Source organism: Aestuariibaculum sp. M13, from assembly GCF_024723255.1.
GTDB lineage: Bacteria > Bacteroidota > Bacteroidia > Flavobacteriales > Flavobacteriaceae > Aestuariibaculum > Aestuariibaculum lutulentum.
In genome coordinates this window covers 427,904-485,574 of sequence record NZ_JANIAC010000001.1, presented here as the reverse complement: position 1 = coordinate 485,574, position 57,671 = coordinate 427,904, and the positions used below count along the sequence as shown (strand labels likewise).

Genomic DNA, 57,671 nt, shown 5'->3' with positions numbered 1-57,671 from the left:
AAAGAAGTACCAGCTTTAGATGATAAAACTACAGAGACTAAGAAAGATATTAAATATAATATTTTTTCATTTCCGGTAGCTTCAACATTCACACCGGCAAAGGGGAAAGCAGAAGGTATTGAAAAGGCTAAATCAATAAAATTATTTGATAATTATGCAACTTTGGGTGTAGGCTCTTATACAACACTTATTGGAGAGTTGTATGTAAACCATGCGTTGAGTAGAACTGAAACCGTAGGAGGGTATTTTAGCCATCATTCTTCTGGTGGAGGAATTGCCGATCTTGTTTTAGATGATAATTTTTCAGATTCTAAAATCAACGTGAATTATGCTTCGCGTTTACGATACATGTCCTGGAAATTGGAAGGAGGCTTTCAGCATCAAAACTATAATTGGTATGGTGTCCCGGAATCTCAGATCGATCAGGTGCAGCTTGACGGTATTCAGGTAGATCATAAATTTAATAATGCTTATGTTGGCGGAGACATCACGTTTGAAGATACCTATTTAAACTCAGGAACTGCGTTGTTCAGACATTTTGGAGATAATATGGGGTCTGGTGAAAACCGCTTTGTTTTAACTGGTAAAGCCGATATTCCTGTTAATTATGAAGAAATAGCAACCGAACTTAAAATTGATTATCTAGGGGGGCGTTTCGATAGAAGTTATAATCTGGAAGAAGAAATAAAATATAGTAATTTTCAAATAGGCTTGTCGCCAACCTATCAGTTAAAACAAGACGATTTAACTTTAGATTTGGGAGTGTCTGTTTATTTTATGAGCGATATTGAAGCCAGCGATAATAAACTGTTTATTTATCCAAATATTTCGGCAAGTTATAGATTGGTAAGTGAGGTTTTAATTGCATATGGAGGAATTCAAGGTGACTTACAACAAAATTCATATTACGATTTTGCTAAAGAAAATCCGTTTGTGTCTCCAACATTATTTGTTCAGCCTACCGATCAGTTGTATAATGCATTTGCTGGAATAAAAGGAAAAGTTACCAGTAATATGAGCTATAAGTTTGCCGGCCACTATATTTCAGATAAGAGTAAAGCCTTATTTAAAAACAATGCCATTCAAACAGAAAATCAAATGAATTATTCTTATGGAAATTCTTTTGGTGTTGTTTACGATGATATGAAATCGTTTGGTGTATCTGGAGAATTAAGTGTCGACCTAAATCGAAACTTTACGGCATCGTTAAAAGGACAGTATTTCGCATATTCGACTAATAACGAGGAGGAGGCCTGGAACTTGCCAGATTTTAAAGGTTCGTTGTTCTTAGATTACCAAATAGATGAAAAATGGTTTGCAGGAGCAAATATTTATTTTGTAGGTAAACGTAAAGATCAATATTACGTTGCCGATTCACTTGTAAATTCAACACCGATAACAGTTAGTTTAGATGGTTATTTTGATGCTAACGCTCATGCAGGTTATCATATCACAGAACAGCTTTCCATCTTTGCTAAAATGAATAATCTGGCGAGTCAAGGTTATCAACGTTGGCAAAACTTCCCGGTACAAAGTTTTCAGGCCTTGGCCGGAGCAACTTATAAATTCGATTTTTAAAATAGATTATATAATTATAAAAAGCCCTCAAGAATTTGAGGGCTTTTTTATTGTTAGTAAGTTAAATTATGTTAAAAATCGCTCACGTTATAATGGTGTTTAAGTTTTAGTGAGTATTAATTGAAAGTAGAAAACATTCTACTTAAAACTCAATTATAAATTAACAAGACAAACTAACACAATGATTAAAAAACACATTCTTTATGTAGTTGCTTGTTGCATGTTTACGATGAATATGCTTCATGCAAAATCTAAAACAAACTTAACATCCATTACCGGTCATTTAAATTTCGAGTCAAAAACAGGTAAGGTAACTTTACATCACGTAGTTGATGGGCAATTAGAGGAGCATTCTACAACATTATTAAACCAAGATGGCGATTTTGGTTTTCAGTTACCAGTGGTAAAACCTGGCTTTTATTTTGTTGATTACGGGCAATATAATAATCGTTTAAGAGGACAGGTTATTCGTTTATATATTCAACCGGGTTTAGAAGTTAAGCTAGATATTAATGAGAATAATTATCAATTAAAAGGAAAGAATAACGGTTACAATAGCTTGGTTCAAGAAGCTAACAAAATAAATAATGCTTTTAGAGAATATAATCGTTTGGGAGGAATCTTAACTTTTAAAGAGTTTTTTCCGTTTTTAGAGGGTGATGGCACTAAAATGGTTGAAGATTTTAAAAAGACAATCAAAACCAAAGATCAAGGTTTTAATGAGCTTCTAAAATTAGCAGTTCAAGCCGATTATGAAACCGAAGTATATTTCTTTTTCCGTTTGCCAAGAATCGCTCATCCAGAGAAAGATAATCGCCCACAACATTATACTAATTTATATACAGAAGGCACCAAGTTTTCAAACCCTGATATTTTAAAACTGGATAATGGATTAATGTGGATGTCGAGCTATTTCAGTTATTACAGACATCGTGATGGACAACCTTTCTCAAAGTTAGATATTATCGATAATGAAATCAACCATATTTCAGACGATAGCATAAAGGAAGTCTACATTCTTTCAATGTTACAAAGCTTGAGACTTAAAACCGAAGAGTATAAAAAGGTTATTCCTCCGTTATATCAATATCTAACCTCAGAAAAGAGTAAAGCTTATACTTTAGAATACGAAAAGCAACTTCATAAAGAATCAGGTCAGGCTGGTTTCGAGTTTACTTACGAAGATATTAATGGTAACCCGGTCTCTTTTAAAGATTTCAGAGGAAAATATGTGTACATCGATGTTTGGGCAACCTGGTGCGGACCATGTAAAAAACAAATTCCATATTTAAAAGAATTGGAACATGCTTACAAAGGGAAAGATATTGTTTTTGTCAGTATTTCCGTAGATAATATAAAAGATAAACAGAAGTGGAAAGACTTTGTAAAAAGTGAGGCTTTAGGAGGTGTACAGTTAATGGCCGATAAAGATTTTGCTTCTGGAATTACGAAGAATTATGAAATTAATGCCATTCCACGATTCTTATTATTCGATAAAGAAGGGAAGATTATTTCAACAGATGCTATGCGTCCTTCAAACCCGTTGTTAAAGGAACAGTTTGATGAATTACTGAATTCTACAAAATAACAGATAATAATGACAGATATAAAAAGCACCGTAAACACGGTGCTTTTTTGTTGTTTATAGTTCTATGATTGATTTCGACTTTTAAGGCTTCCTTAACTGTAATTCATCCATTAATCCTTAAATTTATATACAAATATCAACAGATGAAAACACATATAGTTGTAGTTGGAGGAGGTTTTGCTGGTTTAGAATTTATCAATCATTTAGGAAATAGCGATAGATACCAAATTACTCTCGTCGATATTAATAACTATAATTTCTTTCCGCCTTTAATTTATCAAGTATCAACCGGATTTATGGAGCCTTCAGCCATTAGTTATCCGTATCGAAAAATTTTACGAAAGAAGAAAAGTGTCAGGTTTCGTCTGGGGGAATTATCTCATGTAGTCCCAGAAGAAAATAAAATAGTTTTAAAAAATGGGGTGGTACATTACGATATTTTAGTTATGGCCACAGGAACTGAGAGTAATTTTTTTGGAAACAAGAATATAGAACAACATAGTCTCCCCATGAAAACGATAAGCGATGCTTTGTCGTTACGGAATACCATTTTAACACGATTAGATAGGGCGACGCGATTAACCGATAAAGAAGAGTGTAAAAAATTACTGAATTTTGTTATTGCCGGTGCAGGCCCAACTGGTGTGGAATTATCGGGTATTTTATCAGAAATGAAAGGTTCTGTCATACTTAAAGATTACCCGGAACTTCATAAAGATGAACTGGGTGATATTTATCTTATTGATGGCACAAGCGCGGTATTGAATGTGATGTCTGAGAAGTCACAGGCTTATACTCATAAAAAATTAGAGCAATTTGGGGTAAAGATTAAGCTCAATACATTCGTAAATGATTTTAAAGATGAAACAGTTTATTTGTCTGATGGTACAGAAATTCAAAGTCGCAATTTAATCTGGGCAGCAGGTGTAAAAGCCAAAACATTTGAAGGATTTGCTCCAGAAAGCTTCGGTAGAGGCGGCCGATTAAAAGCGAATAGTTTTAATCTGGTTGAAGGCTATAATAATATTTATGCTTTAGGAGATAGTGCTTTAATAACTTCAGATGAAGATTATCCAAATGGGCATCCGCAGTTAGCGCAACCGGCTTTACAGCAGGCTAGAAATCTGGCTAAAAATTTCATAAGGAATAAGAAAGATTGGAAACCGTTCACATATCATGATAAAGGATCGTTAGCCATTATAGGAAGAAATAAAGCCGTGATGGACTTCCCTAAACAGAAATCTTCTTTAAGCGGATTTTTTGCCTGGTTTATTTGGATTTTCGTTCATATTATGGGCTTGGTAAATTTTAAAAATCGCTTGCGTACATTCTTCGACTGGATTGGATATTATATTTTCAAAGACCAGTCTTTCAGAATGATTATAAAACCCACGGATAGGGCTAAGCATTAATTGAAATGAATGTTTGAAAGGTTTTAAATTATGTTTTTAATTTTTTAACAAGCCAATCATTTGGCCAATGCCAATGCCAAAGTAAGTTCTGTCTTTGTTTATTTGAATCATTGGAGAAAGAGATAAGCCATAAATTTTGGTGAAAGGAAATTCAATTTTTGGATTAATAATTAAAGATATAGTATTGTAGTCTCTGTAATTGAAAGAGTAGTTTTCACCTAGAGTATCAGTATCTAGTTTTGTCCAATTCTCTGGTTCTTTAATGATGGTATATCCAATTCCTGCTGATAAATTTAACCTAATGGTGTTTTTAGAATTTATTCTGGTAATTTTACCTAAAGTCATTAGGTAATTCTGCATTTGGTCATAAGGGTTGTTTAAACCAAGAGTTAGTGCGCCAACTAATCCTGAAGTATAATCATCTGGTTGAGAATTTGGTATTCTTATGTTTCCTGAATATCCGATTTTGAGGATATAGGCTTCCTTGTAAGCATAATTTAACCCAATGTCAATGCCGACATAGTTGCCAAGATTTATTTCTGAAGATGTGTAATACGTATGATGATTTTCGGACTGCGCACTTATACTTAAATAGTTAAAGATTATTGTAAGTACCAAAAAAGTCTTTTTCATAAATTTAGTATGATTCCAAAAAATATTTTTTATTTTAAATGTAGGAAAAATACTTTAAATTTTATTGCGCATTTAGGTTTTTTTTAGCCGCGCCAGATAATCGAAATGTTCACCTTCTAAAACGAGTTCACAGCTTAAACCGACAGATTCACAGGTCATTTTTAAATTATTAAAGTCAAGATAAAGCCATTTCATAGGGTCTTCGTCTTCACCTTTATAGCTTAAATAATAATCCAGTTCACCGTAATATTCAGCATTGGTGTCAATCCAGAATCCGCCGTCTTCTTCATCTTCATACATATATTTAATATCTGAAGAATCAATTAAAATTTGTCCGTTTGGGTTTAGTAAGCTTTTTAAGTGTTCTAAATATTTTGAAACCTGAGAAGCCTGCTGAAAAATTCCGGTACCATTCATAAGTAATAAAATGGTATCAAAAGTTTCGGTTTCATCTAAAATGTCTTTTACTTCAGCTTTTAAAACACCACGTTTTTTAACAACGGTAATTGCACCTTCTGAAATATCAATCGCTTTAACGTCTATTCCTTTTTCTTGTAAATACAAACTATGACTTCCTGCACCGCAACCCACATCTAAGGTTTTGCCTTTAGCAAGTTGTAATGCTTTTTGTTCCAGTTTAGGCATATCTTTATAGCTTCTAAACAGGTAAGGAATAGGCAATTCATCTTCATCTGAAATGCTTGTTGAGGTAATGATATCTTCAGTGTAATTTCCGTTTTGGAAGTCTAATAAAGCCTTTCCGAATAAATCCTTCATAAGTTGATGGGATATGAGATTCAACATCTCGTTCAAAGTCGTATTTTTGCACTATGCAAGACATTATTAAAAATCTTCCAAAGCTCGCCAAAGATAAGCAAAACGAGAACAAGAAATTCTTTAAGAAGCTAAAAAGTAAGCCACCAAAGGATTTAGATTATATTATGCAGGAGCTGCATGATGAGGAGTTTCAGCGTACCGACTGTTTGCAGTGTGCTAATTGTTGTAAAACAACGGGGCCTTTATTTACCGATAAAGATATTGAGCGTATTTCTAAGTTTTTTAAAATGAAACCGCAGCAGTTTATCAATCAGTATTTACGAATTGATAGTGATAACGATTATGTTTTACAAAGCGTACCTTGTACGTTTTTAGATGCTGATAATTATTGCATGATTTATGATGTGCGCCCGAAAGCCTGTCGTGAATATCCGCATACCGATAGAAAGAAGTTTCAGCAAATATCAAATTTGACTATTAAAAATGTCGCGATTTGTCCGGCAGCTTATAATATTGTAGAAGAAATGAAAAAGCGAATCAAATAATTGATTCGCTTTTTAGTTTTTAATTAATTCTCCTTACATCTTATTTTTTAGGATGAACTAATTTCATTTCTTTAATAAGTCTTTTGGCGTTGGCGTATTTATCAACTATAAATAACACGTAACGCGCATCGACCATGATGTTTCGGCAAATATCCGGGTCGTAATTCATGTCGCTCATGGTACCTTCCCAAACTCGATCAAAATTTAAACCAATTAAATTACCGTAAGCATCAAGTACAGGACTACCTGAATTTCCTCCAGTTGTATGATTTGTTCCTATAAAACATACTGGCATTTTACCGTTGTTATCGGCATATTTTCCGAAGTCTTTGTTGTTGTATAATTCAATTAGTTTTTCAGGAACATCAAACTCGTAATCGCCTGGAACGTATTTTTCCATAATACCATCTAAGTAACTAATATGGTTGTAATAAACGGCATCGCGAGGGGCATAGCCTTTAACTTTGCCATATGTTACACGAAGGGTACTGTTGGCATCAGGGAAATAACGCTCGTCTGGTAAAGCAGTCATTAAAGCCGTCATGTACTCGGTTTGTAATGCCGAAATAGCTAAGTTTTTCTCTTCAAATTCAGGGTTTATTTTAGAATAAAATTCCTGAATAATAGGCTTAGCATAGGCATAAGCAGCATCGCTATTTAGTTTTTGTAACACCTCTTCAACCGATCCATCGAATAAAGCTAAAGCCTGATCTAAATTGGTGAATGCTGTATGCTCATAAATTGAAGCATTTACATGGTCTTTTTTGTATAAAGGCATTACAACTTCGAAAATACCTTTGTCGACATTGGCATCATAGTTTTTGTGAATTTTTTTAAGTGTTCCTTCTATGGAAGCTTTGGCTTTTTCTAAAACGGAAGGGTTTCTAGCAATGGTTTGTTCGAACTGATATGATCTAAACGTCATTTGCATCAATTCGTTAGTTGTTAAAAACACTTCAATAAAATTTCGACGCATGATATTTACGTCGGCAAAGCTTTCGTATTGGCTTTCAAAGTCGGTAAGAATGTGTCCGTATTCGTCTTCCAGGTCTTTCTTTTTTAGAGCTTTTTTAAATTTTTCTTCAAAGGCTCTGCGCTTAGCAATGGCGTTCGATTTTTCGATACCTAAATTCTCACCAACCCATTTTTTCCAATAGTTAGCAATAGAAGCTTGTTTTGCAGCGTATTTAATACGAACCTCGTCGCTGGCTTTCATATTTGCATTGATAACGCCTAAAGCCGCTTCTCGAATAGCAATATTACTTGGGTTAAATTCTTGTGTGATGTGCTCGATGGCTACGGCTGGCAAATATTCTTCGGTTTTACCCGGGAAACCAAATACCATAGTAAAATCGTTTTCTTCAATACCATCTAGAGATACAGGTAAGAAATGTTTAGGCTTGTAAGGTACGTTGTCTTTACTGTATTTTGCCGGACGGTTGTTTTTATCGGCGTAAATTCTAAAAATAGAAAAGTCACCTGTATGTCTTGGGAAAACCCAGTTATCGGTGTCGCTACCAAATTTACCAATGCTCGAAGGTGGAGCACCCACTAAACGAACGTCGTCGAAGCGCTCGGTAACAAATAAAAAGTACTGGTTACCATTATAAAACGACTTAACTTTGGTGTCTTGCCAGCTTTCTTTCTCAACTTTAGTTTGTAAAGTGTTGCTGTTTTTGTCGATTAATGACTGCTTTTCTTTTTCAGTCATATTTTTAGTTACGCCTGCCAAGACCTGACTGGTCACATCTTCGATACGAACAATAAATTCAACAAATAAACCTTCATTTGGTAATTCTTCATCGTAATCCATAGCCCAGAACCCATTTTTCAGGTAATCGTTTTCTAATGAAGAATGTGATTGAATTTGACTAAAACCACAGTGGTGATTGGTTAAAATTAGTCCTTTCGGGGAAATGACCTCACTGGTACAGCCGCCATTAAAATGTGCAATGGCATCTTTAAGGCTTGATTGATTAACATCGTAAATGTCTTTAGCTGATAGTTTACCACCTAAACTTGTTATTTCTGCTTCGTTCATGCCTTCTAAAAGAGAAGGAATCCACATACCACCTTGTTGAGCGGTAGCTTGAATACAGATAAACAGGATAAATAATTTGAAATATTTCATGTGCTATTTTTAAAAAGTTTTCAAAAATACTAAGTATTGCGCGAACAAAAAGGCTAAGCAGAGATGGTTACAGTTAAAAGTTTCATAAAATAGAATAGTTTAAGGCTATAGCCTGTAGCTGTTTTCCTTTAAGGCTATAGTGTTTGTGTATTAAATGAAATTTATTTTAGTGGTTTTATTTCAGAAATACTTCTTCCAAAGCATTGCCAAATTCTACCATACTTACACCACTAAGGTTGGTTAAAACACAGATAACAATTCCTTCTTTTGGATAAATGCATAAAATACTGGAAGATCCCATGCCGCCACCTGTGTGGTAGTATTTTGGTGTATTATTAATTGATGTTCTAATGGAAAGTCCCATGCCATAACCTGTTTTATAACCATTGTCAAGGCGTTGCGAGGTAGTAAGTTTAGAGAGTGTTTTTTTTGAAATAATTTTAGGAGCGATAAATTCATTTCCGAATAAAATTATGTCTTCCGATGTTGATAGAAAACCGCCGGCACCTACCTTATATTCGTTAGAGACAGGTTTTGATTCTACAGGTTTACCTGCAATATTTAACTTATGAAAGTTAGTTAGGTTTTGAACAGGAGCATCTGAAAATTCCATGCTGGTATGATGCATCTTTAGTGGGGAAAAAACAGAATCACATACTAAATTTTTAAAAGGAATTTTAGCACCTGTTTGTATGACCTCGCTTAATAATACAAAACCTAAGCTGGAGTATCGGTATTTTGTTCCTGGTTTCCAAAGTAAGGGGTCATGTTTAAAGAGATTAAGTCCTTCGGTGATGCTCATTTTTTTATTTAAAGCATATTCTTTATTGTTTTTATAATGACGAATACCGGCGATGTTTCCAGCCAGTTGTTTCACTGTAAAATCGTATTTTTTTACTGGGTAGTCAGGCAGATAGTAGTAAACACTTTCATTTAAATCTATGATGCCATCATCAACGAGTTTGCTTAAAGTAACGGCTGTAACCGATTTTGAAATACTGGCAATTCGAAAAATGGTTTCATCTGGTTTTACAGAAGTTTTGGTTTTTAGATTAGAATAACCAAACCCTTCAGACCAAATTAATTTACCGTTGTGCGACACCGAAATCGCCATGCCTGGAATATGTTCTTTTTTCAGGAAGTCGTTGGCAATGGTCTGTGCTTTTTGAATCCTTGCTGGCTCAGTTTGGGCAACAGTTATGAAAACCGAAAAAAGGAATATAGGGGCAAACAGTAATTTCATGGTCTTTAATTATAAAGGAGATACTTTTTTCGTGTTTGTTTGAATTTAATTAAATCGTTTTGCCAAGTAGCTTCAATAGCTTCAGTAGTTAAACCGGCTTCAATTTGTTGCTGAAGTTTATCGGTTCCAGCCAATTTAATAAAGAAATTGTTGAAAAAGGCAGACTTGTCTTTTGTGTTCTGATAAGCCTTAATCAGCCATTGTAAATTTAAATGATTTAAAGGTTGAGTTTGAGTTAGATTCATGCCGTAACATAATTTGTTTTCATGCTTCGGGTATTTGGCCCCTTCGTTAGATTTTGGAGTGTAACTATATTTAAAGACTTCAGAATTTAAAAACGGACTGCCAAAAACCTGAAATTGATTATTAGTTCCGCGACCGGCATTAACGTTTGTGCCTTCAAAAAAGCAAAGACTTGGGTAGAGATTAATAGCTACCTCATTTGGTAAATTCGGACTCGGTTTAATAGGTAGGCTGTAAGGTGTTTGATGTGTATAATTCTTGACAGGAATTATATTTAATTCACATTGTATGCCATTTTCAAGCCATTGTTCCCCATTAATCATTTTTGCATATTCCCCAATGGTCATACCGTGAACAACAGGAATAGGATGCATGCCCACAAAGCTTTTGTTTTTAATGTCCAAAGTGGGCCCCTCAATATAGTGTCCGTTTGGGTTTGGTCGATCTAAAATAAGCACAGGAATATTTTGTTCGGCACAGGCTTCCATGACATAATGTAATGTAGAAATATAGGTATAAAAACGCGCACCAACATCCTGAATATCAAAAATAACAAGGTCTAAATTGTTAAGTTGTTCAGGTTTCGGTTTTTTGTTATCACCATAAAGTGAAATAATAGGAATCCCAGTTTTTTTATCGATACCGTCTTTAACGTGCTCGCCGGCATCGGCTTTGCCTCTAAATCCGTGTTCTGGAGCAAAAACGGTTTTCACATTAACTTTTAAAGCAACTAAAGAGTCAACCAGATGCGTATATGAATTATCCGTTTTAAAAATAACAGAGGTTTGGTTTGCGACAATGCCAATACGTTTCTCTTGTAGGAGTGGTAAGTAGTTTTCAGTTTGATTGGCGCCAACAATTATAGTGTTGGCATTCTGAACATGTTTCAGAATCTCCTGTTTTTCTGTTTGTTCTGAGGGCAAATGTTCGGGCTTTTTATCACCTTTTTTATTCGCACAGGAAATCATGACTAAAACAAATAATAAAACTGTATTTTTGAAAACATTAAATCGCATATATAATTTTGAATTACGAGTATTTTATAGCTAAACGCATTATTGGTAGTAAAGCGTATAAAAGTAGTGTATCGGCACCAATAATAAAAATTGGTATAGCGGCAATTACCATTGGTATTGTAGTGATGATGATCGCCATTGCAACCGGTATTGGGCTTCAGCAAAAAATACGAGATAAGGTGGTGGCGTTTAATGGGCATGTAACGATTACCAATTACGATAGCAATAATTCGCAGGAAAGCTTATATCCAATTTCTATAAATCAGGATTTTTATCCGGAGTTTACTTCGGTTGAAGGTATAAAACATGTACAGGCTGTGGCGGCGAAATTTGGGGTGATTCGAACGGAAACCGATTTTGAAGGTGCTTATCTTAAAGGCGTGGGAGCCGATTACGATTGGGAGTATTTTAAAGAGTTTTTAATTGAGGGGCAATTACCAGATTTTACAAAGAAATGGAGTGAAGAAGTTTTAATCTCTGAATATCTAGCCAATCGATTAAAGTTTAAGTTAGGCGATAAATTTCAAATGGTATTTCCAAAGGATGACCCGGAAAAGTTGCCAAATATTATAACCTTTCATATTGTAGGTATTTATAATTCCGGTTTTCAGGATTTAGATGCCCAGTATTTAATTGGGAATATTAGACACATTCAACGTATCAATAAATGGGATGAAGATCAGGTTGGTAATTTCGAAGTTTTTATTGATGATTATAATCAAATTCAAAAAAAGGGTATAGAAATTTATCAGAACACACCATCTACTTTAAATAGTCAGACGATAACCGATAAGTACGCTTCTATTTTTGAGTGGATAGGTATTTTCGATACGAATATCTATGGTATCATTGGAATCATGATTTTAGTAGCAGGCATTAATATGATTACCGCATTACTGGTTTTAATTCTGGAGCGTACACAAATGATCGGGATTTTAAAAGCCTTGGGGAGTAACAACTGGAGTATTAGAAAACTATTTTTATATAATGCCAGTTACCTCATTCTTTTGGGGCTATTCTGGGGAAATCTAATTGGTTTAACACTTCTTCTGGCTCAAAAATATTTGAAATTATTTCCGTTAGATCCAAGTGTTTATTACGTAACCGAAGCACCTGTTTATATTAATGTAGGATATATTTTAGCCTTAAACATTGGTACCCTTTTTCTGTGTTTGTTTATGTTATTGGTGCCGTCTTACATCATTACCAGAATATCTCCGGTTAAAGCTATTAGGTTTGAATAATTTGGGCGTTACCCTTCGGGTCGGGTCTTCAGCTATATCTTTTGCAAAAGCAAAAGGATGCCGCTTCAACCCCTAACGCAAACAAAAGTGAAAAAAGAGAAGTGCTACTGTACTTTACTATTCACTATTCTTTCTCAATATCACTAATATGGTGTTCTAAAGCTTTAACTGAAATTTGAATTTCCATAATCAATAAAGAAAGCGATATAATAAGAAGGATTAAAGCAATTCCGAAGACCCAAACGGCAGCCGTGTGTTGTTGTATGTAAATTAAAAACATGGTAAGCACACAAAGTAATAAGCTGCTAATGCCAAAAATTTGCATCGATCGGGTAAGGTACAATCGCGTTTTAATGTTTTTAATTTGGGCGTAGAGCACACGGTCTTTATTTTTTTGATATTTACTGTGTAAATCCCTAATGGTTGCAGCATAGGCTAAAAATCTATTGGTATAAGCCAGCATGATTAATGAAATTGCTGAAAATAAGACAGCTGGTGTAGTAAGCGTTAATTCTTCCATAGTAAATTAAATTATACTCAAATTTACCAACTTTAATTGGGATGTGTATTATAAAATTCGTCAAAAAAGTTTTACATTAGTATATGCGTGAAGACTTTCTACATTATTTATGGAAGCATAAAAAGTTTCGGTTAAGTCCGTTGAAAACAGAGCAAGGCGAAACTGTCGTTGTTTCTTCAGTTGGTCAGCATAATTTAAACTCTGGCCCAGATTTTTTTAATGCGCAGATAAAAATAGGAGAACAGCTTTGGGCAGGTAATGTGGAAATCCATGTAAAGTCCTCCGATTGGTATTTGCATAATCACGAACAAGATCCTGCTTACGATAATGTCATCCTTCATGTGGTTTGGAACCATGATACCGAGATTTTCAGAAAAGATAATTCCATTATACCAACTTTGGTTTTAAAGCATGTTGTTTCTCAGGAAACTGTTACTGGCTACAATACTCTGTTTTCGAAAGGAAATAAGTGGATTAATTGTGAGAATGATTTTGCTTCGGTTAGCGATTTTGATTTAAGTCATTGGTTAGAGCGTTTGTATTTTGAACGTTTAGAGCGCAAATCGAAAATTATTCACAAGCTTTTAGAGGAAACCAAAAACGACTGGGAAGCCGTTCTGTTTATTATGCTGGCTAAGAATTACGGACTTAAAGTGAATGGGGAAGCGTTTTTAAGTATGGCGCAGTCGGTAGAATATTCGGTTGTACGGAAATCTCAAACACATGAAATCGCTCTTGAAGCTTTATTTTTTGGTCAGGCCGGTTTATTGGAAAAGGATATTCAAAATAGTTATTATCAAAATTTAGTAAAAGAGTATCGTTTTTTAAAACAGAAATTCGGTTTAACAAATCAATCGGTATTGCCGGTACAATATTTTAGATTACGTCCGTTAAATTTTCCAACCATTCGGTTGTCGCAATTAGCTGGATTATACGTAACTCATAAAACCTTGTTTTCAAAAGTTATTGAGATTGATAATGTAGAGGAGTATTATGAATTGTTTAAGGTAGCGACTTCAGAGTTTTGGAAAACGCACTACACATTCGATAAGGAATCAAAACCTTCGGCAAAAGTTTTAACCAAATCTTTCATCGATTTATTGCTTATTAATACTGTGTTACCTTTAAAGTTTTGCTACGCAAAGGCACAAGGAAAAGAGGTTGATGAAGAAGTTTTACGAATAGCTTCAGAAATTAAATCAGAGAAGAACTCTATTGTAGAGGCGTTTAATAATTTGAAAAAATTATCCCAATCATCATTCCAGTCGCAGGCGCTCATTCAGCTTAAAACCGAATATTGCGATAAAAATAAATGTTTAACGTGTAGTATTGGCAATAAACTGATAGTAAAAAATATTGGATAGGAGTAAGGGGTATAGGTTTGTTAAGCGTAACAGGCATAGTATTGTTTATTTGTCAAACTTTATAACTAAATTGCGACAGGGATTAATAAATAGAAAAAGGAAAAAATGAATACAGTTTACAAACCATTATTGTTTTTTCAAAAGCATGGGTATTACGTTTGTCAGCGTATTGCCGATCGTTTAGGCATACGAGCTAAAGTGGTGAGAATATCGTTTATGTATCTAACTTTTGTTACTTTAGGATTTGGTTTTGCATTGTATTTGTTTTTAGCGTTTTGGATTCGTATCAAGGATTTATTGTATACCAAGCGCTCTTCAGTTTTCGATTTATAAAATTAATTTTTTAATATATTTTTGAATGAGTTACATCTGTCTTAAAACCCATAAAATCTAACAGATGAATCCACTATTAAAATTTTTTAGAACTAAAATTTACACGGCTATTTTTCTTTTAGCAGGAATGATAGTTTTAGGAGTTATTGGTTATAAAATAATTGCCGATTACTCATGGATTGACGCTGTTTACATGACGGTGATTACTATGACTACCGTAGGTTTTGGAGAAGTGGTGCCTTTAAATCAGGAATCAAAAATTTTTACGGTATTTTTAATCTTAGCCAGTGTGGTGATTATGGGTTATGCGCTTTCCGTTATAACCGAATACATTTTAAGTAAAAATAATGTTGAAGAACTAAAACAAAAAAAGATGCAGAAAAACATTGATAGCTTCAAGAATCACGTGGTGATTTGTGGTTATGGAAGAAATGGTAAACAGGCTGCAAGAAAATTGTTAGCGCATAATAAACAGTTTGTGGTTATAGAAAGAAACAAGGAACTGGAGGAGCGTTTGCAGCAGGATGAAGTACCTTATATTATAGGTAACGCTAATGACGATGCTATTTTAATTCAGGCAGGGATTGACCGTGCGTCCAGTTTTATTTCAGCATTACCTAACGATGCCGATAATTTGTTTGTTGTGCTTTCAACGCGCCAAATTAATAGTGGTATAAATATTATTAGTCGTGCATCACACGAGTCATCTTATAATAAATTGAAATTCGCCGGAGCTAATAATGTTATTCTACCAGATAAAATAGGGGGAGATCATATGGCGTCTTTGGTGGTTGTTCCTGGATTGATGGAGTTTATTGATAATCTGTCAATTGTTGGAAAATCAAATATTAATATTGAAGAGGTTGCTGTTGAGAAACTATATCGAGATGACCAATCGGTAAAAACCATTCGGGACTTAGACCTGCGTCGTAGAACAGGTTGTACCATTATTGGGTATAAAGATGAAAACGGAGAGTATGTTGTAAATCCGGAAGCAGAATTGGAATTAGCAGCAAACTCAAAAATTATTGTTTTAGGAAGGCCAGAACAAATAGAAATACTAAATAGCGTATATAATATTAGCTAGTTTAATTACTATATTACCTTAAATTACTATTTTAACAACAGATGTTTTATAAATCGATTTTTTTTTATCATCTTGCCGACTTTTAATAAGAATACTTCAAAAAACTTAATCTAAAAAATTATCTTATGAAGAGATATCTTCTTTCCCTATTAACATTAATACTTCCAATTTTATCATTTGCACAAGAGTCAACTTCAGAAAAATTCGACCGCGTTTTCAAAGAATATACCGGGTGGTTCGTTGAAGGTATTTTTTATGAAATTCCATTTTCTGACGACTACCGTATTCCTTGGGTGTTAATTGTGTTAATTGGAGGCGCTTTGTTCTTTACCTTTTATTTTAAGTTTATCAACTTTACAGGTTTTAGAACGGCTTTACTTGTTGTTAAAGGAAAGTATGAAGACATCGAGAAGCACGGAGCAGATACATTATATGGTGATATGACTCACAATGAGGAGCATAACATTATTGAAACCTTAAGAGATGACAGTGTTCATGGTGAGGTGTCACACTTCCAGGCCTTAACTGCAGCTTTATCGGCCACAGTAGGTTTAGGAAATATAGCTGGGGTAGCCGTAGCCTTATCTATTGGTGGTCCTGGTGCAACTTTCTGGATGATAGTAGCTGGTCTTTTAGGGATGGCTTCTAAATTTGCAGAGTGTACTTTAGGGGTTAAATATAGAGATGTAGGTGAAGATGGAACTGTTTACGGAGGACCAATGTATTACTTAACCAAAGGTTTTGCTGAAAAAGGTATGAAACCACTAGGAAAAGTATTAGCCGTAGTTTTCGCTATTTTTGTAGTAGGAGGTTCTTTCGGTGGAGGAAACATGTTCCAGGCCAATCAGGCTGCAGCGCAGTTTACTAAATTATTCAATTTACAAAGTGAAAATGCAGGAATGTATTTCGGCTTTATTATGGCAGCTTTGGTTGCGGTTGTAATTATAGGAGGTATTAAGCGTATTGCTTCGGTAACCGAAAAAGTAGTGCCTTTTATGGCTGGAATCTATGTGTTTGCGGCTTTAATTATTTTGGGCGCTAACTGGCATTTAATAGATGATGCTTTCATGTTAATATTTGAAGGCGCATTTTCTGGATTAGGTATTGCCGGTGGATTAGTTGGTGTTATGATTCAAGGGGTTAGAAGAGGAGCCTTTTCTAATGAAGCTGGTGTAGGTAGTGCGGCGATTGCGCACTCGGCAGTAAGAACAAAGTATCCTGCAAGTGAAGGTATTGTAGCACTTTTAGAACCGTTTGTTGATACCGTTGTTATTTGTACCATGACAGCTTTAGTTATTGTAATTACTAACTTCGATGGTGCATTCATGGAATACGGCGTGCCAATTAAGGAAGGTGTAGAGTTAACAGCAACTGCTTTCGACTCTGTTATTCCTCACTTCTCAATTATTTTAACCATTGCAGTAATCTTATTCGCTTTCTCAACAATGGTATCTTGGTCTTACTATGGTATGCAAGGTTGGGTGTTTTTATTCGGAAAGGGTAAGAAAACCGATTTAATATATAAAATATTATTCTTATTTTTCGTAATCGTAGGATCGTCTATCAGCCTTGGAGCGGTAATTGATTTCTCTGATGCAATGATTTTCGCAATGGTAGTGCCAAACATTATCGGTGTTGTTGTGCTATCGCCAATTATTAGAAAAGAATTGAGAAAATACATGAGAGCTATTACTGTAAAAGAAGACGCTCTTGAAGAGGGGGCTGAAGATCTTACCAAGCATATGTAAAACTAAAAACTAACTCAATATGAAATCCCATTTCACGTTTACTAAAAAACAGCGAAATGGGATTTTTTTATTGCTATTAATTATGGTAGTTCTTCAGGTGGGATATTTTTATGTTAACCGCCCGCCGTCTCAGGATGTTTTGGTAAATCAAGAGGCATTAGAAGCCTTTACTCAGGAACTGGATTCGCTTCGTTTGGTTCAACTTGAAGAAAGCAACCCTAAGATTTATCCGTTCAATCCTAATTACATTACCGATTATAAAGGGGCTCAGCTAGGGATGACAAACGAAGAAATCGATCGATTATTAAACCATAGGAAACAAAACAAGTGGATAAATTCCGTTGAAGATTTTCAAAAGGTCACTCAGGTATCCGATTCGCTTTTAAATGCAATGTCTCCTTATTTTAAATTCCCTGAGTGGGTAAGTAATCCAAAACCAAGTGTTGCTTCAGCATATGTCAAACGAGAGAAGACATTTGCCGAAAAGCGAGATTTAAACAAAGCAACAGCGGCGCAGTTGAAAACGGTTAATGGGGTTGGAGATGTTTTATCTGATCGCATTGTAAAATTCAGAAACAAATTCCCGGGAGGGTTTATTGCAGATATTCAGTTGGAGGATGTTTACGGTTTAACACCTGAAGTTATTCAACGTATCACTTCCGAATTTACTGTGAAAACACCACGGAACTTTGAGAAAATAAATGTAAATACCGCTACAGTGGAACAATTAGTTACCATTCAGCATATCGATTACGATTTAGCTTATCGTATTATTGAACAGCGACAGTTGCGTGAGGGCTACAAATCGATAGACGAATTAACAAAAGTTAAAGGCTTTCCTATTAATAAAATAGATATAATTAAATTATATTTGTCGCTCGATTGAAAAAAAAAGACAGATTAATGAATAGTATGTACTTCACCGAAGAACATCACCTTTTTAGAAAAAGCCTTCAAGATTTTTTACAAAAAGAAGTTGTACCTCATATAGAAAACTGGGAGAAAACCGGAACCATCGATAGATTCATTTGGAAGAAATTTGGAGATATGGGATTCTTCGGAATCAATTATCCGGAAGCTTATGGTGGTTTAAATTTAGATTTATTTTATACGGTTATTCTTTTAGAAGAACTTCAAAAAGTAAATTCTGGTGGATTTGCTGCTGCTATTTGGGCACATATGTATTTAGCCATGACACACCTAAATGCAGAGGGAGATGAGTCTATTAAAGAAAAGTATTTAGCACCTAGTATTTCTGGAGATAAAATAGGATGCCTGTGTATTACAGAGCCTTTTGGGGGAAGTGATGTGGCGGGTATGCGAACTACAGCAAATAAAGAAGGAGATCATTATATTTTAAACGGGTCAAAAACGTTTATTACCAATGGGGTGTATAGCGATTATTTAATTGTTGCTGCTAAAACCAATCCGGAGTTAGGAAATAAAGGAGTAAGTATTTTTGTGGTTGATCGTGAAACTGCAGGTATTACAGCAACCAAACTGGATAAATTAGGTTGGAGAGCTTCAGATACTGCCGAAATCGCTTTCGATAATGTAAAAGTTCCTGTAACTAATTTAATGGGTGAGGAAAATAAAGGGTTTGCATACATTATGCAGCATTTTTCTTTAGAGCGTTTAATCATGGGTATCAATGCGCATGCGAGAGCCGAGTTTGCTTTAGAGTATGCGTTACAATATATGTCAGAGCGAATGGCTTTTGGTAAGTCCATCGATCAATTCCAGGCTTTACGTCATTCTCTGGCCGATTTATATACTGAAATGGAAATCTGTAAAGAGTTTAACTATTCCGTTGCTTTTCGATTAAATAGAGGTGAGTATGTTGTTAAACATGCAACCATGTCTAAATTGAAATCAACTAAAATGGCCGACGAGGTAATTTACCAATGCTTACAGTTTTTAGGAGGTTATGGCTACATGGAAGATTATCCAATGGCACGTTTATTACGTGATAGCCGTTTAGGACCAATCGGAGGAGGAACATCCGAGATTCTTCGTGAAATTATAGCTAAAATAGTGATTGATAAAAAGGAGTATAAACCAGCGACCTAGATTGTTGGTTTGACAGTCTTTGAAAAAAATATAGCTATAAAAACCAGTTCATTTGAGCTGGTTTTATTTTTTTTATTTTTTTAATTGTTTATAAAAAATTAGTTTTTATATTTGCAGCCCGAAATGCTAAAAGAGAGGAGGTTAAGACACTATGTTAATTATACCAATTAAAGAAGGAGAAAATATAGATAGAGCGCTAAAGCGTTTTAAAAGAAAGTTCGATAGAACTGGTGCTAAGCGTCAATTACAGTCGCGTAAGCAATTTACAAAGCCTTCAGTTGAGCGTAGAGCGCAAATTCAAAAAGCACAATACATTCAAAGACTTAGAGATGCAGAAGATATCTAGTAGATTCTAACTCATACATAAAAATCCCGCTTAATTATTTAAGCGGGATTTTTTTTGTCCTAAAATCACGATTAGTAAAATCTGTTTCGAAGAAACTTCTTGATGATTGGTCAATACATCTTTAGAGTTGGTCTGTTTTATTGGTTTGACAATCAGTTTGATATTAATATTGAAGCCTGATTTAAAACTAAGTAAACTATGAAAAGATTTTTTAATTATGTTGTTATTATGCTCATGTGTCCTATGTTGGTTTTAAGCTGTAGTAGTGATAACGGAACTTCAAGTTCGGAAACAGAAGAGGAAACGGGGAGTACAACAGCCGACCCTATAGATATTACAACCTGTGATTCTGAGACGGGCATCAATCAGTTGGTTTGTATTGCAGAGGCCTTTCTATCGCAGTTAAGTTCATCAGAACAAACAACGGTGCAATTGTCTTACAGTACAACCACAGCTAAAAAGTGGTCTAATTTTCCTGAATCAATCTACAGAAATAGACCAGGGCTATCTTTTGGAGAAATGACCGATACTAAGGTGTCTTATGCGAAAGCTTTGATTAAAGCGGCCGCAGGAACAACAAGTAATGAAGGTTGGGAAGAGATTGAACAGACACTAAATGCTGATGATTATTTGAATGCTGCAGGAGGAGGTAGTGGTTATGGTGCTGGAAATTATTACATTGCTATTTTGGGAACACCTTCAACAACAGGCTTATGGGAGATTATGTTTGGAGGGCATCATTTTGCTTTGGCTAACACTTATGAGGGTGGCGTGCTAGTCGGGGCGACACCATCGTTTAGAGGTATAGAACCGTATGGAACCTTTACTTATAACAGTGAATCTAATCAGCCTTTAAATCAAGAACGCGATGCATTTTCAGAGATGTTGGAAGGGTTGTCAAGCTCAGAATTAACCACTGCTAAGTTAAGTGGAACTTGGAATGATTTATTGTGTGGTCCGCAATCAGATGATAATTTTCCATCAACAGCTTCTGGTGTACAGGTAGGAACTTTAACCAGTGCTCAGCAGGAGTTGGTTATGGCAGCGATAAAAACTTATGTGTTAGATATCGCTGATGATGACGCTGCAGATATTTTAACAACTTACGAAAACGAGTTGAGCAATACCTATGTGTCTTATTCGGGAACAACAACCATGACTACTAAAGGAGATTATGTTCGTATAGACGGCCCTTCGGTTTGGATTGAATTTAGTGTTCAGAATGGGGTGATTCTTTCAGATCCACATCCGCATTCAGTATGGAGAGATAAAAATGGCGATTATGGCGGGAACTAATTTGAAGCAATACATAGTTACGCTATGCGGCGTCTTGTTTATAAGTTGCTATGCATTTGCACATCCTTTACCAGGAACTAAAGTTTCTTTAAAACTAGACGGAACACATATTATTGGAAAAGCTGTGCTTCCTTTAGGAGAGTTGGAGTCTGCAATCAAACAAAGAATAAATCCAGAGCATATAGATACAGCTTTTATGAAAGTTTACTTTCAAAAGCATGTTCATGTACAAAGTGAAAATCAGAATTGGAAGGTTGATGTTTTTTCTTTTTCTACTTTTAATGAAGACGATTCGAATTATGGAGGACATCATGGTGTTATTCCTTTCCTGGTTGTGAATTTTAAGCTGGAGCCAAGTAAAGAGATACCAATAGAGGCGTTTACATTTAATTACGATGCTGTTATTTATGAAGTGATGACTCATGATATAGATGTGTATCAGGTGTTCGACAATCAGGCCGATAGCCTTATGTTGGGAGAAATTACTTTAGATGTAAGTTCAGAAACTTTTAAGCCGTTAGTAATTCAAATGCAAAGTGTAGAACCTGCAGTAAAATCAAGTAGTCTTTTTGCAGGTTTGGGGTTAATGTTAAGTTTGGTTGTTATTTTTGTACTGTATAAAAGTATAAGGGGAATGTTTTAACAAGCATATGATTTGTGTTGAAAAAAGAAAATCGATTCAGGGAATAGTATCATCTGAATCGATTTTTTATTTTAATTATGTACCTTGTAATTATAAACCAGAATAGCATATGCCCTTTAAGTCTTTTATAGATTATTTGTTGTTAGAAAAGCATTACTCGGCATTAACGGTAAAAGCCTATCAAACCGATTTAAATGAATTTTTAGAATTTATTCAAATCAATTACCAAATGCAGGATCTTAAAGAAGTTCATTACGGTCAAATAAGAGCTTGGATTGTGACTTTGGTAGAAAAGGGTTTGTCAAACCGAAGTGTGAATCGAAAAATATCCTCTTTAAATTCCTATTATAAGTTTCTTCTAAAAACCGAAACCATTCAGGTTAATCCTTTAGTTAAACACAAAGCATTAAAAACAAAAAAGAAAATACGGGTACCGTTTTCGGAAACTGAAATAGTGCAGGTGCTTGAAGATTTTAATTTCGAAGATGATTTTGAAGGGATACGAGACAAGTTAATTATAGAGTTGTTTTATTCAACCGGAATACGTCGCATTGAATTAGTGCAGTTAAAAATGAACAGCATCGACTTTAATAATAAAACGTTAAAAGTATTAGGTAAAAGAAATAAAGAACGCATACTCCCGTTATTAGGTTCAGTATTGAAAACATTGCATCAGTATTTAGAAGTGCGAAATACGTTGGATATTGTGGTAGACAACGAAATTCTTTTTTTAACAAAAAAAGGTGCTAAAATATACGAAACACTTGTTTACAGAATAATAAATGATTATTTTAGTAAAGCATCTTCTAAGGTAAAAAAGAGTCCACATATTCTAAGGCATTCTTTCGCAACACATTTACTAAATCAAGGTGCCGATTTAAATGCTGTAAAAGAGCTTCTCGGGCACACGAGTTTGGCGGCCACTCAGGTCTATACACATAATAGTATTGCCGAGTTAAAAAAAGTGCACGTTAATACACATCCCAGAAGCAAGAAATAGTTTGAATTAATGTTTAACCAAAAAACTAAGTAGTATGAAAGTAAACACGCAATCCGTTAATTTTAATGCTGATAGAAAATTAATAGATTTTATCCAAAAGCGTATGGATAAATTAGATTTGTTTTATGACAAAGTCATTCAGTCTGATGTGTTTTTAAAAGTTGAAAATACCAGTGATAAAGAGAATAAAATATTTGAAGTGAGGCTTAGTGTGCCCGGTGATAGTTTTGTTGTTAAAAAGCAATGCAAAACCTTCGAAGAGGGTGCAGATACCGCTGCAGCATCGTTAGAAAGACAACTTAAAAAGCGAAAAGAGAAATTAAGAGCACATTTATGAAAATATTTTTCAAAAAATGTTTTGAATAATGAAATTTATATATACATTTGCAGTCCGTTAGAAATAGCGGACTTTTTTATGCGTAAAAAAGGAAAAATAAGCCGATATAGCTCAGCTGGCTAGAGCAGCTGATTTGTAATCAGCAGGTCGTGGGTTCGAGTCCCTCTATCGGCTCAAGTTCTTTAAAATAAAGTAAGATAAAATAAGGTAAAATTGGGGAGATACTCAAGCGGCCAACGAGGGCAGACTGTAAATCTGCTGACTATGTCTTCGCAGGTTCGAATCCTGCTCTCCCCACAATTTATTTTGTCTCAACTAAACAAGGAATTGTTAAATAATTGCGGGAGTAGCTCAGTTGGTAGAGCGTCAGCCTTCCAAGCTGAATGTCGCCGGTTCGAACCCGGTCTCCCGCTCTAATATTTAAGGCCGGTGTAGCTCAGGGGTAGAGCGTTTCCTTGGTAAGGAAGAGGTCACGAGTTCAAATCTCGTCATTGGCTCTATTTTAGAAGAAGAAAGATTAGAATACACTAATATTATTATATAACTAAGATTAAATTATTTAAAAAACATGGCAAAGGCAACTTTCGATCGTTCAAAACCACACTTAAATATTGGTACAATTGGACACGTAGATCACGGTAAAACAACTTTAACTGCTGCTATTACTAAAGTATTAGCTGATGCAGGTTTATCAGAAGCGAAATCATTTGATCAAATTGATAACGCTCCGGAAGAGAAAGAAAGAGGTATTACTATTAATACATCTCACGTAGAATATTCAACTGCAAAACGTCACTACGCACACGTTGACTGTCCAGGTCACGCCGATTACGTTAAGAACATGGTAACTGGAGCTGCGCAAATGGATGGTGCTATCTTAGTAGTAGCTGCAACTGATGGTCCTATGCCACAAACTCGTGAGCACATCTTATTAGGTCGTCAGGTAGGTATTCCTCGTATCGTAGTATTCATGAACAAAGTGGATATGGTTGACGATGAAGAGTTATTAGAGTTAGTAGAAATGGAAGTTAGAGATTTATTATCTTTCTACGAGTACGATGGAGATAATGGTCCTGTAATTTCAGGTTCTGCTTTAGGAGCTTTAAATGGTGAAGCAAAATGGGTTGATACTGTTATGGCGTTAATGGATGCTTGTGATGAGTGGATCGAAGAGCCATTAAGAGAGATCGATAAGCCTTTCTTAATGCCAATCGAAGACGTATTCTCTATTACTGGTCGTGGTACTGTAGCAACTGGTCGTATCGAAACAGGTATTGCTAAAACTGGAGATCCAGTAGAAATCATTGGTATGGGTGCTGAGAAATTAACTTCTACTATCACTGGTATCGAGATGTTCCGTCAAATTTTAGATAGAGGTGAAGCTGGAGATAACGCAGGTATCTTATTAAGAGGTATCGATAAAAACCAAATCTCAAGAGGTATGGTTATCGTTAAGCCAGGTTCTGTAACACCACACAAACAATTCAAAGCTGAGGTTTATATCCTTAAGAAAGAAGAAGGTGGACGTCACACTCCATTCCACAACAACTACCGTCCACAGTTCTACGTACGTACAACTGACGTAACTGGTAACATTTCTTTACCAGAAGGAGTTGAGATGGTAATGCCAGGAGACAACTTAACTATCACTGTTGAATTAATTCAACCAATCGCAATGAGCGTAGGTTTACGTTTCGCGATCCGTGAAGGTGGTAGAACTGTAGGTGCTGGTCAGGTAACTGAGATTTTAGACTAATACAGTTTAATAGACATAATGTTAAGGTATCTTTAGAGATACAGATACCTTAACATATCTACGGGTTTAGCTCAGTTGGTAGAGCACTGGTCTCCAAAACCAGGTGTCGGGAGTTCGAGTCTCTCAACCCGTGCAATAAGGAACTTAATTTTAGGTTCCTTTCAATAAATAAGGATGTAAGAGTTTTGGGGAGCTTTTTTAGAGCGAATAACTGAAATTTTAATCTGTTGATAAAAAATAAATAAATGGCTGGAATTGTAAATTACATAAAAGAATCATTTAGCGAACTTAAAAACAATGTAAGTTGGCCAACTTGGGCAGAAGCACAAAGTTTAACTGTTTTAGTGGCTGTGTTCTCTATCGTATTTTCCTTAGCAATATGGGGAGTTGATACCGTATTTAGCAAGTTTATGGCTTTTTATTTTCAACTGATTAACTAACGGGAAAACTGAAATTTTATGTCTGAGGTGAGTGAAAAAAAATGGTACGTTGTTAGAGCCGTAAGTGGTCAAGAAAATAAAATTAAAACCTATATCGAGAATGAAATCGCTCGTTTAGGAATGCAGGATTATGTTGATCAGGTATTGGTTCCTACAGAACGTGTTGTTCAGATAAGAAACGGAAAAAAGACACACAAAGAAAAAGTATTTTTTCCTGGCTATATTATGATTCAAGCCAACCTAACAGGAGAGGTTCCTCACATCATTAGATCGGTTACTAACGTAATTGGATTTTTAGGTGAAACAAAAGGAGGAGATCCTGTGCCGTTAAGACAATCTGAAGTAAACAGAATGTTAGGTAAGGTAGATGAGTTATCTGTTGAAGAAACATCAAATGTAGCTATTCCTTTTACAAAAGGAGAAACAGTAAAAGTTATCGATGGACCATTCAACGGGTTTGATGGAACTATCGAGAAAATAAATGAAGAAAAGCGTAAGCTTGAAGTAATGGTTAAGATATTTGGAAGAAAGACACCATTAGAGTTAAGCTATATGCAGGTTGAAAAAGTATAATAATTGTTACACTATATAAAAGGATAGGCTTTTTGCTTCCAACTAAAAGTTTATCACACTAAATTATTAAAAATGGCAAAAGAATTAAGTAAAGTAGTTAAGTTACAAGTTCGGGGAGGTGCTGCGAATCCGTCGCCACCGGTTGGACCCGCTTTAGGTGCTGCTGGTGTTAACATCATGGAGTTCTGTAAGCAATTTAATGCTAGAACTCAGGATAAAGCTGGAAAAGTTTTACCTGTTGTTATTTCGGTTTATAAAGACAAGTCTTTCGACTTCGTTATTAAAACTCCTCCAGCTGCAGTACAATTATTAGAAGCGGCCAAAATTAAAAAAGGTTCAGGAGAGCCTAACCGAAAAAAAGTAGCTAAAGTTTCATGGGATCAAATCAAGACTATAGCAGAAGATAAAATGCAGGATTTAAATGCATTTACATTAGAATCTGCTATGACTATGGTTGCTGGAACAGCAAGATCAATGGGTATCACCGTAACAGGTCAATTCCCTTCTTAATCTTTAAAAACATTAGAAAATGGCAAGATTAACAAGAAAGCAAAAAGAAGCTTTAGCAAAGATTGAAAAAGGGAGAATTTACTCTCTTAACGAAGCATCAGAGTTAGTAAAGGAAATTACTAACACTAAATTTGACGCTTCAGTTGATATCGCTGTACGTTTAGGAGTAGATCCTCGTAAAGCTAACCAGATGGTAAGAGGGGTAGTATCATTACCTCACGGAACTGGTAAAGACATGAAAGTATTAGCATTAGTAACTCCAGATAAAGAAGCAGAAGCTAAAGAAGCTGGAGCAGATTACGTAGGTTTAGATGAGTACCTTGATCAAATCAAGAACGGATGGACTGACGTAGATGTTATCATCACTATGCCAAGTGTTATGGGTAAATTAGGTCCATTAGGACGTGTATTAGGTCCTCGTGGTTTAATGCCTAACCCAAAAACTGGTACAGTAACTATGGACATCGCTAAAGCTGTAACAGAAGTGAAAGCTGGTAAAATTGACTTTAAAGTTGATAAAACTGGTATCGTTCACGCTGCAATTGGAAAAGCATCTTTCAGTGCTGATAAAATCGCAGATAACGCAAATGAATTAATTCAAACATTAATAAAACTTAAGCCAACTGCTGCTAAAGGTACTTACGTTAAAAGTATTTTCCTTTCTAGTACAATGAGTCCTAGTGTTGCTGTTGATCCAAAAGTTAGTTAATTAGTTAAATACTTTTATTATGACAAGAGAAGAAAAATCACAAGTAATTGAGGAGTTAACATTAGAATTAGCTAACAATGCAAATATCTATTTAGCAGATATTTCTGGATTAAACGCAGGAACTACCTCAGATTTTCGTCGTGCTGCTTTTAAAGCAAACGTGAAAATGGCAGTTGTTAAAAACACATTACTTGAAAAAGCAATGGAAGCTTCAGAGAAAAATTTCGAAGATCTTCCTTCTGTTTTAAAAGGAAATACAATCGTAATGTATTCTGAAACAGGTAATGCGCCAGCTAAGTTAATTAAAAACTTCCGTAAAAAAGCTGAAAAACCTTTATTAAAAGGAGCGTTTATTGAGGAAGCAGTTTATATCGGCGACAACCAATTAGACGCCTTAGTAGACATCAAGTCTCGTGAGGAGTTATTAGGAGAGATTGTTGGATTATTACAATCGCCTGCTAAGAACGTTGTTTCAGCGCTTAAATCAAGCGGTGGTAAATTAGCTGGTATTCTTAAAACACTATCTGAAAAAGAAGGATAGTATTAGCATAGTACGCACTATATTACAATTATATTAAAATTAAAAATTTATTAAAAACGATAGAAAATGGCAGATTTAAAAGATTTCGCAGAACAATTAGTTAACTTAACAGTAAAAGAAGTAAACGAGTTAGCTACTATATTAAAAGAAGAGTACGGTATTGAGCCTGCTGCTGCTGCTGCAGTTGCTGTTGCTGGTCCTGCTGCTGGTGGTGAGGCTGAAGAAGCTCAAACTGAGTTTGACGTAGTATTAAAATCAGCTGGTGCATCTAAATTAGCAGTAGTTAAATTAGTTAAAGAATTAACTGGTTTAGGATTAAAAGAAGCTAAAGAATTAGTTGACGGAGCTCCAAGTAACTTAAAAGAAGGAGTATCTAAAGACGAAGCTGAAGGCTTAAAAGCATCTTTAGAAGAAGCAGGAGCTGAGGTTGAGCTTAAATAAGCTTAGCTTTTACAAAACATAAAGGTTTAGGTCTGGAGGTTACCTTCAAGACCTAAACCATTTTGCGTATATAACATTTACATACGCCACAACTTTTATTATTTTTAATCATAATTCCGTCCATTGATGTTGTCAACACAAGCTGAAAGATTAAATTTCTCGTCTATTGTTAATAGAACAGAATACCCAGATTTCTTGGATATTCAGATTAAATCCTTCCAGGATTTTTTCCAGTTAGAAACTAAATCGGAAGAAAGAGGTGATGAAGGTTTATATAACACCTTCATGGAAAACTTTCCAATTACAGATTCACGTAATCAATTTGTTTTAGAATTTTTAGATTACTTCGTAGATCCACCACGATACGCTATAGATGAGTGTATAGAAAGAGGACTTACTTACAGCGTTCCGCTTAAAGCAAGATTAAAGTTATATTGTACAGACCCTGAACACGAGGATTTCGAAACTATTGTTCAAGATGTGTACTTAGGAACTATTCCTTACATGACTCCAAGCGGTACTTTCGTAATTAACGGAGCAGAGCGTGTTGTAGTATCTCAGTTACACCGTTCGCCAGGTGTATTCTTCGGACAGTCTTTCCATGCTAATGGAACAAAGTTATACTCAGCCAGAGTTATTCCGTTTAAAGGATCTTGGATTGAGTTTGCTACCGATATTAACCAGGTAATGTATGCTTACATTGACAGAAAGAAAAAGTTACCTGTAACAACATTATTTAGAGCAATTGGTTTTGAGCGTGATAAAGATATCTTAGAGATATTCGATCTTGCTGAAGAAATTAAAGTTTCTAAATCTGGATTAAAAAAATACCAAGGAAGAAAACTTGCAGCACGTGTACTTAACACATGGCACGAGGATTTTGTTGACGAGGATACAGGAGAGGTAGTATCTATCGAGCGTAACGAGATTATTCTTGATCGTGATACTATTCTAGATAAAGACAACATAGAAGAAATCATCGATGCAGACGTAAAAACTATTCTGTTACACAAAGAAAGTGCAGAACAGGGAGATTACGCCATCATTCACAATACATTACAAAAAGACCCAACAAACTCTGAAAAAGAGGCTGTTGAGCATATCTATAGACAATTACGTAACGCTGAGCCGCCAGATGAGGAAACAGCACGTGGTATTATAGATAAATTATTCTTTAGTGACCAACGTTACTCTTTAGGTGAAGTAGGTCGTTACAGAATGAACAAGAAATTAAATCTTGATATCGAAATGGATAAGCAAGTGCTTACCAAAGAAGATATCATTACCATTATAAAATATTTAATCGAGCTTATCAACTCTAAAGCAGAGATTGATGATATTGACCACTTATCTAACCGTCGTGTACGTACTGTAGGTGAGCAATTATCTCAACAGTTTGGTGTTGGTTTAGCACGTATGGCACGTACTATCCGTGAGCGTATGAACGTTCGTGATAACGAGGTATTTACACCAATCGACTTAATTAATGCAAAAACATTATCGTCGGTAATTAACTCGTTCTTTGGTACAAACCAGTTATCTCAGTTCATGGATCAAACCAATCCATTAGCCGAGATTACACACAAGCGTCGTCTATCGGCTCTTGGACCTGGAGGTCTTTCTCGTGAAAGAGCAGGTTTCGAGGTTCGTGACGTTCACTATACACACTATGGTCGTTTATGTCCGATTGAAACTCCTGAGGGACCAAACATTGGATTAATTTCGTCATTATCTGTTTACGCGAAGGTAAACTCAATGGGATTCATTGAAACACCTTACCGTCCAGTTGATAATGGAACTGTTGATATTAAAAACGATCCTATTTACTTAAGTGCTGAAGAGGAAGAGGGTAAATTAATCGCGCAGGCTACTGTAAAAGTAGATAACGATGGTAAAATATTACACGATAAGGTAATTGCTCGTATGGAGGGTGATTTCCCGGTAATTGAACCAGAGCACATCCACTATACAGACGTTGCGCCTAACCAGATTTCATCTATTTCGGCTTCGTTAATCCCGTTCTTAGAGCATGATGATGCGAACCGTGCGTTGATGGGATCGAACATGATGCGTCAGGCAGTACCATTATTATTGCCAGAGTCGCCGATTGTTGGAACTGGTTTAGAGCGTCAGGTAGCTTCAGATTCTCGTGTATTAATTAATGCAGAAGGAAATGGAGAAGTACTTTACGTAGATGCAAACGAAATTCAAATACGTTACGAGCGTACTGAAGATGAAGCAAAAGTAAGCTTCGACAGCGACGTTAAAACGTATCAATTAGTAAAATATAGAAAAACCAACCAGGGAACTTCTATCAACCTTAAGCCAATTGTTGTTAAAGGTGATGTTGTAAAGAAAGGTCAAGTTTTATGTGAAGGTTATGCGACACAAAAAGGAGAACTTGCTTTAGGTAGAAACATGAAGGTTGCCTTCATGCCTTGGAAAGGTTATAACTTTGAGGATGCGATTGTAATTTCTGAGCGTGTTGTACGTGAAGATATCTTTACATCTATCCACATCGATGAGTACTCATTAGAGGTTAGAGATACTAAATTAGGTAACGAAGAGTTAACTAACGATATCCCTAACGTATCTGAAGAAGCTACTAAAGATTTAGATGAAAACGGAATGATTCGCATTGGAGCTGAAGTTAAGCCTGGCGATATCTTAATTGGTAAGATTACTCCAAAAGGAGAAAGCGACCCAACTCCGGAAGAAAAATTATTAAGAGCTATCTTCGGTGATAAAGCCGGTGATGTAAAAGATGCCTCATTAAAAGCATCTCCATCATTAAACGGTGTTGTTATCGACAAGAAATTATTCTCTAGAGCCGTTAAAGATAAACGTAAACGTGCTCAGGATAAAGATGATATCGTAGCATTAGAAGGTATTTACGATAGAAAATTTGATGAATTAAAAGAAGTTTTAATCGAGAAATTATTCAACGTCGTAAATGGTAAAACTGCTCAAGGTATTTACAACGATTTAGGTGAAGAAGTATTACCAAAAGGTAAGAAATTCACGCTTAAAATGTTAAATGCTGTTGATGATTATGCGCACTTGGTGTCTGGAAAATGGACGACTGATGATCATACAAATCAACTTGTTGCAGATTTAATTCACAACTACAAGATTAAAGAAAACGACTTACAAGGTTCTTTAAGACGTGAGAAGTTTACAATCTCTGTAGGAGACGAGTTACCATCAGGTATTATTAAATTAGCAAAAGTTTATATTGCTAAGAAACGTAAACTTAAAGTAGGTGATAAGATGGCAGGACGTCACGGTAACAAAGGTATTGTTGCACGTATCGTTCGTGAAGAAGATATGCCATTCTTAGAAGACGGAACTCCTGTAGATATCGTTCTTAACCCACTTGGTGTACCTTCTCGTATGAACATTGGTCAGATATACGAAACTGTACTTGGTTGGGCAGGTCAAAAATTAGGTCGTAAGTTCGCGACTCCTATTTTCGACGGTGCAACTATCGATCAAATTAATGAACTTACAGACGAAGCAGGTATCCCAAGATACGGTCATACTTACCTTTATGATGGAGGTACTGGAGATCGTTTCGACCAGCCAGCAACAGTAGGTGTTATCTACATGCTTAAGTTAGGTCACATGGTAGACGATAAGATGCACGCACGTTCTATTGGACCATACTCATTAATTACGCAACAACCATTAGGAGGTAAAGCTCAGTTTGGTGGTCAGCGTTTTGGTGAGATGGAGGTTTGGGCACTTGAAGCATATGGTGCATCAAGTACTTTAAGAGAGATCTTAACTGTAAAATCTGATGATGTAATTGGTAGAGCTAAAACTTACGAAGCAATCGTAAAAGGTGAACCAATGCCAGATCCTGGATTACCAGAATCTTTCAACGTATTAATGCACGAATTGAAAGGTCTAGGATTAGACATTAGATTAGAGGAATAATATACAGCATACCGCTTAAATTGCTTTAAGCGGTATGCTAAAAGTTTACAAATAATTCGATAGCACCATATATTATGGCAAGAAAACAAGATAAGAATACAGTAAAGAGATTTAATCAGATCTCAATTGGTTTAGCGTCACCAGAGTCTATTTTAGCAGAGTCTAGAGGTGAGGTTTTAAAACCTGAAACTATCAATTATCGAACTCATAAACCAGAAAGAGATGGTTTATTCTGTGAGCGTATCTTTGGTCCTGTAAAGGATTACGAGTGTGCTTGTGGTAAATATAAAAGAATTCGCTACAAAGGTATCGTTTGTGACCGATGTGGTGTTGAAGTAACAGAAAAGAAAGTACGTCGTGATAGAGTTGGACACATCAACTTAGTTGTGCCAATCGCTCACATTTGGTATTTCCGTTCGTTACCAAATAAAATAGGTTATTTATTAGGGTTACCGTCTAAGAAATTAGATATGATTATTTACTACGAGCGTTATGTAGTAATTCAGCCAGGTATCGCTAAAAATGAAGAAGGAGAACCATTACAAAAAATGGACTTCTTAACAGAAGAAGAATACTTAAATATTCTTGAAACCCTTCCGAATGATAACCAGTATTTAGATGATTCAGATCCAAACAAGTTCTTAGCTAAAATGGGAGCTGAGTGTTTGATTGAATTATTAGCTAGAATTGATTTAGAATCATTATCATACGAATTACGTCATAAAGCAAATACAGAAACGTCTAAGCAACGTAAAACTGAAGCTTTAAAACGTTTACAAGTTGTAGAATCGTTACGTGAGTCTAACAATAACAGAGAGAACCGTCCGGAGTGGATGATTATGAAAGTAATCCCTGTTATTCCACCAGAATTACGTCCGTTAGTGCCATTAGATGGTGGTCGTTTCGCAACGTCAGATTTAAATGATTTATACCGTCGTGTAATTATCCGTAACAACCGTCTTAAGAGACTTGTTGAGATTAAAGCACCAGAGGTAATTTTACGTAACGAAAAACGTATGTTACAGGAATCTGTAGATTCGTTATTTGATAACACACGTAAATCATCAGCGGTAAAAACAGATTCTAACAGACCGTTAAAATCATTATCAGATTCATTAAAAGGTAAACAAGGGCGTTTCCGTCAAAACTTACTTGGTAAACGTGTTGATTACTCGGCGCGTTCGGTAATTGTTGTTGGACCGGAGTTAAAACTTTATGAGTGTGGTTTACCAAAAAATATGGCGGCTGAGCTTTACAAGCCTTTCGTAATTAGAAAATTAATTGAAAGAGGTATTGTAAAAACAGTTAAGTCTGCTAAGAAAATTATTGACAAAAAAGAGCCTGTGGTTTGGGATATCTTGGAAAACGTTCTTAAAGGACATCCAGTATTACTAAACCGTGCTCCTACGTTACACCGTTTGGGTATTCAAGCGTTCCAACCTAAGTTAATCGAGGGTAAAGCGATTCAATTACACCCATTAGTGTGTACGGCGTTTAACGCGGATTTCGATGGTGACCAGATGGCAGTTCACTTACCGTTAGGCCCAGAAGCTATTTTAGAGTGTCAGTTATTAATGTTGGCCTCTCACAATATCTTAAATCCAGCAAACGGTTCACCGGTAACAGTACCTTCTCAGGACATGGTTCTTGGTCTTTATTATATGACTAAGCACCGTAAATCTACACCTGAGTTAGTTGTTAAAGGTGAAGGATTAACATTCTACGCACCAGAGGAAGTAGAAATTGCTTTCAACGAAAAGCGTGTAGACTTAAATGCCGGTATTAAAGTAAGAACTTTAGATATTAACGAAGATGGTAAGTTAGCTCCAACAATTATTGAAACAACTGTTGGTCGTGTATTATTTAACCAACACGTGCCACAGGCCGCGGGTTATATAAACCAGGTACTTACTAAAAAGTCGTTAAGAGATATTATTGGACAAATTCTTAAATATACTTCAGTTCCTGAAACCGCAGATTTCTTAGATGCGATTAGAACTTTAGGATTTAAGTTTGCATTCCAGGGTGGATTATCATTCAGTTTAGGTGATATTATTATCCCAGCTGAAAAACAAGGTATGATTGATAAAGCTAACGGTTTAGTTGAGGGTATTACAGGTAACTATAACATGGGACTTATTACCAACAACGAGCGTTACAACCAGGTGATTGACATTTGGACATCGACCAACGCAGAGTTAACCGAGTTGTCTATGAAACGTATTCGTGAAGACCAACAAGGATTTAACTCGGTATTCATGATGCTTGATTCTGGAGCGCGTGGTTCGAAAGAGCAGATTCGTCAGTTAACAGGTATGCGTGGATTAATGGCGAAACCTAAAAAATCGAATGCAGGTGGTGGAGAGATTATTGAAAACCCGATTCTTTCGAACTTTAAGGAAGGTCTTTCAATTTTAGAATACTTCATCTCTACGCACGGTGCTCGTAAAGGTCTTGCGGATACCGCTCTTAAAACGGCAGATGCTGGTTACTTAACACGTCGTTTAGTAGACGTTTCTCAAGATGTTATCATCAACTCTGAAGATTGTGGTACATTAAGAGGTGTAGAAGTAGAGCCATTAAAGAAAAATGATGAAGTTGTTGAAACTTTAGCTGAAAGAATTGAAGGACGTGTATCATTAAACGATGTTTACCATCCATTAACAGATGAGTTATTGGTTGCTTCAGGACAATTAATTGAAGATCATATTGCGAAAGCTATTGGAGATTCTCCATTAGAGAAAATCGAAGTACGTTCTGCTTTAAGTTGTGAAGCTTTACAAGGTATTTGTGCTAAATGTTACGGTCGTAACCTTGCAACCGGTAAAATGGTTCAAATGGGTGAAGCAGTTGGAGTTGTGGCAGCACAGTCTATTGGTGAGCCTGGTACACAGTTAACACTTCGTACGTTCCACGTAGGGGGTATTGCTGGTAACATTTCAGAAGAAAATAAATTAATCGTTAAGTTTGACGGTATCGCTGAAATCGAAGATTTAAAAACGGTTAAAGGTACTGATAGCGAAGGAAACGAAGTTGATATTGTTATTTCTCGTACAACTGAGATTAAGTTAATCGATAAGAAAACTGGTATTGCATTAAGTACGAATAACATTCCTTACGGTTCTACTTTAATGATCGAAAACGGTCAGGAATTAAGTAAAGGTGATGTCGTTTGTTCTTGGGATCCATATAACGGTGTAATTATTTCAGAATTCGCCGGAAAAGTGAGATATGAAAATATCGAGCAAGGGGTAACTTACCAAGTAGAAATTGATGAGCAAACAGGTTTCCAAGAGAAAGTAATCTCTGAATCTAGAAATAAGAAGTTAATTCCAACACTTCATATCGAAGATTCTAAAGGTGAAACAATGCGTTCTTACAACTTACCGGTAGGTTCTCACTTAATGATTAATGATGGAGATAAGATTACTGTTGGTAAGGTATTAGTTAAGATTCCTCGTAAATCTGCTAAGGCAGGGGATATTACAGGAGGTTTACCACGTGTAACCGAGTTATTCGAAGCACGTAACCCATCTAACCCAGCTGTAGTTAGTGAAATTGATGGTGTGGTTTCTTTCGGTAAAATCAAACGTGGTAACCGTGAGATCGTTGTTGAATCTAAGTTAGGTGAAGTTAAGAAGTACCTAGTTAAATTATCGAATCAGATTCTTGTACAAGAGAATGATTACGTTAAAGCAGGTATGCCTTTATCAGATGGTTCTGTAACTCCGGAAGATATCTTAAATATTAAAGGACCTTCAGCTGTTCAACAATACTTAGTAAACGAAGTACAAGAGGTATACCGTTTACAAGGGGTGAAAATTAACGATAAACACTTCGAGGTTGTTGTTAGACAGATGATGCGTAAAGTACAAATTATCGATTCTGGTGATACCTTATTCTTAGAAGATCAATTAGTTCACAAAGCAGATTTCATTCAGGAAAATGATGCCATTTTCGGATTGAAAGTTGTTGAAGATTCTGGAGATTCTACAAACCTTAAAAACGGACAGATTGTTTCTGCTCGTCAGTTAAGAGATGAGAACTCATTACTAAGAAGAGAAGATAAAGCATTGGTATCGGCTAGAGATGCTAGACCAGCAACCGCTACGCCTATATTACAAGGTATTACAAGAGCGTCGTTACAAACGAAATCATTTATTTCGGCAGCGTCGTTCCAGGAAACTACTAAGGTACTTAACGAAGCAGCAGTAGCTGGTAAGATTGATAACTTAGAAGGCTTGAAAGAAAATGTAATTGTAGGACACAGAATTCCTGCAGGTACAGGTTTACGTAAATACCAAGACATTATCGTTGGTTCTAAAGAAGAATTCGACGAAATGATGCAAGTAAAGCAAGAATTAAATTATAACTAATAAGATTTCCTGCGAAGGCAGGAGTCTTTAAACATAAAAGCCTTCTTGTATTTTTATACTCGAAGGCTTTTTAATTTTAAAAATATATCAAACATGACTGACGAAAACGATAAACCAAAACAAGGACAAATTAATATTGAATTAGATGAAAAAATTGCTGACGGGCAATATTCTAATCTGGCCATCATCAATCATTCGGTATCTGAATTTGTTGTTGACTTTGTAAATATTATGCCTGGTGTACCTAAGAGTAAGGTAAAATCTAGAATTATTTTAACGCCACAACACGCAAAGCGATTATTAAAAGCCTTAGCTGAAAATGTATCTCGTTTTGAAAATGCTCACGGTGAAATTAAAGATTACGAGCAACCACCAATTCCATTGAATTTTGGACCTACTGGTCAGGCTTAAGGGCAAAATTAGAAGGCTTGTCATTCTGAAATCGAAGATTCAGCGGAGCTAATTAATTTCAGAATCTTTTAAATATGAGTTTTGATGTTTAGAGCAAACAATTCAGGCTAAAAAAAAAAGTCCCATTGAAAATTTCAATGGGACTTTTTTTGTTTAAACAGCTGTTTCAAGAACTGGTTTTTTCTTAATCTCGGCCTTTTTTACAATCAGTTTTCTTTTGAATTGTAAGGCGCCAGACGGACAGCGGTTAACTTGTTTAATGATGCGTTCTGCATCACTTCCGTCCAAATCAATCCAGGGAATTATAGATGTTCTAAAAACATCTGATAATTCTTTTATACACTTCTCAGCGTGTATGCAAACATTCGGTTCATAAGTCACAGTAATTTCCGAATTACTGAAAGTATTAGCTTCTGTTTTCATAGGTTTTAGCAATTTTTCGGGGTATGAACGTGTTACAAATTTACTTAACTACAACGTTGTAGTGTAATTTACTTGACCAACGTTCTATATACCCGATAATATGCCGGAATTAAAGTTGATGAATTATAATAATTTAGTATTGTTCTAATTTAAAATTCAGATGTAAAATGGAATTTAATACTCGGGTAGGTTTGCTGTGTCATTTGCAGCGAAAATGCCGAGTCTGCTAAAAAGACTAACTGTTCGTGTTTGTCTTTGGCTAAGTAACGTTGTTTTACACGTAAAAACTCTTTGTATTCTTCACTTTTTTCGTCTTCGGCCTGTACCCAGCATGCCTTATGAACGTTTAAATTTTCGTAAGAACACTTCGCACCGTATTCGTGTTCCAAACGGTACTGAATAACTTCGTACTGTAAGGCACCAACGGTACCAATTACTTTTCTTCCATTTAATTCTAAGGTAAATAACTGCGCAACCCCTTCGTCCATTAACTGATCGATACCTTTGTATAATTGTTTAGATTTTAAAGGATCGGCGTTATTAATATATCTAAAGTGTTCCGGAGAGAAACTAGGGATTCCTTTGTAGTTTATAGTTTCTCCTTCGGTTAGGGTGTCGCCAATTTTAAAGTTTCCGGTATCGTGTAAACCAACAATATCACCAGGGTAAGAGATGTCTACAATTTCTTTCTTCTCTGCAAAGAAAGCGTTAGGACTTGAGAATTTTAATTTCTTGCCATGTCTAACGTGTAAATAAGGTTTATTTCGTTCGAAAGTACCTGAAACAATTTTTATAAATGCCAGACGGTCTCTGTGATTAGGATCCATATTGGCGTGTATTTTAAATACAAATCCGGTAAAGTTTTTCTCGTCAGGATTAATTAAACGCTCTTCACTTTGTTTTGGTCTTGGTTTCGGTGCAATCTCAACAAAGCAATCTAAAAGCTCGCGAACACCAAAGTTATTTAAGGCCGAACCAAAGAATACAGGTTGTTGGTTTCCGCTTAAATATTCGTCTTTATCGAATTCAGGATAGATTCCTGAAACAAGTTCTATCTCGTCACGTAAGGTGTTGGCCGATTTTTCACCAACCAATTTATCTAATTCAGGAGACGATAAGTCTGAAATTTCAATGGTTTCTTCAATGTTTCTGCGGCTATCACCACTGAAAAGGTTTACGTTTTTCTCCCAGATATTATAAATACCTTTAAACTCGTAACCCATACCAATAGGGAAACTTAAAGGCACTACTTTTAATCCTAATTTTTGTTCTACTTCATCAAGTAGGTCGAAAGCATCTTTACCTTCACGGTCTAATTTGTTAATGAAAACAATCATAGGAATGTTTCGCATTCTACAAACTTCAACTAGTTTTTCGGTTTGTTCCTCAACCCCTTTTGCAACGTCTATAACCACAATAACGCTATCTACAGCGGTAAGTGTTCTAAAAGTATCTTCAGCAAAGTCTTTGTGACCAGGTGTATCTAAAATATTAATTTTAGTGCCATTGTATTCAAAGGCCAATACAGAGGTTGCCACCGATATACCACGCTGACGCTCAATTTCCATAAAGTCACTCGTAGCACCTTTTTTGATTTTATTACTTTTTACAGCTCCAGCCTCTTGAATAGCACCACCAAAAAGAAGTAATTTTTCGGTTAATGTTGTTTTACCGGCATCGGGATGCGAAATAATACCAAAGGTACGACGTCTGTTAATCTCTTTTTGAAAACTCATAATTATAATTTGCAAATGGGCTGCAAAGATACTATTAATAAATGCAAATTAAATAACAATAATAGCTTTAACTTAAAATTATTATAAATACTGATTTCATTTTATTTAGTGAATTAAACATATGTATTCAAGCAGGGCATTGTGTTTAAAAAAGATATTTTAAACCATTAGTAAACCTCGTTGTATTTTGTACTTTTGTTACACTATGAAAGAAGAACAAGTCATTTTAGTCAATGAAAAAGATGAGCCAATTGGTTTAATGCCAAAAATGGAGGCCCACGAAAAAGCATTATTACACCGCGCATTTTCAGTATTTATATTTAACGATAAAAATGAACTGATGTTACAGCAACGTGCAGCTCATAAATACCATTCGCCTTTATTATGGACCAACACCTGTTGTAGTCATCAGCGTGAAGGCGAGTCTAATTTAGCAGCTGGTAAACGCCGTTTACAGGAAGAAATGGGGTTTGTTGCAGACCTAAAAGAAACAACTTCGTTTATTTATAAAGCGCCTTTTGATAATGGTTTAACCGAACATGAGTTCGATCATGTTATGGTTGGATATTGTAACGATAGTCCTAACATTAATCCGGATGAGGTTGAAGCCTGGAAATGGATGCCTTTAGAAGCTGTAAAGGAAGATATAGCCGAGCAACCGGAAATTTATACCGAGTGGTTTAAAATTATTTTCGATAAATTTTATCAGCACATTAACGTCACAAAATAATGAAAGTAACGGTAAACAGAAAAGCGCATTTTAATGCTGCTCACCGGCTTTTTAAGGAAGGCTGGAGCGACGAAAAAAATCTGGAGGTATTTGGCAAATGCAGCAATCCTAATTACCACGGACATAATTACGATTTGGTGGTGAGTGTAACCGGAGAGATAGATGAAGAAACAGGGTTTGTTATGGATATGAAGATCTTAAAAGATATTATAAGAGAAGAAGTTGAAGAGCCCTTGGATCATAAAAATTTGAATTTGGAAGTTGAAGCGTTTAAAACCTTGAACCCAACAACCGAAAACATAGCAGTATATATTTATAATCAAATTAAACCTAAACTAAAACAAGATTTAAGTCTTGAGGTTACCTTATACGAAACACCTCGAAACTTTGTAACCTATTCAGGAACCTAAACTATGAGTCAATTGTATCCATTAAAATTTACCCCGATATTGAAAGATAAAATCTGGGGAGGTCAAAAATTAAAAACAGTATTAAATAAAGAGTCTAATCTGCCTAATATTGGCGAAAGCTGGGAGATTAGCGATGTTGAAGGCGATACTTCAATAGTTTCTAACGGAAGTTTAAAAGGGCAATCATTAAAAGAATTGTTAGAAACCTATAAAGGTGATTTAATAGGTGAAAAGAACTATAAAGTTTTCGAAAATAAGTTCCCGTTATTAATTAAGTTTATTGATGCAAAGGAAGATTTATCTATTCAGTTACATCCAAACGATGAGTTGGCAGCGAAAAGACATAATTCGTTTGGTAAGACCGAAATGTGGTATGTATTTCAAGCCGATGACGATTCAAATTTAATAGTAGGTTTTAATCAGGATATGACGCCTGAAAAATATCTGGAACATTTAGAAAATAAAACCTTAACAAAAATCTTAAATTTTGATAAGGTACAAACCGGAGACACTTATTTTATTGAAGTGGGTAGAGTACATGCCATAGGTGCCGGTGTTATGGTTGCCGAAATTCAGCAAACCAGTGATATTACATACCGTGTATACGACTGGGATCGCGTAGACGATCAAGGTAATGAACGTGAACTACACAACGATTTGGCAATCGATGCTATCGATTTTAATATGCCGGACAATTTTAGAGTGACTTACAAAAAGACTGAGAATACCTCGAATGAAATGGTAAGTTGTCCATACTTTACAACAAGTTATTTAAAAGTTACCGAAACCTTAAAAAAGGAGAATAAAGAAGATTCTTTTTTAATTTATATGTGTGTTGAAGGTGATGCCGAGATTTCTGCAAATGGCGTTTCAGAGACCATAAAAAAAGGAGAAACATTATTATTGCCGGCAGCAATAAAAGATTTCGAAATACACGCCAAAGACGCTACATTGTTAGAAGTTTATGTATAAAAACAAAAAAATCCCAAGTCGTTTACTTGGGATTTTTATTTAACAAGCCGTTTTGCTTTCGTTAAACTGGACGTTATCTACCGGGAAATTAAATAAAGCACTACAAATTCTCTCGTGATGATTTAAAGTGTTTTTTGGTTTTGTTACCAGAATATTTACCAGATAGCCATTAGTGGTTTGTTTTACTAATTGCGCTTGTATGGTAAGTTTATCTTTCACAAAGGCATTTTTATGCATTTTAAATTTGTAATCTGTAAATTCAGGAACCTCCTGTAAATAAAATCCTTTAACAGGAATTGCAGCAATATTTTTTACGGTATCGTAAAGTGTGCTTGGTAATAAAAATCCGTTAGCGTTACTTATTTTTTTTGTTACTATAAATGGAACGTTTGTATGTGTGTTAGTGTTCATAATTTTAAATTTTAAGGGTACAACAATATCGGTATGAGTCTGTGGTAATCGCGCATAGAACATAAGGTCTTGGCCGAATAAAATAACTTAATAATAGATTGGACGGTTTGGGTAATGGATTTGATTGTTTTCATAATTCAAAAAATTAATGTTAAAAATTGCTTTAAAATAAAAAAGGTGCTTTTTGTAAAAAGCACCTTTTGTTGTTTATCGTTGTAATATAACTTTACATGTATTCAAGATGCTCACAGAATGGTTTAGATTTTAACATAGCAAAAGCGACCGCTTTCCACTGTTGTGAAGTACGGGTACAAATCTGCTTATATGACATTGTTAATGTGTTCATCGAAGTAAATTTAAGTATAATTTTTTTATTATTAATTATTTAAATTAAAAATATGTGATTTTATTTAGGATTAGTGTAATTTTGCGGCAAATAAAACACATATAATTATGGCAAATAAAAGAGACCTTAAAAAAGACATCAACTATGTATTAGGAGACATTATTGAGGCAGTTTATGTTTGGGAGTATGCTAATACAGATAAGGATACTAAAGAAAGTTCTGCTATTATTGACGAGGCAATTGCTACGTTTGATGAATTAATCGCAAGGGTAAATGAAAAGCCTGCAGATACTGCAAAAGCTCATTTTAAAGCAATTACGAATGAGTTAGAGAGCAAAGGAAATGCATTGATTGAAAAAATTAATAAATTAAGTTAATTTTTTTTGACGGATTGTTTGCAGATTTAATTTAAGCGATTATATTTGCACCCGTCAAAAACGCCGATATAGCTCAGCTGGCTAGAGCAGCTGATTTGTAATCAGCAGGTCGTGGGTTCGAGTCCCTCTATCGGCTCTAAAGCTTCACGAAAAGTGAAGCTTTTTTATTGACAAAGTAGTATTCATTTTATGTTGTTTAAAATGAGTGTTTTAGTAATGCCGATGTAGCTCAGCTGGCTAGAGCAGCTGATTTGTAATCAGCAGGTCGTGGGTTCGAGTCCCTCCATCGGCTCAAAAAAGCTTCACCTAAAGTGAGGCTTTTTTATTGGGATTTATTAATGAAGGTACTATTAGATATTAGTTCATAATATAGAATGGTAAGGGTTAGACAAAAAAAAGACATTCAGGAAACTGAATGTCTTTTTTATAAGTGTTAGTTAAAGTTGTTATTCGGTAGCTTTAATTTTATCAACAAACTTTTGTAGTTCTTTACCATATTTAGATGCTTTAACTTCAGGTGATAAAGAATTGTTGATGGTATCTAATAAATTTACTTTAGCATTATAGATTTCAGATAAAGCTAGATATGGTGCTACCTCACTGTTTTTGTTGTTAAGAGCGAAATTAACTGTAAATAAGTAACGTCTTTTAATCAAGTTTTGCGACATTTTGTTAACGCTGTCTAACTTATCTTGATTATTTTCTTTTCTAGCTTCAAATTCAGCTTTTATTAGTTCAAGATTTTGGTAGTTAAGACGAGAGATCATGTCGTTATAACTTTCTAAAACCTTTTGTTGCTCCGATCCTTTAATTTTAGCATCTACAGCAAAGTTTTTCACAGTAGTGCTAATTTCCGTTACGCCTTTATCTGCAAAAAATGAGATGCGTTCGTTTTCGGCTGTGTTTTTATTTAAGTATAGGAAGAACATTTCCGGAGATTCAATAGGACTGTGTAGTTCTAATTCTGAACTACCATTTACCACAACAGAATCTACTGTTACTAATGCGGTATCCTGAATTTTCTTTAGATAAACGGTTCCTTTTTTTAAGCCTTTAATGTTTGTTTTTACAACTAAGTCGTGTTGTTCTTTTCCGCAAGAAATAATAGATAATGCTAAAATTAAAAATGCAATTTTTTTCATGTATTAGTTTGTATTAAGTGTCGCAAATATGCTAATAAATTTGGTAATTATTAAGATGCTGAAGCCAATTCCATTAAAATAGTACAGACTATAGCAGAAATAGTACCTATGGCATAACCAAACACAGCAAGTAAGACACCAACGGTAGCTAACGACGGGTGAAAAGCTGAAGCAACAATAGGTGCAGAGGCAGCTCCACCAACATTAGCCTGACTTCCTACGGCTAAAAAGAAATAAGGAGCTTTAATCAGTTTAGCCACCAATATTAAAAGTGCGGCGTGGATAGTCATCCAAACTAACCCTACAGCAATAAGTCCGACATTATCGAAAATCAGTCTTAAATCCATTTTCATTCCTATAGAAGCTACTAATATATAAATGAAAATACTACCAATTTTACTGGCTCCTGCGCCTTCGTAATTTTTAGCTTTTGTATAAGACAATAAAATAGCAAAAATTGTTGATAAGCTTATCATCCAGAAAAATTCAGAATCCAGGAAGGTAAACATGTTTCTGGTTGTTGCATTTTCGATGGTTGAAACTAAATTTCCGAAAAAGGGCCCTAAATAACCTGAAAGGAAATGTGATATACTTACAGTTCCAAAAGCAATGGAAAGCATAAGCATATAATCGGTTAGGGTAGGATTCTTTTTAATACTCTCAGTAAAATCAGATACTTTAACTTTTAGATTTTCAATGGAAGAGGTATCTGCTTTAAACCATTTATTAATTTTATCACGTTTTCCAATACCTATTAAAATAATGGCCATCCATATGTTGGCTACAACAATATCTACGAATACCATACCTCCATATAGTTTTTGATTATATCCGTAAATTTCAAGCATGGCAGTCTGGTTGGCACCACCACCAATCCAGCTTCCAGCTAATGTAGATAAACCTCTCCATACAGCATCAGGACCTGCACCACCAACCGTTTCAGGAGAAATTATTGAAATTAAAAGAATAGCGATAGGACCGCCAATGACAATACCTACAGTACCAGTAAAAAACATGATTAGCGCACGCCATCCTAAATTAAAGACAGCTTTTAAATCGATGCTCAATGTCATTAATACAAGCGCAGCTGGTAATAAAAATCGGCTTGTAATGAAATATATGCTGCTTTTATGCTTTACAATCTCGTTGACCTCACTTAAAGTTTCCCATTCCGGAGAGATGAGTCCGGCTGAAGTTAGTATAGCGGGTACCATATAAGCCATAAATAAGCCTGGAACAATTTTATAAAATTTTGGCCAGAATCCGCTAGTTCTGGATTCTGTATAGAATACAAATCCTAAGGCAAGCATTAATAGTCCAAAAGTGATTGTATCGCTAGTAATTAAAGGCGCGTTATCCATAATTATAAATGTGTTTTGAATGAGGGCAAAATAACAATAATATTATGATAGAGACAATCTTTAAGGCATTGATTATGGATTTTCAGTTTATAAAAAAATGGAATAATTGTTATTTCAATCTGGTTTGGCACAGTAATTGTTTTTTCAATAATCAGTTGCATTCTAAAAACAAAGTTTATTGAGTGGTTACTTTAAACTATAGAAATGCATTTCATATTTTTGGTTGGTTAGTTAAAGAAAAAAGCATCCTGTCCAGGATGCTTTTTTTCATGTATTTATAACTAGAATTTAAATTAGTACTATAGAATTTAGATGTAAATACATATATTTCAAATGTGCATTTCGTCGATTAAATTGTATTTTTAATCAGTAAATGTTAAAATTATATGTATTTCGTCGAATATTAGTGTATTTTATCGTTGGTAATGATTAATAATTATATCTTTGAAGAGTACTAAATAATATACTTTTTAGTTCAATGGATTAATTAATTAATATTTGCATTATGTTGTTATTAAGGAAACCCTAAATCTACATCGTAATATAAAAGCAAATTAGAAGAAACCGAGTTTGAGGGAACTCGGTTTTTTTGTATTCTTTAGTTTGATATAGTTCTATTTTACTTATTTTAGCTAGCATGAGCAACTTAGTAAAATACCTTTTTATTTTCTTTATTTCTTATTCATTTGCGCAATTACCAACCGGGTTTGTATATGCCAATGAGGTTATTCCTGATTTAGATGTAGATTTAAGATATTACTCCTCAAATAATTTTGTAGGCAAACCTGTAACGGGTTATTTATCGAACGAATTGATTTTGACACGTCAGGCCGCCGAAGCTTTAAAGTTAGTGCAGGAAGAACTGCAAAGTCAGAATTTATGCTTATTAGTTTTCGATGGTTACAGACCGCAACAGGCCGTTAATCATTTTATGAGTTGGGCTAAAGATTTAAATGATACAGTTAATAAACAGAGGTTTTATCCTGATGTAGCTAAGCAGGATTTGTTTAAAGAAGAATACATTGCAACCCGATCTGGCCATAGCAAGGGAAGTACCGTCGATTTAACGATTATAGATGGTAACACCGGAAAACCTTTAGATATGGGAAGTGATTTTGATTTCTTCGGAGAAGCTTCATGGGTGAATTATGCTCATATTACAGAAGCACAAAAAGCTAACCGCATGTTATTACAAACGGTAATGTTAAAACATGGTTTTAGAAATTACCCAAAAGAGTGGTGGCATTTTACGTTAAGAAACGAGCCATTTCCTACGACCTATTTTGATTTTCCTGTTGAGTAAGTCTTAATACCAGCGCTTCTTTTTCTTTTTAGAGCCCTCACTTTTACGTCCTTTCTTATGTTTACTGCCTTGGTTTTTAGATTTGTGAACTTCAGGCTTGGTCTTAGGGTCTAAAGGATATGGGTGATTTTCAATAACATCTAATTGTAATTGAATTAACTGTTGAATATTGGTAATATAGGTTTTTTCATCAGCCGAACATAAAGAATATGCGGTTCCGCTTTTTCCGGCACGCGCTGTTCTACCAATACGATGTACATAGGTTTCAGGTACGTTTGGTAAATCGAAATTAATAACAGCATCCAATTCATTAATATCAATACCACGAGCAGCAACATCGGTAGCTATTAAAATATTAACATAGCCATTTTTAAATTTATTCAAGGCTTCCTGACGCAGATTCTGGGTTTTATCACCATGAATACTATCTACTTTATAGCCGTTTTTTAACAAGGTTTGTTCGAGTTTTTCAACGCCAAACTTAGTACGTCGGAAAATGATAATACTTCCTTTTATAGTGTTTCTAAGCAAGTGCAAACACAATTCAATTTTATTACGTTTAGGTACATAATAAAGAACTTGATTGATGTTTCTTGACGTAGATGAATTTTGAGCGACTTCAATACGCTCTGGATTTTTTAAAATGGTATTTGCCAGTTGTTCCACTTTGTAGGGAATCGTAGCCGAAAACAATAAAATTTGTTTTTCTTTAGTACATAAACGCTCTATTTTCTTAACGTCATCAATAAAGCCCATATCTAACATTAAATCGGCTTCATCTAAAACTAACGTCTCAACATAATCGAGATTAAGAAGATCTTGTTTGTGTAAATCTAAGAGTCTACCTGGAGTTGCAATTAAAATATCAACACCTTTATTTAAAATATCTTTTTGAGGCTCAATAGATGTTCCTCCAAAAACAACTGCTGTTCTTAAATTGGTATACGTACTATAGGTTTTAAAGTTATCGAGAATCTGAACTGCTAATTCTCTTGTTGGACTTACAATTAATGCTTTAATTTTTTTCCCGTTTTTCGGCGCATCCTGATAATCGAAAAGCGATTGCAAAATAGGAAGGGCGAATGCAGCAGTTTTTCCTGTTCCTGTTTGTGCAGATACAATAACATCTTTTTTCTCTAATACAAAAGGAATTGTTTTTTCCTGAACTAGTGTAGGGTTATCGTAACCAGCTTCTGCGATGGCTCTTAAAATAGGCTTATTTAATTGTAAGTCTTTAAATGACATAGTATAATTTTATGCCACAAAGATAAGGTAATTTTAAATGAGGAGTTTTTTTATTTTAATCGCGTTCCAAGTGTTGTCTACAGCAAGGAGTTTTGTGGGTTTTAATCGGTAGTCTCCTAAAAAATCCCAGTCGAATTCGATATGTAATTTAGAGATTTCACTAATGGTGGTTTCATTAGGATAAAACACCCAAAGAATTGAAGAATCTAATAGGCGAGGGAATAGGGTTAACATTTGATTTACAAAATCTTCTTTGGTATTAACAAACACTAAAGCGCATTCCACACAAGAGGTGGTAACTATGGATTCAGAATGACTAACATCATCAAAAATATCACTAAAAGATTCTGGTTTATTTAAAATATAAACGTCTTTAAAATTTTGAAGCTTTAATTTTTTAGGTAGTGTTCGCATATCTTAAATATACAAAAAAAATCAAAATGTTATACCAGCAATTAAGGTTTACTAATACAGTACAAATTGTTTTAAATCTTTTCTTTTTTTCGGAGGAATAGAATCACTTTTAATGATTTTCTTGAGTAAATTCTGATCTTTTTCAGAAGAAAAAAGCAAATTGAAAAACTGGTATACTGTTATACTGTTTGAAGCTTGTTCTATAAGTTGAAACTGGTCACCTTTTGTGACGTATCCTTCTTCTAAAACACGAACATAGGTGCCGGGAAAGCCTTTTTTTATAAACTGCTTTATAATACCTTGAGAGCCAAATTTAATACCCAGTTTCCAGCAAGGTTCACGTGGTTCGGTAACTTGTATTACAGCAGAACCTACCTTGTAAATATCACCTACATAAATTTTAGTTTCATCAAAACCAGATACAGTCAAATTTTCACCAAACATTCCCCAATCCCAATTCAGATTGTGGTATAGAGATTTCCAGTAAGCGTATTGATTTTCAGAAAACAGATAACATGCTTTAAACGCACCGCCATGGTACTTTCTATCGATAACGCTATCATCTTTTACATCGCTTTTGCCTAGAAAAATAGGGGTGTTTGTTGGATGCTTATAGATGCCTGTTTGTACGGGTTGGTCATTCCAGATAACGGTTTTTGGAATGGAAATATTAGTAGATTTAATTTGCATGTAATACACTTTTGCTGATACACATAAAGGTATTAAAAATTGCTCGTTGAAAAAAATATGCAGAATTTAAAAACCACACTTTCCTTTTTTTCGTAAGTCTCGCCAAAGCCCCGAATATTGAAATAGTCATTAATCCACTAAATTATAAATTATGAAAACAATTCAATTATTCGCATGCGGCTTTTTAGCCTTAACACTTACCAATTGCCAAGATGAATCTGAAGATGCCTCAACTATGGATGATTATAATAGCATGGCAAATAAAACACTTAAGATGCCTGAAAAAATGAAAGGACATTCCATTTATGTTTCTTCAAATAATTCAGGAAAGTTAAGTGTTTTCGATATTCAGGAAAGTTTGGAAATGCCAAGTATGAAGTCTTTAAGCTTGCCTTATATGGATGCCGACGGGGTCGAGTACGATGTTAATAGAGATGCTATTTATCAGGTAAATCGATCAGATAAAGCTTTGGTAACCTTATCTCATATTTCACAAACCATGGATGGCGATGCTATAATGCCGACAGCAATGGGCCCTTCAACATTCGTAAATGGCAGAGGCTCTGCATTATATGATAATAAAGTAGTAGTTGTAGATGATGTAACTCCTGGTAAATTGGTGAGTTATCATGTGAATGAAGATGTTATTTCAGATTTCAGACAATACAATGTTGGCTTTGAAGTTTGGGATGTACATGTAAATGGTAAAGATTTATGGGCTATTGAAGATGTGTCCAGTAATCTGGTGTACTTTAAAGATTTTCATAATGCTAAAAGCGGCGATTTAATGTATAGTGCTAAAGTGTCAATTGAGGGTTTAATACGCACGCATGGTTTGGATTATGATGCCATGACAGATACCATGGTGTTAACCGATATAGGTTCTGCTGCTGTTCCTGATGACGGAGCATTGGTTATAATTAATGAATTTTCTAATAAGTTTATGGCGGCGATGGATAGTGAAATGATTCCTATGGAAGACCAAATAAGAATAGAAGGGGATATGACTGAATTAGGTAATCCAGTAGACGTTGCAGTAAGTCCTGCTAAACAGGCTATTTTTGTAGCGGAGCGTGCACAGCAAAAATTATTGATTTTTGAAATGCCTGTGAGTAGTGGTAATTATGCTCCTATATATTCAACTTCCGTTCCAGGAGCAAGTTCTGTAACAATTGATTTCTAATGCTTAGAACAACTCTTGTATTGTTTGTATACTAAAGTAAAAAGTCACCTTAAATTTATAAGGTGACTTTTAAATTTTTAGTGGTAATTCTTTTTATTTTAATTAATAGACTTTAATTCAATGTCAAAAATTAAAACAGAACCACCAGGAATTGGGTAATTATCGAAATTACCATAACCTAAGTGGGCTGGAATAAAAAGTGTTCCTTTACTACCTTCTTTAAAATATGGAATGCCTTCTGTAAACCCTTCAATTACTTTGTCTAAATCGAATGATTCGCCGGAAACAGTTGATTCACCAAATATTTCACCATTAAGTAAGTAACCTGAATAGGTAATAGTAACATTGTCTGTTGAGGTAGGGTAAGTGCCGGTTCCTTCCTCTGTGATTGTATAGTATAAACCTGAATCTGTGCTTTGAGCTATTATTTCATTTTCGGTTAAATATTCCTGAATTTGAATGTCGTTTTCAGTTTTATAGTTCACATAAACCAATTCAATATCAAAAATGATAACTGATCCGCCAGGAATATCATTATATTTATTACTTCCGTAAGCTAAATGCGACGGAATTAATAATTTACCGCGTCCGCCTTCATTAAATTTTGTTAATCCTTCAGCAAAACCTGGAATAACATATTGAAGTAGAAAAGAAGCACCTTCTGTGCTTTCATCAAAAACCTCCCCGTTAGTAAAGTAACCTTTGTAAATGACTTTAACACGGTCTGTGGCGTTCTCGGGCATTTCTCCGGTACCTTGTTCATCAATAACGTAGTACAAGCCTGTAGCTGTTTTTTCAGCATTTAAATTGTTTTCTGTAATGTAAGCCTGAATTTCTTCATCATTTTGAAGACTGTAATCCACAGAATCATCACTGCTACAAGACATAAAAAAGATGAATGCCGTAGCTAATGCAAATAATTTTTTCATAGAATTTTTTAGGACAAATATAAAAGAACTAAACGTTTTAGTCTACCTTTTTAAGTGCAAGTGTTTCATTGCCATTAGCATCATAAAAAGTTAGTGTTAAATTTTCTTTTTTATAGCTTACCGATACGTTCAATGCTTTGTTAAATTTATTAGGAATAGTCATATCCAGGCACATTTTACGTGTTGAAGCAATGGGTCCGAATTCTATATTTCTGGCTGTAATATTTTTAATTTCTCCGGTGAAATTATTACAACCATCGGTTCCTGAAATCTGCATTTTAGCAATGTTGATTTCCAAATTAGGTGTTTGTCTGGATTTAGCAATAGGAGAACCATTGATGCCTGTCACCATCCAGATGTCGTTTAGAGTCATTTTAGGATCCTGTTTTTTTTCTAAAACTTTAACTAACTTATATTTAATTGAAGAGGCATCGGCAGGAACATCTTTGGGGTCTAATTGCGTTTCGGTAACTTCAATTTTTTGAAAATATCCGAATTCAAATTCAAAGCCCTCAATAGGCGCATAAAACGAACTCCAGGTTGCTTTGTCAACATCAACGCCTTTATAAACCTGTAAACACTGCATTTTTCCTGCTCCAGCGCTACAGTCTGTTTTTACACTGTTAACCCAGTAGGTTGTTGTTTTAATAGAGTTGCAAGAAGTGAAAAGTGTTGCTATTATGGTTATTGGTAACATGGTTTTTAGTAATGACATATCTCAATGTATTTAAAAGTTATTCTCTATATCTTTCAAATGTCTTGCCAATTTTGACATTTATAAGTTAATGAAATGTTATAAATTATCAAAAGACTTATTTTTATTAAAAACAGACCATAATTTTTAATCTGTTATTTCTTCTACTGGTTTTAAATTATCGTCAGGTATTCTGTCAATCATTTTATTATAAGGATCAATGCCGGCTTTAACAGGAATTTTAGTTGTTGTAAATTTCAAAGTTGAATGTCCGGGTGCAATCCACATTTTTTTAAGCATGATGGGAGATTTAATGGTCATACCATTAGCATTAATTGTGTCTGAATTGAAAATTCCAATTTCTAGGATATTGGGTTTGTCTCCGGTTTTTAAAAGTTTACCATTACCATCGAAATAATTTTTAGAACTTTCAATATCAAGTGTAACTTCATACGTGTTATCATTTGTTTTCTTATACGTTGCACTTGAAATTTTGTTGTTATAAAGCGTAATGTTCTCAAAACTGTCACTCAGGTAATATTGTAAAGAATCTGGTGTTACCCATTTCATATAGTTATACCATTCTGTAGTTGTGGTAAATGGAGCTTCCGGACGAAAACGAGCCGCTTCTGTATAAGCTTTGAAACCTTTATTTAAATTGTCTTCACCAATTAAATCCTGAAGAGCATATAAAATGAGTCCGCCTTTGCGATACCATACATAGGCTTGATTGTCATTGTCAAGTAATGTTTTTTCAAATTTACTTTCGTTGGCCCGACTTCTTAAATAACGATCTAATTCTTCTTTTAAAAATTTTTGCATGGCGTCGACACCATATTCTTTTTTCATAACCATTAAGGAAGAATATTCAGCCATAGATTCTGAAATTTGATTAGATCCTCGGGTCGCCGATGGTGTAATTTGGTGCCCCCACCACTGGTGTGCAACTTCGTGTGCCGTAACAGTAAAAAGGTAATCCAAATCATTAGGATCGCTAAAATCGCCCACCCAGCCAAAACTTTCGGCGTAGGGAACGGTATTAGGAAAAGATTGCGCAAAGGTTGAATAGCGCGGAAATTCCAAAATACGCATTTGGCGGTATTGGTAAGGACCGTAGTTTTTTGAGAAATAGTCCATAGACTTTTTAACGCCTTTTACAAACCGGTCAATGTTGTAGGTATGTGACGGATGGTGAAAAATCTGGATAATTACTTTTTCACCAGAGCTGCCAATCCATTCGTCTTCATGAACGCTGTAATTTGCAGATGAAATATTGTAGAAGAAATCTAATTCGCCCCGCATTTTGTAGGAGTAGTATTTTCTTCCGTTTTCTTCCCATTCCTTTTGAAGGTTTCCAGGTAAAATAGCAATTTGGTCCGGAGCGGTGCTTACGGTGCCTTCAAAAGTTATATAATCGGCGTCATCGTTAAATAAAAGATTACTGGTTCCCCAAGGGTCGGTTTGTTCTGGTAACTGATAATCTTTAATTGGTAAATCGTGTTTTTTGCGATCAAGATCCCCTGTAATTTCACTACTGGCACTATATCCGAATGACGGGAAAAAGTCATTGTTTAAAAACGTACCATTGTATACAATATCCGACCCTGTACCTTCATTGGGGAAGCCTTTGTATTTTCCGGTGACCTCCAGAGTCATGTGTAAAGTGTCATGAGGTTTTAAAGGACTATTGAAGACATATATTTCGTAGCCGTAGTCATCATACCGATGACCAAGTTTTGGTTTCACTCCATTTAAGGTAAAAGTATTGACTTCTTTTTTTATTAAACCTTCGGCGCCCCAGTTTAAATGTAATGAATCAATAATTTCATTGGTTTTGTTAACTAGTATGTAGTCCACCTTAATTTTAGCTTTTCTTTCTTCGGGATATAAATCAGCAGTTAATTTGACATCAATAACTTTGGGTTGCGCGATTTTATCGTATTTGCTGAGCTCTTTTTCATAATTAGCTTGTGCCAAAGTGCCTTGATCTTTGGTTTTATAATGGTTTATGGTTTTGGTGTTATAGTTTATAAACGCTCCGGAGCCTATAAAAACGATAAATAGAACGACAAATGTTCCAACAGTTTTAAGGTTTAATCTGTCTTTTAATATTTGCCATCTTGTTTTTATACCAGAATCCGTACCGCGAATCCAGTATAAATACCCTATAACAACAAGCACACTTCCGCAGGCCAGCCAATACGTTCTAAACCAGAATAAAGCAGTTCCGAAGTGTCCAAAGCCATTCATGTCAGAGACTGTATAGCGTGGGGCATAGCTGTATAGGTATAAATTGTTATCGACATCGGCTAATGCATTCAAACCAAATAAAAGTGCCCAGATGGCTATGGCAATAACATGCCCTAAAAACTTTTTGGTAACCAAAGAATGCACAAAAAAGGCAAGCATAACAAAGGTGATGTATTTTGGGAATTCAATTAAATATAAGTCAATAAAGTATTTGTCGAATTCAAAGTTGAAATAACCTTTAAGGATTTGAGTGAGTACTCCGCTGACTAAAACTAAATTTACCAGAAGAAAACTTATAATGACCAAAGCAATAAATTTCGATCCGTAAATTATTCTATTTGGGATGGGGAGTGCTCCAAAAATCTGATTGTAATTAACATGTTGCTCCCTGTGTATTACTTCGCCGGTCATGAATACAATAAGAACAAAGATTAAAACGATGAAATTAAAATCTTTAACTTCTAACATATAATAGGTGAGAGGTAGTGATGGTGTACCGTAAATGGGAAAGCCATACCAGGCATCGAACAGTAAAAAAGCAACAGCAGCAATTAAAATGGCTTTAAAGAAATGGTCTCTGACAATGTTTTTTATTTCCATAAAGGCCAGACTAAATAGTAGTTTAAAGTTTAAACTGGCTGAATATACTTTACTCACTTTAGGGAGTTTTGTAAGTTCTGCAGAGTTATTTGTTTCTGCTAAATCTTCTGTTTTCTTCTTTTTAGAGTCGTAGTTTTTATTCAGGAATTTCTGAAAATCGAATTTAAATAAAGCAAAGGTAAACGTCAGTAAGCCAATGCCAACCCATAGTAACCTGTTCCAAAGTAAAAGACTGGAAGAGAATGGCACAGTTAAGGTGTTCTGTTCTTCTGGAGTCCAGTATTGTGTTATATTGCTAAAAGCTGAAAGTCCAAAGGGGTCGAGGATACTTACCAAATCTTTGTTTTCAATGTCTTGGGTTAAGGTAAGTGTCACCAAATAGGTTATAAATAATACAGCTCCACCTGCATAGGCAAGCATAACTTTTTTTGTGGTACTAACGAGAGTAAAGAAGATGCTTCCTGTAAATAAAAAGTTAGCCCAGTATAATGTGAGTGTTGGTTGAATATAACTCCATAAATTAAGAGTTGTAAACCTGTCGGCTTCCACATACCCGGCAAAAGGGCCAATGGCAAAACCAATTATAAGTCCAAGATGAAGACCAAAACCAACAAAAAACAAGGTGAATAATGAACCTAAAAACCGACCTAAAATATAGCCTTTTTCGGTTATTGGGTAGGAGAAGTAATAGTTTTCGGTTTTGTGTTCAATATCTCTGTAAACTGGCACTCCAAGAATTGCGCTGGATAACATGGTTCCAAAAATGCTTACCACACATAACATTCTGGCAATGGCAATAGGTGAGTTTACAAAAACTTTCTCTGAAGCTGGCCCGTTACCTCCAATAGCCAGAATAAGTCCAAAAACTAACAGGATGCCAAAATAGGCCCAGGTGGCAGGTCTTTTAAATCTGTATTTAATCTCGAATAAAAAGATTTCTTTAAACATAATACAAAGTGTTAAGGGTTAATTATGCTAAAGCAGAATCCATACGAGATGAGATTTCTGAAAAATAGACATCTTCTAAATTAGCAGGGCTCGATTCAAAAGTAGCGTCAGGTTGTACATCACTTAACACATGAATAATAGTTTGTCCGCTTTTCAGGTGGGTAGAAATAACCTGTAGATCTGTTTTGTACCGTTCTAAATCTGATTTTTCAATGGCTTTCTTCCAGATTTTTCCTTTTACTTCCTGAGTTAAAGCAATAGGGTTTCCTTGTAAAACGACTTCGCCTAAACATATTATAGCCATATTACTGCATAAGTTTGAAACATCGTCTACAATGTGGGTGGATAGGATAACAATGGTGTTTTCGCCAATTTCACTTAAAAGATTATGAAAACGCACACGTTCGGCAGGGTCTAATCCAGCTGTAGGTTCATCAACTATAATTAATCTAGGGTCGCCAATGAGAGCTTGTGCAATACCAAAGCGCTGTTTCATTCCTCCGGAATAGGTGCCTAAACTTTTATTTCGAACATCCCAAAGGTTTGTTTTTTGAAGTAAGGATTCCACTAAATCTTTTCGTTCACCTTTATTTGAAATGCCCTTTAAAGCGGCAATATGAGAAAGCATGTTGTACGAGCTAATTTTCGGGTATACCCCAAATTCCTGAGGTAAATACCCTAATATTTTCCTCACTTTATCTTTTTCTTTTAATACATCAATATCGTTAAGTGTCACAGAACCTGAATCGGCTTGTTGTAAGGTGGCTAAGGTTCGCATTAATGAGGATTTTCCTGCTCCGTTAGGTCCAAGTAGTCCAAACATACCTCGCGGAATGGTTAAGGTGACGTTTTTTAGGGCCTGTACGCCGTTTGAATACGTTTTACTTAAATTATTGATGTGTAGCGCCATAGAAGAAGTTGTTTTAAGGTTAGTGTTACGCTAAAGATAAGTAAAAATGTAGTATTTGTCTGTTAATGAGTAGGTTGTTTGTAGGGTTGAGGTATAAAAAAACCACTTTACATATGTAAAGTGGTTTCCTTTATATAAAAAGTAAAAGTGAAATTACTTTAAAATCTCGTAGCTGCGTTTAATGAAGTTTGTTAGTTCTTCACCTTTTAATAAACCTTGAGATAAACGTGCTAAATCTAAACTTTGGTTAATTAAGCGTTCTTGTTCGGCTTTATCACCTTTGTTTAAAATCTCGCTAACTAAATCGGAGTTGGTGTTAACCACCAGGTTGTACATTTCCGGCATGTTACCAAACATGTTCATACCGCCACCTCCGGTAGCCTGCATTTCTTTCATACGACGCATAAATTCCGGTTGCGTGATAATAAAAGGTGATGCATTGCTATCCATAGCTTCTAATTGTACCATGAATTTTTCAGAAGGAATAACTTCTTTTAATAATTCATCTAAAACTTTCTTCTGGTCGTCATCTAACTTAGAAATGGTAGTTTCATCTTTCTTAATTAAATTATCGATGTGGTCACCATCTACACGTGCAAAAGAAATGTTTTCTTTAGTAGTTTCCAGTTTTTGGATCAAATGCGAAACAATTGGAGAATCTAATAACAGAACCTCATAGTTTTTCGCTTTCGCAGCTTCAATGTAACTGTGTTGTGCATCGGTATTTGAAGCATAAAGCACCACTAACTTACCATCTTTATCGGTTTGGTTTGCTTTAATTTTATTGTAAAGCTCTTCGTAAGTGTAATACGTTCCATCAACCGTAGGGTATAAAGCAAATGCATCGGCTTTTTCGAAGAATTTTTCTTCAGAAAGCATACCGTATTCAATTACCACTTTAATATCGTTCCATTTCGCTTCGAAATCTTCACGGTTATTGTTGAATAACGATTTTAATTTATCGGCAACTTTACGGGTAATGTACGATGAAATCTTCTTAACGGCACCGTCAGCCTGTAAGTACGAACGCGAAACGTTTAATGGAATGTCAGGTGAATCAATAACACCACGTAACATCGTTAAGAATTCAGGAACAATACCTTCAACATTATCGGTTACGAACACCTGATTTTGGTATAACTGAATTTTATCTCTTTGGATATTCATATCCTGTCCTAACTTAGGGAAGTATAAAATACCTGTTAAGTTAAACGGATAATCTACATTTAAGTGAATGTGGAATAACGGATCTTCAAACTGCATTGGGTACAACTCACGGTAGAAGTTTTTATAATCCTCGTCTTCTAAATCGGTTGGTTGCTTTGTCCATGCCGGGTTTGGGTTGTTGATAATATTATCAACGGTAATTTTTCTGTGTGGCTCTTTCGTCTCTTTTCCGTCTTTATCGGTAATGGTTGCAGGTTCATGCTCAGGATCGTTTACTTCCTTAGTTCCAAATTTAATTGGAATAGGCATGAACTTGTTGTATTTTAAAAGTAACTCACGAATACGAGATTCTTCAAGGAATTCGGTAGAATCTTCAGCAATGTGAAGAATAATTTCTGTTCCTCTGTCTTCTTTAGTTCCTTCTTCTAAAGTAAATTCAGGAGAACCATCACAGGTCCAGTGTGCTGCAGGTGCACCAGTATGAGATTTAGTGATGATTTCCACTTTTTCAGCCACCATAAATGCTGAGTAGAATCCTAAACCAAAGTGACCAATAATACCAGAATCTTTAGCAGAATCT

51 protein-coding genes and 7 tRNA genes (2 of these 58 running past the window's edge) are annotated in these 57,671 nt (G+C 35.1%); 39 read left to right on the top strand and 19 right to left on the bottom strand.

Annotated features, from left to right (window positions below; all coding sequences use genetic code 11):
- From NO995_RS02090 to NO995_RS02080, 3 genes are all read left to right on the top strand, one after another.
- Positions 1-1,578: the 3' portion of a TonB-dependent receptor gene (locus NO995_RS02090; RefSeq protein ID WP_258226073.1), read on the top strand. The gene continues 153 nt to the left of window position 1, outside the view; 1,578 of the gene's 1,731 nt are visible here — the last part of the coding sequence; its start codon lies off the left edge, out of view; it ends in the stop codon at positions 1,576-1,578.
- A gap of 181 nt (positions 1,579-1,759) precedes the next feature.
- Positions 1,760-3,166, top strand: coding sequence for a TlpA disulfide reductase family protein (locus tag NO995_RS02085; RefSeq protein WP_258226072.1), 1,407 nt, complete (start codon positions 1,760-1,762; stop codon positions 3,164-3,166).
- Positions 3,167-3,309: 143 nt separating this feature from the next.
- Positions 3,310-4,578, top strand: coding sequence for an NAD(P)/FAD-dependent oxidoreductase (locus tag NO995_RS02080; protein WP_258226071.1), 1,269 nt, complete (start codon positions 3,310-3,312; stop codon positions 4,576-4,578).
- Positions 4,579-4,614: 36 nt separating this feature from the next.
- On the opposite strand, the gene NO995_RS02075 is transcribed toward NO995_RS02080, so the two are convergent.
- Positions 4,615-5,211 carry a hypothetical protein gene (locus NO995_RS02075; protein WP_258226070.1) on the bottom strand — a complete coding sequence of 199 codons (597 nt, stop codon included), beginning with the start codon at positions 5,209-5,211 and terminating at the stop codon, positions 4,615-4,617.
- Positions 5,212-5,283: 72 nt separating this feature from the next.
- A complete protein-coding gene (locus NO995_RS02070; protein ID WP_258226069.1) occupies positions 5,284-5,988 on the bottom strand; it encodes a bifunctional 2-polyprenyl-6-hydroxyphenol methylase/3-demethylubiquinol 3-O-methyltransferase UbiG in 705 nt (234 codons plus the stop codon).
- Between the two features lie 53 nt (positions 5,989-6,041).
- Between NO995_RS02070 and NO995_RS02065 the strand changes: the two genes are divergently transcribed.
- Positions 6,042-6,533 carry a YkgJ family cysteine cluster protein gene (locus tag NO995_RS02065; RefSeq protein ID WP_240571664.1) on the top strand — a complete coding sequence of 164 codons (492 nt, stop codon included), beginning with the start codon at positions 6,042-6,044 and terminating at the stop codon, positions 6,531-6,533.
- 40 nt (positions 6,534-6,573) lie between these two features.
- Here NO995_RS02065 and NO995_RS02060 read toward each other — a convergent pair whose 3' ends face one another.
- From NO995_RS02060 to NO995_RS02050, 3 genes are all read right to left on the bottom strand, one after another.
- Positions 6,574-8,664, bottom strand: a complete 2,091-nt coding sequence (locus NO995_RS02060; RefSeq protein ID WP_258226068.1) for a S46 family peptidase — start codon at positions 8,662-8,664, stop codon at positions 6,574-6,576.
- 175 nt (positions 8,665-8,839) lie between these two features.
- Positions 8,840-9,907 (bottom strand): serine hydrolase, encoded by a 1,068-nt coding sequence (locus tag NO995_RS02055; protein WP_258226067.1) that lies wholly within the window; start codon positions 9,905-9,907, stop codon positions 8,840-8,842.
- A 5-nt stretch (positions 9,908-9,912) separates the two neighbouring features.
- Complete coding sequence (locus NO995_RS02050) at positions 9,913-11,166, bottom strand: DUF1343 domain-containing protein (RefSeq protein ID WP_258226066.1); 1,254 nt, start codon at positions 11,164-11,166, stop codon at positions 9,913-9,915.
- An 8-nt stretch (positions 11,167-11,174) separates the two neighbouring features.
- Between NO995_RS02050 and NO995_RS02045 the strand changes: the two genes are divergently transcribed.
- The gene (locus NO995_RS02045) at positions 11,175-12,410 is read left to right on the top strand and encodes an ABC transporter permease (protein ID WP_258226065.1); all 1,236 of its coding nucleotides are present in this window, start codon (positions 11,175-11,177) and stop codon (positions 12,408-12,410) included.
- 124 nt (positions 12,411-12,534) lie between these two features.
- Here NO995_RS02045 and NO995_RS02040 read toward each other — a convergent pair whose 3' ends face one another.
- The gene (locus NO995_RS02040) at positions 12,535-12,930 is read right to left on the bottom strand and encodes a DUF2721 domain-containing protein (protein WP_240572667.1); all 396 of its coding nucleotides are present in this window, start codon (positions 12,928-12,930) and stop codon (positions 12,535-12,537) included.
- Positions 12,931-13,013: 83 nt separating this feature from the next.
- On the opposite strand from NO995_RS02040, the gene NO995_RS02035 reads away from it, so the two are divergent.
- From NO995_RS02035 to NO995_RS01910, 26 genes are all read left to right on the top strand, one after another.
- Complete coding sequence (locus tag NO995_RS02035; protein ID WP_258226064.1) at positions 13,014-14,294, top strand: DUF2851 family protein; 1,281 nt, start codon at positions 13,014-13,016, stop codon at positions 14,292-14,294.
- A 105-nt stretch (positions 14,295-14,399) separates the two neighbouring features.
- Complete coding sequence (locus tag NO995_RS02030) at positions 14,400-14,627, top strand: PspC domain-containing protein (protein ID WP_240571655.1); 228 nt, start codon at positions 14,400-14,402, stop codon at positions 14,625-14,627.
- A gap of 64 nt (positions 14,628-14,691) precedes the next feature.
- Positions 14,692-15,714 carry a TrkA family potassium uptake protein gene (locus tag NO995_RS02025; RefSeq protein WP_258226063.1) on the top strand — a complete coding sequence of 341 codons (1,023 nt, stop codon included), beginning with the start codon at positions 14,692-14,694 and terminating at the stop codon, positions 15,712-15,714.
- A 125-nt stretch (positions 15,715-15,839) separates the two neighbouring features.
- Positions 15,840-17,462, top strand: coding sequence for a sodium:alanine symporter family protein (locus tag NO995_RS02020; RefSeq protein WP_240571653.1), 1,623 nt, complete (start codon positions 15,840-15,842; stop codon positions 17,460-17,462).
- Positions 17,463-17,481: 19 nt separating this feature from the next.
- Positions 17,482-18,348 (top strand): helix-hairpin-helix domain-containing protein, encoded by an 867-nt coding sequence (locus NO995_RS02015; RefSeq protein WP_258226062.1) that lies wholly within the window; start codon positions 17,482-17,484, stop codon positions 18,346-18,348.
- Between the two features lie 17 nt (positions 18,349-18,365).
- The gene (locus tag NO995_RS02010) at positions 18,366-19,532 is read left to right on the top strand and encodes an acyl-CoA dehydrogenase family protein (protein ID WP_258226061.1); all 1,167 of its coding nucleotides are present in this window, start codon (positions 18,366-18,368) and stop codon (positions 19,530-19,532) included.
- A 151-nt stretch (positions 19,533-19,683) separates the two neighbouring features.
- Complete coding sequence (rpsU, locus tag NO995_RS02005) at positions 19,684-19,878, top strand: 30S ribosomal protein S21 (RefSeq protein ID WP_240571650.1); 195 nt, start codon at positions 19,684-19,686, stop codon at positions 19,876-19,878.
- A gap of 198 nt (positions 19,879-20,076) precedes the next feature.
- Positions 20,077-21,174, top strand: a complete 1,098-nt coding sequence (locus tag NO995_RS02000) for a DUF3500 domain-containing protein (protein WP_258226060.1) — start codon at positions 20,077-20,079, stop codon at positions 21,172-21,174.
- Positions 21,161-21,817 (top strand): hypothetical protein, encoded by a 657-nt coding sequence (locus NO995_RS01995; protein ID WP_258226059.1) that lies wholly within the window; start codon positions 21,161-21,163, stop codon positions 21,815-21,817. The genes NO995_RS02000 and NO995_RS01995 overlap by 14 nt, the downstream gene beginning before the upstream one ends.
- Positions 21,818-21,926: 109 nt before the next feature.
- Positions 21,927-22,817 carry a tyrosine-type recombinase/integrase gene (locus tag NO995_RS01990; RefSeq protein WP_258226058.1) on the top strand — a complete coding sequence of 297 codons (891 nt, stop codon included), beginning with the start codon at positions 21,927-21,929 and terminating at the stop codon, positions 22,815-22,817.
- A 34-nt stretch (positions 22,818-22,851) separates the two neighbouring features.
- Positions 22,852-23,154, top strand: coding sequence for a ribosome hibernation-promoting factor, HPF/YfiA family (gene hpf, locus NO995_RS01985; RefSeq protein ID WP_240571643.1), 303 nt, complete (start codon positions 22,852-22,854; stop codon positions 23,152-23,154).
- 100 nt (positions 23,155-23,254) lie between these two features.
- Positions 23,255-23,328: transfer RNA gene (locus NO995_RS01980), tRNA-Thr, on the top strand.
- Positions 23,329-23,369: 41 nt separating this feature from the next.
- Positions 23,370-23,451, top strand: a tRNA-Tyr gene (locus tag NO995_RS01975).
- 43 nt (positions 23,452-23,494) lie between these two features.
- Positions 23,495-23,567 (top strand) — tRNA-Gly (locus NO995_RS01970).
- Positions 23,568-23,579: 12 nt separating this feature from the next.
- A tRNA-Thr gene (locus tag NO995_RS01965) sits at positions 23,580-23,651 on the top strand.
- A 71-nt stretch (positions 23,652-23,722) separates the two neighbouring features.
- Complete coding sequence (gene tuf, locus NO995_RS01960; RefSeq protein ID WP_240571641.1) at positions 23,723-24,910, top strand: elongation factor Tu; 1,188 nt, start codon at positions 23,723-23,725, stop codon at positions 24,908-24,910.
- 60 nt (positions 24,911-24,970) lie between these two features.
- Positions 24,971-25,043: transfer RNA gene (locus NO995_RS01955), tRNA-Trp, on the top strand.
- Positions 25,044-25,155: 112 nt separating this feature from the next.
- On the top strand, positions 25,156-25,350 hold the full coding sequence (gene secE / locus NO995_RS01950) for a preprotein translocase subunit SecE (protein ID WP_188215006.1): 195 nt from the start codon (positions 25,156-25,158) through the stop codon (positions 25,348-25,350).
- Between the two features lie 18 nt (positions 25,351-25,368).
- Positions 25,369-25,923: a transcription termination/antitermination protein NusG gene (gene nusG, locus NO995_RS01945; protein ID WP_240571639.1), complete on the top strand. Its 555-nt coding sequence runs from the start codon at positions 25,369-25,371 to the stop codon at positions 25,921-25,923.
- A gap of 72 nt (positions 25,924-25,995) precedes the next feature.
- Positions 25,996-26,433: a 50S ribosomal protein L11 gene (rplK, locus tag NO995_RS01940; protein ID WP_240571638.1), complete on the top strand. Its 438-nt coding sequence runs from the start codon at positions 25,996-25,998 to the stop codon at positions 26,431-26,433.
- Positions 26,434-26,452: 19 nt separating this feature from the next.
- Positions 26,453-27,142 carry a 50S ribosomal protein L1 gene (gene rplA / locus NO995_RS01935; protein ID WP_240571637.1) on the top strand — a complete coding sequence of 230 codons (690 nt, stop codon included), beginning with the start codon at positions 26,453-26,455 and terminating at the stop codon, positions 27,140-27,142.
- Positions 27,143-27,161: 19 nt separating this feature from the next.
- Positions 27,162-27,683, top strand: a complete 522-nt coding sequence (gene rplJ, locus NO995_RS01930) for a 50S ribosomal protein L10 (RefSeq protein ID WP_240571636.1) — start codon at positions 27,162-27,164, stop codon at positions 27,681-27,683.
- Between the two features lie 66 nt (positions 27,684-27,749).
- Positions 27,750-28,124, top strand: coding sequence for a 50S ribosomal protein L7/L12 (rplL, locus tag NO995_RS01925; RefSeq protein WP_240571635.1), 375 nt, complete (start codon positions 27,750-27,752; stop codon positions 28,122-28,124).
- Positions 28,125-28,250: 126 nt separating this feature from the next.
- Complete coding sequence (gene rpoB / locus NO995_RS01920) at positions 28,251-32,063, top strand: DNA-directed RNA polymerase subunit beta (protein WP_240571633.1); 3,813 nt, start codon at positions 28,251-28,253, stop codon at positions 32,061-32,063.
- Positions 32,064-32,137: 74 nt separating this feature from the next.
- Positions 32,138-36,439: a DNA-directed RNA polymerase subunit beta' gene (gene rpoC, locus NO995_RS01915; RefSeq protein ID WP_258226057.1), complete on the top strand. Its 4,302-nt coding sequence runs from the start codon at positions 32,138-32,140 to the stop codon at positions 36,437-36,439.
- A gap of 93 nt (positions 36,440-36,532) precedes the next feature.
- A complete protein-coding gene (locus NO995_RS01910) occupies positions 36,533-36,850 on the top strand; it encodes a DUF3467 domain-containing protein (RefSeq protein ID WP_240571628.1) in 318 nt (105 codons plus the stop codon).
- A 153-nt stretch (positions 36,851-37,003) separates the two neighbouring features.
- Here the strand turns inward: NO995_RS01910 and NO995_RS01905 are convergent, their stop codons facing one another.
- Both NO995_RS01905 and NO995_RS01900 read right to left on the bottom strand, forming a co-directional pair.
- Positions 37,004-37,273: a (4Fe-4S)-binding protein gene (locus tag NO995_RS01905; protein WP_240571626.1), complete on the bottom strand. Its 270-nt coding sequence runs from the start codon at positions 37,271-37,273 to the stop codon at positions 37,004-37,006.
- Positions 37,274-37,422: 149 nt separating this feature from the next.
- Positions 37,423-39,009 (bottom strand): peptide chain release factor 3, encoded by a 1,587-nt coding sequence (locus NO995_RS01900; RefSeq protein WP_240571623.1) that lies wholly within the window; start codon positions 39,007-39,009, stop codon positions 37,423-37,425.
- Between the two features lie 205 nt (positions 39,010-39,214).
- Between NO995_RS01900 and idi the strand changes: the two genes are divergently transcribed.
- From idi to NO995_RS01885, 3 genes are read left to right on the top strand one after another with little or no spacing between them, the layout of a single operon-like run.
- On the top strand, positions 39,215-39,739 hold the full coding sequence (gene idi / locus NO995_RS01895) for an isopentenyl-diphosphate Delta-isomerase (protein WP_258226056.1): 525 nt from the start codon (positions 39,215-39,217) through the stop codon (positions 39,737-39,739).
- On the top strand, positions 39,739-40,149 hold the full coding sequence (locus NO995_RS01890) for a 6-carboxytetrahydropterin synthase (RefSeq protein ID WP_240571619.1): 411 nt from the start codon (positions 39,739-39,741) through the stop codon (positions 40,147-40,149). The genes idi and NO995_RS01890 overlap by 1 nt, the downstream gene beginning before the upstream one ends.
- A gap of 3 nt (positions 40,150-40,152) precedes the next feature.
- Positions 40,153-41,121 (top strand): type I phosphomannose isomerase catalytic subunit, encoded by a 969-nt coding sequence (locus NO995_RS01885; RefSeq protein ID WP_258226055.1) that lies wholly within the window; start codon positions 40,153-40,155, stop codon positions 41,119-41,121.
- Positions 41,122-41,160: 39 nt separating this feature from the next.
- Here NO995_RS01885 and NO995_RS01880 read toward each other — a convergent pair whose 3' ends face one another.
- Positions 41,161-41,532 (bottom strand): hypothetical protein, encoded by a 372-nt coding sequence (locus tag NO995_RS01880; RefSeq protein WP_240571615.1) that lies wholly within the window; start codon positions 41,530-41,532, stop codon positions 41,161-41,163.
- Positions 41,533-41,985: 453 nt separating this feature from the next.
- On the opposite strand from NO995_RS01880, the gene NO995_RS01875 reads away from it, so the two are divergent.
- From NO995_RS01875 to NO995_RS01865, 3 genes are all read left to right on the top strand, one after another.
- Entirely contained in the window at positions 41,986-42,255 is a 270-nt protein-coding gene (locus NO995_RS01875; RefSeq protein WP_240571613.1) for a hypothetical protein, read from the top strand.
- Between the two features lie 62 nt (positions 42,256-42,317).
- Positions 42,318-42,391 (top strand) — tRNA-Thr (locus NO995_RS01870).
- 82 nt (positions 42,392-42,473) lie between these two features.
- Positions 42,474-42,547: transfer RNA gene (locus NO995_RS01865), tRNA-Thr, on the top strand.
- Positions 42,548-42,701: 154 nt separating this feature from the next.
- On the opposite strand, the gene NO995_RS01860 is transcribed toward NO995_RS01865, so the two are convergent.
- Together NO995_RS01860 and NO995_RS01855 are read right to left on the bottom strand one after the other, a co-directional pair.
- Positions 42,702-43,397 carry a DUF4369 domain-containing protein gene (locus NO995_RS01860; protein WP_258226054.1) on the bottom strand — a complete coding sequence of 232 codons (696 nt, stop codon included), beginning with the start codon at positions 43,395-43,397 and terminating at the stop codon, positions 42,702-42,704.
- A 50-nt stretch (positions 43,398-43,447) separates the two neighbouring features.
- Complete coding sequence (locus tag NO995_RS01855) at positions 43,448-44,758, bottom strand: DUF819 domain-containing protein (RefSeq protein ID WP_258226053.1); 1,311 nt, start codon at positions 44,756-44,758, stop codon at positions 43,448-43,450.
- A 637-nt stretch (positions 44,759-45,395) separates the two neighbouring features.
- Here NO995_RS01855 and NO995_RS01850 point away from each other — a divergent pair.
- Complete coding sequence (locus NO995_RS01850; protein WP_240571605.1) at positions 45,396-46,061, top strand: M15 family metallopeptidase; 666 nt, start codon at positions 45,396-45,398, stop codon at positions 46,059-46,061.
- A gap of 3 nt (positions 46,062-46,064) precedes the next feature.
- Here NO995_RS01850 and NO995_RS01845 read toward each other — a convergent pair whose 3' ends face one another.
- Genes NO995_RS01845 through NO995_RS01835 form a run of 3 tightly spaced genes read right to left on the bottom strand, consistent with a single transcriptional unit; the run spans position 46,065 to position 48,410 of the window.
- Positions 46,065-47,306 carry a DEAD/DEAH box helicase gene (locus NO995_RS01845; RefSeq protein WP_258226052.1) on the bottom strand — a complete coding sequence of 414 codons (1,242 nt, stop codon included), beginning with the start codon at positions 47,304-47,306 and terminating at the stop codon, positions 46,065-46,067.
- Positions 47,307-47,339: 33 nt separating this feature from the next.
- Positions 47,340-47,720 carry a hypothetical protein gene (locus NO995_RS01840; RefSeq protein ID WP_240571601.1) on the bottom strand — a complete coding sequence of 127 codons (381 nt, stop codon included), beginning with the start codon at positions 47,718-47,720 and terminating at the stop codon, positions 47,340-47,342.
- Positions 47,721-47,771: 51 nt separating this feature from the next.
- On the bottom strand, positions 47,772-48,410 hold the full coding sequence (locus tag NO995_RS01835; protein ID WP_240571599.1) for an MOSC domain-containing protein: 639 nt from the start codon (positions 48,408-48,410) through the stop codon (positions 47,772-47,774).
- Positions 48,411-48,561: 151 nt separating this feature from the next.
- Here NO995_RS01835 and NO995_RS01830 point away from each other — a divergent pair, with 151 nt between their 5' ends.
- Entirely contained in the window at positions 48,562-49,593 is a 1,032-nt protein-coding gene (locus NO995_RS01830; RefSeq protein ID WP_258226051.1) for a hypothetical protein, read from the top strand.
- 98 nt (positions 49,594-49,691) lie between these two features.
- Here NO995_RS01830 and NO995_RS17800 read toward each other — a convergent pair whose 3' ends face one another.
- The 5 genes from NO995_RS17800 to htpG all read right to left on the bottom strand — a co-directional run.
- On the bottom strand, positions 49,692-50,522 hold the full coding sequence (locus NO995_RS17800; protein WP_308813187.1) for an FKBP-type peptidyl-prolyl cis-trans isomerase: 831 nt from the start codon (positions 50,520-50,522) through the stop codon (positions 49,692-49,694).
- A 37-nt stretch (positions 50,523-50,559) separates the two neighbouring features.
- Positions 50,560-51,237 carry a DUF4377 domain-containing protein gene (locus tag NO995_RS01815; protein WP_258226050.1) on the bottom strand — a complete coding sequence of 226 codons (678 nt, stop codon included), beginning with the start codon at positions 51,235-51,237 and terminating at the stop codon, positions 50,560-50,562.
- A gap of 126 nt (positions 51,238-51,363) precedes the next feature.
- A complete protein-coding gene (locus NO995_RS01810) occupies positions 51,364-55,014 on the bottom strand; it encodes a M1 family aminopeptidase (RefSeq protein WP_258226049.1) in 3,651 nt (1,216 codons plus the stop codon).
- Between the two features lie 22 nt (positions 55,015-55,036).
- Complete coding sequence (locus tag NO995_RS01805) at positions 55,037-55,924, bottom strand: ABC transporter ATP-binding protein (RefSeq protein ID WP_258226048.1); 888 nt, start codon at positions 55,922-55,924, stop codon at positions 55,037-55,039.
- Positions 55,925-56,077: 153 nt separating this feature from the next.
- Positions 56,078-57,671: the 3' portion of a molecular chaperone HtpG gene (htpG, locus tag NO995_RS01800; RefSeq protein ID WP_258226047.1), read on the bottom strand. Its footprint extends 317 nt past the window's final position; 1,594 of the gene's 1,911 nt are visible here — the last part of the coding sequence; its start codon lies beyond the right edge, outside the window; its stop codon occupies positions 56,078-56,080.

Bases quoted from the DNA above. Each gene is read 5' to 3' on its own strand.
- NO995_RS02085 (WP_258226072.1), top strand. From the start codon at position 1,760: ATGATTAAAAAACACATTCTTTATGTAGTTGCTTGTTGCATGTTTACG.
- NO995_RS02080 (WP_258226071.1), top strand. From the start codon at position 3,310: ATGAAAACACATATAGTTGTAGTTGGAGGAGGTTTTGCTGGTTTAGAA.
- NO995_RS02075 (WP_258226070.1), bottom strand. From the start codon at position 5,211: ATGAAAAAGACTTTTTTGGTACTTACAATAATCTTTAACTATTTAAGT.
- NO995_RS02070 (WP_258226069.1), bottom strand. From the start codon at position 5,988: ATGAAGGATTTATTCGGAAAGGCTTTATTAGACTTCCAAAACGGAAAT.
- NO995_RS02065 (WP_240571664.1), top strand. From the start codon at position 6,042: ATGCAAGACATTATTAAAAATCTTCCAAAGCTCGCCAAAGATAAGCAA.
- NO995_RS02060 (WP_258226068.1), bottom strand. From the start codon at position 8,664: ATGAAATATTTCAAATTATTTATCCTGTTTATCTGTATTCAAGCTACC.
- NO995_RS02055 (WP_258226067.1), bottom strand. From the start codon at position 9,907: ATGAAATTACTGTTTGCCCCTATATTCCTTTTTTCGGTTTTCATAACT.
- NO995_RS02050 (WP_258226066.1), bottom strand. From the start codon at position 11,166: ATGCGATTTAATGTTTTCAAAAATACAGTTTTATTATTTGTTTTAGTC.
- NO995_RS02040 (WP_240572667.1), bottom strand. From the start codon at position 12,930: ATGGAAGAATTAACGCTTACTACACCAGCTGTCTTATTTTCAGCAATT.
- NO995_RS02035 (WP_258226064.1), top strand. From the start codon at position 13,014: ATGCGTGAAGACTTTCTACATTATTTATGGAAGCATAAAAAGTTTCGG.
- NO995_RS02030 (WP_240571655.1), top strand. From the start codon at position 14,400: ATGAATACAGTTTACAAACCATTATTGTTTTTTCAAAAGCATGGGTAT.
- NO995_RS02025 (WP_258226063.1), top strand. From the start codon at position 14,692: ATGAATCCACTATTAAAATTTTTTAGAACTAAAATTTACACGGCTATT.
- NO995_RS02020 (WP_240571653.1), top strand. From the start codon at position 15,840: ATGAAGAGATATCTTCTTTCCCTATTAACATTAATACTTCCAATTTTA.
- NO995_RS02015 (WP_258226062.1), top strand. From the start codon at position 17,482: ATGAAATCCCATTTCACGTTTACTAAAAAACAGCGAAATGGGATTTTT.
- NO995_RS02010 (WP_258226061.1), top strand. From the start codon at position 18,366: ATGAATAGTATGTACTTCACCGAAGAACATCACCTTTTTAGAAAAAGC.
- rpsU (WP_240571650.1), top strand. From the start codon at position 19,684: ATGTTAATTATACCAATTAAAGAAGGAGAAAATATAGATAGAGCGCTA.
- NO995_RS02000 (WP_258226060.1), top strand. From the start codon at position 20,077: ATGAAAAGATTTTTTAATTATGTTGTTATTATGCTCATGTGTCCTATG.
- NO995_RS01995 (WP_258226059.1), top strand. From the start codon at position 21,161: ATGGCGGGAACTAATTTGAAGCAATACATAGTTACGCTATGCGGCGTC.
- NO995_RS01990 (WP_258226058.1), top strand. From the start codon at position 21,927: ATGCCCTTTAAGTCTTTTATAGATTATTTGTTGTTAGAAAAGCATTAC.
- hpf (WP_240571643.1), top strand. From the start codon at position 22,852: ATGAAAGTAAACACGCAATCCGTTAATTTTAATGCTGATAGAAAATTA.
- tuf (WP_240571641.1), top strand. From the start codon at position 23,723: ATGGCAAAGGCAACTTTCGATCGTTCAAAACCACACTTAAATATTGGT.
- secE (WP_188215006.1), top strand. From the start codon at position 25,156: ATGGCTGGAATTGTAAATTACATAAAAGAATCATTTAGCGAACTTAAA.
- nusG (WP_240571639.1), top strand. From the start codon at position 25,369: ATGTCTGAGGTGAGTGAAAAAAAATGGTACGTTGTTAGAGCCGTAAGT.
- rplK (WP_240571638.1), top strand. From the start codon at position 25,996: ATGGCAAAAGAATTAAGTAAAGTAGTTAAGTTACAAGTTCGGGGAGGT.
- rplA (WP_240571637.1), top strand. From the start codon at position 26,453: ATGGCAAGATTAACAAGAAAGCAAAAAGAAGCTTTAGCAAAGATTGAA.
- rplJ (WP_240571636.1), top strand. From the start codon at position 27,162: ATGACAAGAGAAGAAAAATCACAAGTAATTGAGGAGTTAACATTAGAA.
- rplL (WP_240571635.1), top strand. From the start codon at position 27,750: ATGGCAGATTTAAAAGATTTCGCAGAACAATTAGTTAACTTAACAGTA.
- rpoB (WP_240571633.1), top strand. From the start codon at position 28,251: ATGTTGTCAACACAAGCTGAAAGATTAAATTTCTCGTCTATTGTTAAT.
- rpoC (WP_258226057.1), top strand. From the start codon at position 32,138: ATGGCAAGAAAACAAGATAAGAATACAGTAAAGAGATTTAATCAGATC.
- NO995_RS01910 (WP_240571628.1), top strand. From the start codon at position 36,533: ATGACTGACGAAAACGATAAACCAAAACAAGGACAAATTAATATTGAA.
- NO995_RS01905 (WP_240571626.1), bottom strand. From the start codon at position 37,273: ATGAAAACAGAAGCTAATACTTTCAGTAATTCGGAAATTACTGTGACT.
- NO995_RS01900 (WP_240571623.1), bottom strand. From the start codon at position 39,009: ATGAGTTTTCAAAAAGAGATTAACAGACGTCGTACCTTTGGTATTATT.
- idi (WP_258226056.1), top strand. From the start codon at position 39,215: ATGAAAGAAGAACAAGTCATTTTAGTCAATGAAAAAGATGAGCCAATT.
- NO995_RS01890 (WP_240571619.1), top strand. From the start codon at position 39,739: ATGAAAGTAACGGTAAACAGAAAAGCGCATTTTAATGCTGCTCACCGG.
- NO995_RS01885 (WP_258226055.1), top strand. From the start codon at position 40,153: ATGAGTCAATTGTATCCATTAAAATTTACCCCGATATTGAAAGATAAA.
- NO995_RS01880 (WP_240571615.1), bottom strand. From the start codon at position 41,532: ATGAACACTAACACACATACAAACGTTCCATTTATAGTAACAAAAAAA.
- NO995_RS01875 (WP_240571613.1), top strand. From the start codon at position 41,986: ATGGCAAATAAAAGAGACCTTAAAAAAGACATCAACTATGTATTAGGA.
- NO995_RS01860 (WP_258226054.1), bottom strand. From the start codon at position 43,397: ATGAAAAAAATTGCATTTTTAATTTTAGCATTATCTATTATTTCTTGC.
- NO995_RS01855 (WP_258226053.1), bottom strand. From the start codon at position 44,758: ATGGATAACGCGCCTTTAATTACTAGCGATACAATCACTTTTGGACTA.
- NO995_RS01850 (WP_240571605.1), top strand. From the start codon at position 45,396: ATGAGCAACTTAGTAAAATACCTTTTTATTTTCTTTATTTCTTATTCA.
- NO995_RS01845 (WP_258226052.1), bottom strand. From the start codon at position 47,306: ATGTCATTTAAAGACTTACAATTAAATAAGCCTATTTTAAGAGCCATC.
- NO995_RS01840 (WP_240571601.1), bottom strand. From the start codon at position 47,720: ATGCGAACACTACCTAAAAAATTAAAGCTTCAAAATTTTAAAGACGTT.
- NO995_RS01835 (WP_240571599.1), bottom strand. From the start codon at position 48,410: ATGCAAATTAAATCTACTAATATTTCCATTCCAAAAACCGTTATCTGG.
- NO995_RS01830 (WP_258226051.1), top strand. From the start codon at position 48,562: ATGAAAACAATTCAATTATTCGCATGCGGCTTTTTAGCCTTAACACTT.
- NO995_RS17800 (WP_308813187.1), bottom strand. From the start codon at position 50,522: ATGAAAAAATTATTTGCATTAGCTACGGCATTCATCTTTTTTATGTCT.
- NO995_RS01815 (WP_258226050.1), bottom strand. From the start codon at position 51,237: ATGTCATTACTAAAAACCATGTTACCAATAACCATAATAGCAACACTT.
- NO995_RS01810 (WP_258226049.1), bottom strand. From the start codon at position 55,014: ATGTTTAAAGAAATCTTTTTATTCGAGATTAAATACAGATTTAAAAGA.
- NO995_RS01805 (WP_258226048.1), bottom strand. From the start codon at position 55,924: ATGGCGCTACACATCAATAATTTAAGTAAAACGTATTCAAACGGCGTA.